Consider the following 57,671-nt stretch of genomic DNA (forward strand, 5'->3'; position numbering starts at 1 on the left):
ATTAATAATTATATTAAGAGATTGTCCTATAAATATAGTTTATTATAGCTATTTGAAAAAATAAATAATGGCATAAACTATAGTATTTCCTTTTCAAATAAATACCATAATAGTAAATTAAATAACATACCTAATATCAATAAAACAACTACCCTTTGAAATATAATTTTTTGATGTATTCTTCTTATAAAAGGAGTTCCTATTAAATTTATTAGAAAATTACCTTTGAATAAATTTAATAGAACATATATGTATATAAAATTAATTAGAATATAAAAAATATAAAAAATATTTTTCATAAAATCACCTCTTAAAATAATTATATATGGGAGGTTTTTAAAATTAAACAAAAATTATTATTCAAATATTAGAATGTATACATAGTGCTTTAATATTAAAATTAAGGGGGATTTAAGATGAAGAATTTTATAAAAAAATTAAGTTTACTAACTTTAATTCTAAGTTTTACTTTATTATTTAATAGTATTACTACTTTTGCAGAAAACATAAATACTGATATAAATACTATTAAAAAAGTTTATGATGAAGGCGTTAAAAAAGGAAAAGTCGATCCAAATAATTATACTTTTAATGCTTTTGAAGAAAATTATAAATTAGGAATTGATACATATGATAGTATGAAAAATACAGTTGGGCAAGGGTTAAATTATAATGAATGGTTTGACCAAGTATTAAATTTTGGAGCTTTCCCAGATGGAGAAGGGCATGCTCCAAGTGAAAAGAAAAGACCAAGGAGAGTAAAACGTAGTCAAGAAGATAATGCAATGAAGTTTGAGTGTGATTTGAGGAAAGGTGACATTATAGTAGTCCTTGGAGGTGTTGGACATGCAGCCATAGCAACAACTGATAATTACATATTAGAAATGACTGGTGGAGGTAATGCTCTAAATTGGATAATAACAGGAATAAAAAACAATAATAATCAGTTTCATAAATCTATTTGGTTACGAGGTGGATTAGAAGAAGGTCAAGGTGTTGTATCTGATAGATGGATAGATAAATGGATACAAATATGGCGTATACCAGATAGAAATATGGCTAATAAATGTGCTAATTATGCTGATAGAACGTTTTGGAATTCTACAGGTGGATATCGTAAAAATATACATATTGATTATAGAATCACATCGAAATTAACAACTAAAAATCCTAGTTATTGTTCAAAATTAGTTTTTCAATCATATTACTGGGGAAGTGGTAGTGCACCTGTTATAAAACCTAACATGGTGAATTTAACTTCTATATTACCAAATGCATTACCCAATGTGTTCACAGGAAAATATGCACCTTATAAAGTTGGAACATATTAGGGGGATAAAATATGAAAAAGAAATTATTAATTATTGTTGTTATTATAGTTGCTGGTATAGGTTTTTTTTGGTGTAAGTGGTATTTTAAAATAATGGATGCAGATAAAAAAATAGATGAATTTATTACTGAAAAAGCTGATATTCCTTCAAGCGAAATTTTAGTTATTGAGCCAACCGAAGAAAGAGGAATGATTGGAGACTCTAATAAGAACTATATAAAATATTTTACAACAAAAAAAGATTTTGAAAGATGGAAAGAAAATTTAAAGAAAGAAGGTAAAAACTACAAAGATGTAAAAGTTAAAGATTGTGAAATAAAATATTTTTGTAGTTATAGTCCCCAAATCCCTAAATTTAATCAGATGAATGTATATCGTCTACAATATATTTTATATAGAAAAACAATTGGTAGCTTTAAAGAAATAGAAAATAATTTTGCATACCCTCCAAATGAACATATAAAGAAACTCTTAAAAGAAGAAAATCCAAATTTTTATAGACCGTAATTGAAATTTGTTTTAAATATTGATAGTAAAAGAGTTCTAAAGAAAACTTTAGAACTCTTTTTAGTGACAAAATAAATTATACAACATTTAAAAAGTTGGTTAAATATATTTTAAAAGAAAGATTTAGGAAAAATAAATAAAAACTAAATAAAAGAAAAGGAGCTGAAAAATCCTTTTAGCTTTTATCTGTAATAAGATTTAGTATCTAATGAATAAAGAGATGAATTGTAATATTTTAAATCACTAATTAAGATTTACATAAAACTTTAATTAAACACTTCGTGTTATTTTTTATTTGCATTTATTTTTGAAAATAAAATAGTGATAATATAATGGCGATTAATTAATATAATTAATATGGATTTATTACAAAAAACTTGAATTACTATGAACTATGGAATTTTTAGTCCTTACTGTTATATTATTTTCTTAAAACAAAGTTTAATAATAAATAATATAAAAACACTTAACTTTTAGAAAATTTAATTATAATAATAGCACATAGTAAGTAATACTATGTGCTATATCTTTTAGTAAAGAGGTATATCTTTAAGACTTATATTAGAACTATATTTTCCTTCTGTTTCAAATATGACAATTTTATTTTCACCTAATCTTAAAAGTGGTGCAGGGATATAGAGATATTTTGTTGGACCTATATCCCAGAAACGACCAAGATTAAAACTATTTATAAAAGCACATCCCTTACCGAAATCAGATAGGTGAAGGAATGTATCTCCCTTTTCATTTACTGTAAAAGTATATTCATAGAATGAAGGAGTATTTTCAGTGTATCCAAGTGAAAAGTCTACTTTGCTAATATCCTCCATGTCCAATCGGTAATGATCCCAACCTGTATGGAAGTGAATATCAAGCATTACTCCACCTTTAATTCCTTTACGCTGCTTTGGACTTACTAAATTTGCTCCATAATTTATTCTACCTAGATTCTCCACAAGAATATCTAAGGTATTATCCGAATTATTATTAAAGTGTAGAGGAATATTTGATCCAAGACTATCTTTATATTGAGTTGTCACATGGCTTCCATTTAAAAATACTTGAGCTCTGTCATCACAATCTACTAACTTAGCCTTTTCTAATGGATTCATCTTAGGAAGTTTAGCTCTATATAATATATATCCAAAGTTTTGATCAAGCTTTTCCATGTTTAATGTTTGAGAATTATAAATGGGAGTAGCTAATTTTTCTAAAGTATTAAATAATGATACTTTATTAGAAAGCTTTATTTCTCCATAATCCTTAAATTTAATATTATTAGATAAAGTAACTTTAGGGATTTCTTTAAAGCTTGAGATAACTTCTTTAAATTTAAAGTACTTCTCAGAAGGTTCTCCCCATTCAGTAAGTGGAGCATCATAATCGTAAGTTGTTGTTTGAGGATCTATACCATCGTGATAGCTGCAACCATTATATAAACCAAAGTTTGTACCACCGTGGAACATATAAATATTCACATGGCCTTCTTCTAGCACATCCTTTAATTCGTTTGCTGCATCTTCGCTATCTCTTCTTTTAAATTCACCACCCCAGTTATTAAACCATCCTATCCAAAATTCCATACACATTAGAGGACCTTCTATATTATTTTCCTTCATAAAGGTATTTAGATTAGAAATTTGTTCTTTTGATTTTGAACCAAAATTTACAGTAGGGAAAACTCCATCACAAGCCAAGGTTCCAGACTCAAGTGCTTCCTTCCATCCGCCATCAGAAGTAAAAAGTGGAACAGTAGCACCATGAATTATCATTAGAGATTTTATAGCCTTTAAATAATCCTTATCGTTACTAAAGGAACCATATTCATTTTCAACTTGCATCATAATAACAGGACCGCCATTAGTTATTTGAAGAGGAACTATATATTTAAATAACTCTTCAAAGTAAGAATCAACAGCATCTAAGAATCCTTTATAAGTGCTTCTAACTCTCATTGAGTCATCTTTTAAAAGCCAAGGGGGAAGTCCTCCAAATTCCCATTCTGCACAGATATAAGGAGTAGGTCTAAGGATTACATAAAGTCCAAGCTCCTCAGCAATTTTTATGAATTTAACAAAATCACCATTACCAGTAAAATTAAATTCACCTTTTTTAACTTCATGGTAATTCCAAGGTATGTATGTTTCAACACAATTACATCCCATAGATTTAAGTTTTTCTAATCTATCTCTCCAATATTCAGGTACTATTCTAAAATAATGTACAGCACCTGATATTATTTTTATTTTTTTATCATTTAAATAGAAATCTTCTTTTAGTTCAAACTTACTCATATATATCCTCCTAAAATTCAATCTATATAAATAGAAGCAATAAATGTGACAATATAGTGTCATATAGGTCTATGCATTTATGTCTTAATTGGGATTTTATATATTAATTAAATAATATGATTTTAAGGTTAATCAAAATAAGGTATTATAATACATACTATAAACTAAATATTACAACTAATGTTAAATATAGTATAACATTAATAAAGTTTATAGTTAATTAATATATTATTATTTATTACCACATTATTATGAAGATGTATTAGTTCATTTAGGAGAAAATAAGGTTGTTGAGAGGTAAATATATATGATTAAGGATATAATAGATACTTTAAAAAAAGAAAAAGTTGTAGCTGTAATAAGAACAAAGAATTACGATGAAGCTAATATAGCAATTATTCCAGGGGTAATGACAATGTCAGAACTTAATAGTTGACATGCAAAAGGAATAAGATTTTTCAAAGTATTCCCAGGAAATATAGTTGGAAAAGATTTTATAAAAGCTACAAAGTCAATCCTTGAAGATATAAATATAATGCAACAGGTGAGGTAAATGATAAAAATATTTTAGAATGGATAAATGCAGGTGAAGATTGTGTTGGTATAGGAAGAGATTTAAATAAAGTATTTAATAGTAGTGGTAAAGTTGGAGTTAAGAATTACTATGAAAAATTAATATCATAACCTTATATTTTATAGAGATATAGTTGTCTATAAATAGTAGGAAATTAATATTATAATTTTATATAATAATAAATAAGTAAGCATATATTATGTTGAATCCTAATATATTTATAACACAACATATTATTAATATATTAGGAGGGGTATTTTGGAAAATAATATTTGCAAAAATATATTTGATGGAAAAGTTATAGTGTTTACTGGAACTATGAGAGAGAGCATAAGCAAAATGAGAGAAATAGCAGTAAAGTATGGAGCAAAAACTCCAAAGGCAGTTAGTACTAGAACTAATTTAGTAGTTGTAGGAAAAAATCCAGGTAAAAAGTTAACTAAAGCTAGAGAACTTCGTATTGATGTAATATCAGAAGATGAGTTTTGGGAAAAATTAAGTCTTTAGGATTTAAAGAAGGGACTGTTTTAAAGCAGTCCCTTTTGCTATGTATAGAATTCATAGTATAAAATTTTTGTATAGCTACAATTTATTATGGCTATTTATCATGAGACAAAGCTAAATTTTAAAACATAGATATTATAGCATTTGCAATTTCACTAGATGGATTAACTTCTAATACATCTTCTGCAAGTTTAATAGTATCATAAGGTTTAATAAATCCATTGGGAAGAATTGCAAACATTAATAGCCATTCTTTATACTTTACAGATGGATTTAAAGTATTAGCCTTATTTGCATGATTAAATGCAAGTTCTTCATAACACATAGGCGTAAATATTACATATAAAAAATAAGACATTAAAAAGTGACAGTGAGAAAGTTCTGTAAAATCCTTTGTATTTTCTAATTTATTAATCTCATTTATAAGCCAAAAGTAAAAATTACTTTGAGTATGGTAATCACAAGCTTTAAGCTTTATAAGTATTTCTTCATCTATATCTAAAAGTGATATTTCATTTAAATTTATTCCTAATATATCATTTAAGTTATTCATATATAAGCCTCCATAAGTTTTTAGTTTAAGTATATAGTATTTTAAAAATAATCTCAAAATTATAAATTATATAAATGATTTTAAAGAGAAAAAAACAATATTTATGGTTATGTGTGTTATATGGGAAATAATGCTATAATTATCTTAGAAATAAACTAAAATTTAATAAATAGGTCTAAAAATTTAGCAAGAGAAAAGAGGTATGTTATGAAATTTATATTGATGATATTTATAATAATACTTAGTATAAGTTTAATTGTATATGGGATTAAGAAACAAAAGAAATCAACAAAATATGTTGGATATGCAGGTATTATTTTTACAATTATAAGTGGGATTTCTAACTTTATATATAATTTAAATCTTTAGTAGTTAATTCATTTATATATGCAATATTATTATAAAGAATGGTCTAATAATAAAATAAAATGTTGATGATATATACGAGTTAAACAGTTGTCTTACTAGTGGTATATAACATCAACATTTTTTATTTTAATATAATTTCATAAAGTTTTATATAGTCTATACATTGAAATAATTAATTCCTATAGCATCACGAACTTCTTTAAGAGTCTGAGATGCAGTCATTCTAGCTTTATTACTTCCATCTAAAAGAATCTTATATATAAGTTCTTTATCCTTTTCAAATTCTTTTCTTCTATTTCTAATTGGTTCAAGTTCAGCTTGAAGTACATCATTTAAATATCTCTTTACTTTAACATCTCCAAGTCCACCTTGTTTGTAATGTTCTTTAAGTTCTTCAATATATTTTTTATCTTTGCCAAAAGCATCTAAATATATAAATACAGGATTATTATCAACTTCACCTGGATCTGATACCTTTATATGATTTGGATCTGTATACATACTCATTACTTTTTCAGTTATTACGTCTGCTTCATCAGATAAATATATAGCATTTCCTAAAGATTTACTCATCTTAGCTTTACCATCAACACCAGGAAGTCTAGCACATCCAGAGTTTGATATTAAAGCTTCTGGTTCAACTAATATATCTCCATATATAGAATTAAAGCTTCTAACAATTTCTCTAGATTGTTCTATCATAGGAAGTTGATCTTCACCAACTGGAATTTTTTTAGCTTTAAAAGCTGTAATATCAGCAGTTTGACTAACAGGATAAACTAAAAATCCAGCAGGAATACTAGTATTAAATCCTCTAAGTTTAATTTCTTCTTTAATTGTTGGGTTACGTTCAAGTCTTGATACTGTAACTAAGTTTAAGTAGTGCATAGTAAGTTCATTTAATTCAGGGATTTGTGATTGTACAAATATTGTTGTCTTGGCTGGATCTATACCAACTGCTAAATAATCTAAAGTTACTTCCACTAAGCTTTTTCTTATCTTTTCAGGATTTCTTGCATTATCAGTTAAAGCTTGCTGGTCTGCAATCATAATAAAGTTTTCATATTCACCTGTTTCTTGAATTTCAAATCTAGTTCTTAAAGAACCTACATAGTGTCCTAAGTGTAATTTGCCTGTTGGTCTGTCTCCTGTAAGCATTATTTCTTTACTCATTTTAAAAACTCCTCTCATTTGTTTAATAAAAATATTTAATATAATAAAAAAACTCCGTCCTAAATAAATAGGACGGAGATAAATTCCGTGGTACCACCTAAATTGCATATTATAAACTAAAGTATACTTTAATTTATTAAATGCCACTTAAAATTCAAGTACTAACATACTCTAGCTTCTATAACGTGAAGCAAACGATAGAAGATACTCTCTTTATAAAAAGATTTCCCTTTACTCCTCAAAGGTCCATTCACTAAATCTCTTCTTGCTAGAATCTCACCACTTTCTAACTCTCTTTAACGAAGCTAAACTTAACTACTTCTCCTTATCAATGGATTAATATATCTTAATTTACATCAATAATACTCCTTAAAATTTTGCTTGTCAATGAATATTAGAGGTATTATATTCAAAAAGATGTAAAAGAGTTATGAATCAATTAATATTTATGACCATATTTCTCCTGTAAAGGCGTATACAACTGAGCAGATTATAGCACAGGTAAAAAGTACTATGTAATTAAGATTAAGTAGCATATAATTAAAAAATAATATAGTTAAAATTAATATTGATGATGATAAAATAAATCCTTTTAATAATCTTTTGAAAAAGGTACTTTTTATTAAGTTCATATCTATATACCGCCTTTAAAGTTTATTTTATAAAGTAACCGATTACAAGAAAGTGTGTATAAATTTTAGGCTAAAATTTATAAAAAGTATCCTAATATATGATAAAACACTCTTGTAAGAATAATTGTACATATTAAAAAAATTATATATTTTAAGATGGCCTTTGATACAGTTCTTAAAGTCATAACAATCACTCCTATAATATATAGTATAATATTACCATATGTTGTTTTAATATTTGTAAACTAGGTGTAAATTATAAGGGGTGGAAAAATGAATGAAGTAATAAGTTTAATAAATAACAGGATGTCGTTAAGAAAGTATTCAAATAAAAATATAAGCGAAGAAGAGTTACAGCTTATATTAGATTCTTCAATGAGAGCTCCTACAGCAGGAAATATGATGTTATATTCTATATTAGTAATTAGAGATAGTGAAACTAAAAGAAAACTTGCAAAGACTTGTGATAATCAACCATTTATAGAGAAGTCCAATGTGATTTTAATATTTTTAGGTGATTTACAAAGGTTATATAACTACTATAATATATGTAATGTAAAAGAATTTTGTAATAAGAATAGTTTAGAATTTAGAATGCCAGATGAAGGGGATTTTATGCTTTCTATGCAAGATGCCGTAATAGCAGCACAGACAGGAACTATTGCAGCAGAAAGTTTAGGGATTGGATCTTGCTATATAGGAGATATTATAGAGCATTATGAAATTCATAAGGAGTTATTTAATCTTCCAAAGCTTGTGTATCCAGCATGTATGCTTTGTCTTGGACATTATGAAGATGATCATAAAAGAATACTTTCAGATAGATTTAAAAAAGAATATATTGTATTTAATGAAAAATATAAACTATTAAATAAAAAAGAATTAGAAGATATGTATAAAGAAAGAGAAGAAAAAGTATCTCCTAAAAATATATATGGTGCAGAGAATTTTGGACAATTTAATTATAGAAGAAAAACTGGTGCAGAGTTTTCGAAAGAAATGGGACGTTCTGCAAGGGAAATATTAAAGAATTGGAATGGACAAGAGTAATATAAAAATATATGAGAAGAGAGAGGGACACATATGATAGTAATTTTATCACCAGCAAAAAAACTAGAAAGAAAAGAATTAAATTATAATATAGAGTTAACTAATGTAAGACATATTAGTGAATCAATAAAATTAAATGAAAGATTAAAAGAATTTAATCCAGATGAATTAGGATCATTAATGAAGATATCAGATAAATTAACAGATGATACTCTTTTAAATATTCATAAATGGACAATAGAAGAAGCAGAGCATTCATTTCCATGTATACTAGGATTTAATGGAGAAGCCTTTAGGGCACTTGATATAACTTCATATTCTAAAGAAGACTTAGAGTATGCAAATTCACATCTTAGAGTATTATCTGGGTTATATGGAGTATTAAGACCTTTAGACTTAATATGCAGTTATAGATTAGAGATGGGAACTAAGCTTAACATAGGTAAACATAAAAATCTTTATTCCTTCTGGGGAGAGAAGATAAACAAGACTTTAATAGAAGATATTAAAGATAGTGAAAGTGATATCCTAGTTAATTTAGCATCAAATGAATATTCTAAATCTGCAAAATTAAATAAGATGAAGGGAATTACTATAGTAACTCCTGTATTTAAAGAATTTAAAAATGGAAAATATAAAGTTGTAACTGTACATGCTAAAAGAGCAAGGGGACTTATGGCAACTTATATAATGAAAAATAGAATAGAAAATGTAGAAGGATTAAAGAAGTTTAATGAAGAAGGATATATCTATAGAGAAGATTTAAGTAATAATGAGGAAATGGTATTTACTTTAGGATAAATATTGTTAAAGAAATATATTACCTCCTTAATAAATGTGGTAATATATAAAAGTGAAATTTCTTAAACGGAGGAGGACCATATCTATGATATATTTAATAATCATTAATATAATTGTAGTAATTGCAATGTTAATAATGTTCTTAAAGGCATCAAGTATGTTTAAAAAAATTGCTGATAACAATGGTAATATAGAAATAGAAGGGCAAGAAGCAAAGAAATATATGAAAATTTCTATTATATTAGCTCCTATTAGTTTAATATTAACAACAGTTATAGTATTAATGGTATTATTGTAATAAGTAAAACTCTATTAGATAAAAAGTTATCTAATAGAGTTTTACTTAAATTTAATTATTTAAATTTACGTTTTTTATTAAGTGCCTTATCTCTTGATTTTTTCATTGTGGAAATATTATAGAAAATTAATATAATTACGAATATTAGTGGAAGACCAATAAGTAAGTAATATAATGGATTCATGAAATAACCTCCTATTTATTTAAATTAGCATGTATATTTTATAATAATGGGTAATAATACCTCATAACATAATAATATAATATTTAAAGTTTTCTTTAAAGTATGATAATATGTAATTATTAAAGTTTGCAAATTATAGGAGGTGTCAATATGATACTATTTGCTTTAAATGTGATTGTTATTGCTGCAATGATTACATTTTTTATAAAATCAATAAGTACATTTAAAGATATAAAAGATGATAATGAGGAATATGTAAAGGAAATGAATAAAAAAGGTAGCAGATATATGATTATTTCTGTACTTCTTGTTCCTATTGCAATAATAATATCATTTAAAATAATTGTGGACATGTTCTTATTTTAGATAAACAACTCATAAAATTATGAGTTGTTTTTTATTTGATAATTGGATAATATATGTAAATATGGTATCATATAATCATAATAGGTGTGAGAATTTTAAATTGTTATATTAAATTTGAAAGGATAATAATGCTATGAGTAAGATATTAGTTTTCGGTGGGACAAGGTTTTTTGGGAAAGAACTTATAAAAGAACTTATAATTAACGGACATGATATAACAATAGCAACGAGAGGGATAAGAAAAGATGATTTTGGGGACAAAGTTAAACGTATACTTCTTGATAAGCGAGATGAAAACGCTTTAATGAAGGCTTTAGATGGACAAAAATATGATGTTGTTTATGACACAATTTCATATAGTCCAAATGATGGAATGAGAATGTGTAATGTGTTAAGGGGTAAAACAGATAAATATATTGTAGTTTCATCAGTTGCAGTTTATGATAAAGGAGTAAATTTAAAGGAAACAGAATTTAATCCAAGTAAATATAAAATAGTTATGGGGGAGAAAGAGGAGTTCTCTTATAGTGAGGGAAAAAGATTAATGGAGGCTGTATTATATAAAAATGCAGAATTCCCTGTAATAGCTGTAAGATTCCCAGTGGTTATAGGAAAAGATGATTACACTGAGAGACTTTTAAGATATGTTGAAAGAGTAGATAATAAAGAATGTATATGCTCAACTAAATTAGATTCACATATGAATTTAATAACTCAAAATGAAGCAGGCGTATTTTTAGCATGGCTTCTAAATAAAGATATAAATGCTCCTGTAAATGCTGCTTGTATAGGTGATATAAGTTTAAGAGAGATGATAAATATAATTGAAGAAGAATGTGGTATTGAAGCAATTTTAAATAAGGAGTATGATGATAATGATACATCGCCTTATAATAATTATTTAAACCTTACAATAAATATTATAAATATTATGGAACTTGGCGGGTATAGATTTAAAAAAATTCATTCTGAGTTAAGGGAAATTGTTAAATATTATAAAAGTACCTTGAAATGTAGAAGTGTAGTTTAGGAGGAGCAAAAGTGAATAATAATTTTACAAGAGATGTTGAGAATGCTTTAGATAATCTTCATATAAATGGAGCATTCTTAACTGGTGGAGATTTGAAATCTGCAAATACTATGACAATAAGTTGGGGTAGCATAGGCTTTATGTGGAGAAAACCAGTATTTATGGCTTTAGTTAGAGAAAGCAGATACACAAATGAATTTTTAAAGTCTGGAGAAAAATTTACAGTAAGTATTCCTTATGAAGGTGAGCTTAAAGAGGCACTAAAAATATGTGGAAGCAAATCAGGAAGAGATGTAAATAAAGAAGAGCTTGCAAATATAAAATTTATTCCATCAAAGAGTGTAGATACACCAGTGATTGAAGGATGTAATAGATATTATGAATGTAAGATATTATATAAAAATGAAATGGATTTAGATAATTTTGATAAAGATCTAGCAGAGCAGTTCTATAAAGGGGAAAAAATAGGACATATACTTTATTTTGGAGAGATTATAGAAGAATATTAATTTTAAAGGATTAGCTTTTTTAGCTAATCTTTTATTTTTATAGAATAAGGAGTGTGTTAGATAAAAACATACTCCTTATAATTTTTCACAAAAATGTAAATGTTATCATATATTGTACTAATAACTATTAGATATATAGTTTATATAAAGGGGGGATTGTAATGGCAATGTATGTGCTGCTAGCTATAGGGATTGGATTGTTATTAGCTGCAATAATAATATTTGGAATTAGATATAGAATTTATAAAACTGGAACAAGAGTAGTTGGAAAAATAATAGAAGTAAAGAAGACAGATGAAGCTATATTAGATGATTTTCATCAGTTATCATTTATAACCTTATATAAACCTGTTATAGAATTCTTTACAGAAGAAGGAGAAAAAATAGTATTTGTCCATAATGAACCTGGTAGCAGTAGAGACTTTAATGTTGGTGATGACATTATGATAGTGTGTAACAAAAAGAAGAAAGATGATTTTTATGTAGATGATAAAATGGAGTTCTTTAGACTTTCAATAACATTAATAATACTAGCAGTATTATTTTTCTCTTTTTCATTTACATTATATTTGATATAAGGAAATAATTACATTGCAACAATATAAATAGGTATAGTATAATGGATAAAATAACAATATAAGCCCATATAAGTCTGATAATACGGTTCAGAGGTTTCTACGTGAAGACCAATTAATCTTCACACTATGGGTAAATCAAAATGAAGTTTCTATGAGCTAGCATTGGTTTACCTAATAAACCGGCTAGTTTTTTATTTTACAATGAAGTAAAAGTTAGTTCTTTAGAGAGTCTTGGTAAAAAGAGAAAGGCTAGGAAGAGGCTATAGCCTTAAAATCAAGAAACAGATCTTTTATGGGTAGTCATTACTATACATAACTATAAAAATGGAGGAGAACAAATGAAAAATATTCTAGAAAAAGTATTTAAGCTTAAGGAGAATAAGACAAATGTAAAAACAGAAATTATTGGTGGGCTTACAACTTTTGTAACATTTGCTTATGCATTATTAGTAATTCCAAATATATTAAAAATAGGTGGAATGAATTCTCTAGGTCTTAAAGGAGATGCAGCAGCAAATCTTACTATGGCACAAGATCCAATAATAGCTTCAGCTTTTGCATCAGTTTGTATAGCAGCAGCTGTTGGTACTTTAATAATGGCCTTTCATGCTAATTTACCTTTTGTTTTAGCACCAGGTCTTGGACTTGTATCATTCTTTGCTTATAATATTTGCTTGAAATTAAATTTTACTTGGCAAGAAGGTTTAGCAGCAGTATTTATATCAGGTATTTTATTTATCATTATAACCTTAACTTCTATTAGAGAAAAAATAGTTCAAGCTATTCCTCAAAACTTAAAATATGCAATAACAGCTGGTATTGGATTATTTATTGCATTAATAGGCTTAAAAAGTGGTGGAATTGTAGTAGCAAATCCAGGGACATTAGTAGCTTTTGGAGATTTTACTGATAAGACAGTTATATTAACAATAATAGGACTTATAATAGGTGTTGTTCTTATGGCAAGAAAAGTTACAGGTGCAATGCTAATTGGAATTATAATTACTACAATAATAGGAATACCTATGGGAGTTACAAATATTCAAGGTATGAAGCTTTTCTCAATGCCTGTTATTGGTGATACATTCTTTGCTATGGATTTAAAAGGATTATTAACAAGTAACGGAGATGGACTTATAGGTGCATTACTTACTGTATTTATGGTTGTAATTACATTAAGCTTAGTAGATCTTTTTGATACAATTGGTACTTTACTTGGAACAGCCCAAAGTTCAGGAATGGTTGAATCAGATGGCGATGTTAAGAATCTAAGACAAGCTTTAACTTCAGATGCAGTAGGAACAACTTGTGCAGCATTACTTGGAACAACAACTCTTGCAACAACTGTTGAATCAGCCTCAGGAATAGCAGCAGGGGCAAGAACAGGACTTTCTAATGTAATAGTAAGTATTATGCTTGTATTATCACTATTCTTTAGTGGATTAGTTGGAATAGTACCACAAAGTGCAACAGCACCAGCTTTAATAATTGTTGGTATATTAATGATGAGCGCAGTTAGCCAAATAGATTTTTCAGATTTTACAGAGGCTGTGCCTGCTTTCTTTACTATAGCAATGATGCCATTTACTTATTCAATAGCTAATGGTATTGCAATTGGAATGATATTTTATCCAATAGTAAAAATTGCTACTGGAAAAGGAAAAGAAGTACACAAATTACTTTATATTTTTGCAATATTATTTATATTAAGATTTGTTCTTATGCCAGATTAATTATAAAAAAAGCATCGACTATTTATGTTTATATAGTCGATGCTTTTTTATAATTTATTAACGTATCAAGAGTATATAATATACAAACTTATAAGCTTGAATATAATTATAAGGAAGTAAATAAATACAAATAGTTAAATTTATATAAACATAAAAGGTTTAATTAGAGTGCATGATATAATTTTATTAAGGAATATATGAAAAATATATTAAATGGATATGAGGGGATTATATGAAGATTACAACAGTTATAGAAAATAATAAAGAAGAAGGTAGTAAATTAGAGTGTGAGCATGGATTATCTTATTTTATAGAAGCTTATGGATTGAAAATTTTATTTGATACTGGACAATCAGAAAAGACTCTATCCAATTTTAAAAAGTTAGGATTGTCACTTGAAAATATAGATTATATAATATTAAGCCATGGACATTATGATCATGCTGGTGGATTTAAATATTTCTTAGAAAATATAAATAATAAGCCTTATATTATACTGGGAAATGAATTCTTTGAAAGAAGTGATAAATATCATTTAAAAAGTGAAGAAGAAAAATATATAGGTATTAATTTTGATAAGAGATATATAGAAGAGATGGGATATAAAATTATTGAAGTTAAAGAAAAAATGAAATTAGAAGATAGAATATATGTAATATCTAATCTAGAAAGTTTCAATGAAGAAAAAATATCTAAATCTAAAGATGAATTGTCAAGAAAAGAAAAAAATATCCTTATAAAAGATAATTTTTCAGAGGAACTTGTCCTAGTTATAGAAAATGTAGAAGGTCTTACACTAATAACTGGATGTGCCCATACAGGGATTATTAATATTATTACTAAGGTACAAAATATAATTGGGAAAAAAGTAATAAATGTAATTGGGGGAATACATCTTTCAAAATTATCATTATCAGAAAATATAGAAACAGCAAAAAAATTAAAAGAACTAAATATTAAAAATTTTTCTTTATGCCATTGTAGTGGAAATGAAATAATTAATATTTTAAAAGATGATGAAAGTGAGATTATAGAAGGATTTACAGGCAAAGTTATCCAGTGGAAATTTCTTAAATAATAATAAGAAGTTTTTGTTAAAATGAATAAAACCGTTAATAAAATAGAAAATAACAGCAAATATTTAGTTGACAAAATAATTTGATTATATTATAGTTTGATTATCAAAACGTTTGATATAAAAAATGTTTGACGCCATTGATTTATTCATAAAAAATAATTATAGTATATGTAGACTATATAAAAAGTGGAGGATTTATTAATGGACATAAGAAAAAAGGTATTGAACGAATTATTAGTTCAAATTTTTAATGATATACTTCAAATTGAAGAACAAGCATTAAAAAAAGGAGTTCTTAATAATCTTTCTGTTACAGAAATACATACTATAGAGGCTATTGGTATGTATACAGAAAGAACAATGTCAGAGGTAGCACAAGACTTAAAGATAACTGTTGGAACTTTAACAACAGCAATAAATAAGCTTATAAAAAAAGGCTACGTTGAAAGAAAGAGAATTGAAGAAGATAGAAGAGTTGTATTAATTAAATTAACTAAGAGTGGAAAACTTGCATTTAGATTGCACGAAAAGTTCCATAATGACATGATTAATGCAACGATTGAAGGTTTATCAGAGGAAGAGGAGAAAATTCTTATATCTTCATTAGATAGATTAAATGAATTCTTCAAAGTTAATTATTTAAACAATTAAGGAGAAAATCATGAAGGAAGTAAAGATTAAAGGTGTAGGTTCATATGTTCCATCTCAAGTTATTACTAATGATGATTTAAGTAAAATAGTAGATACTAATCATCAATGGATATTAGAGAGAACAGGAATTTGTGAAAGAAGGATATCTGAAGGCGAAGATACTTCCAGTATAGCTTATAAAGCAGCAAAAGTTGCAATGGATAAGGCGAGTATTAAGGGAGAAGAAATAGATTTAATAATAGTTGCTACTATTACTCCAGACTCATTTACTCCATCAGTAGCATGCATATTACAAAAAATGATAGGGGCAAAAAATGCAACAGCCTTTGACTTAAATGCAGCATGCACAGGATTTATTTATTCATTAGAAGTAGCTGAGAGCCTACTTAAGACTGGAAGATATAAAAATGCATTAGTAGTTGGTGCAGAAACTCTTTCAAAGATTATTGATTGGAAAGATAGAAGCACTTGTGTTCTTTTTGGAGATGGTGGCGGAGCTGCTGTTATTGGAATAGATGAAGAAGAGAAGAGCGGTATTATAAATACTTATTCAATATCAGAAGGAGAAAAAGGTGATGCATTAACTGCAGGAGCAAATGATGTAATTAATCCTTTTGCAAAAGAAGAAGTTATTAAAAGCAAATATGTCCAGATGAATGGAAGAGAAGTATTTAGATTTGCAACAGGTGCCATGGTTGATTCTATAAAGAAAGTTTTAGAAGGTACTGGATATAATCTAGAGGATATAGATTATGTTGTACCACATCAAGCTAATTTAAGAATAATAGATTATGCAGCAAAAAAACTAGGACTTTCAAAAGAAAAATTTTATGTGAATTTAGAAAGAGTAGGAAATACATCTTCAGCATCAGTTCCAATGGCTTTAGCAGATATGGATAATGAAGGAAAACTAAAAGATGGAGATCTAATAGTTTTAGTTGGATTTGGTGGAGGCCTAACTTGTGGTGCCACACTAATAAAATGGTAATTAAAAGCGAGAGCTTTGAAATATAAAATAAAAATTAAAGTGTAAATTATGGAGGTATTTATTATGATATTTGAAGAAATTAGAGAAGTAGTTTGTGAACAATTAGGAGTAGAGGAAAGTGAAGTAACATTAGAAACAACTTTCGAAGATTTAGGAGCAGATTCATTAGATTTATTCCAAGTAGTAATCGAAATAGAAGAAAAGTTTGGTATTCAATTAGAAGATGCTGAAAATATAAAGAGCATCAAAGATGCAGTTGATTACGTAGAAAAAAAGAAAAACAACTAGATTTAAGAGTAAGATCTGTTGCTCATAGTGGTTTTGTAAAGAGTTAACAGAATATTTTCAATAATCAAAAATCGGGGGCTTAGTATTAGAACCCGATTTTGCTTATATTATAAATGAATTTATAACTGTATAGGTGAATTTTAGGAGGAACTTTAATGAGTAATAGAGTTTGTGAAATGTTAGGTATCAAGTATCCTGTATTACAAGGTGGAATGGCTTGGATTGCAGATGCATCATTAGCAGCAGCTGTAAGTGAAGCTGGTGGTCTTGGATTAATTACAGGAACAGCACCAATTGAATGGATAAGAGATGAAATTAGAAAAGCTAAAAAGCTTACAAATAAACCTTTTGGAGTAAATATAATGCTTATGTCTGAACATGCAGATGAAGTTGCAAAACTTGTATGTGAAGAAGGAGTGTCAGTTGTTACTACAGGTGCTGGAAGCCCAGGTAAGTACATGGAGATGTGGAAAGAGAATGGTATAAAAGTTATACCGGTTGTTGCATCAGTTGCTTTAGCAAGAAGAATGGAAAAGATGGGTGCAGATGCAGTAGTAGCAGAAGGAACGGAGTCAGGGGGACACGTTGGACAATTAACTACAATGGCATTAATTCCACAGGTTGTTGATGCGGTAAATATACCAGTAATTGCAGCTGGCGGAATTGCAGATGGAAGAGGAGTTGCAGCATCATTTATGCTTGGTGCACTTGGAGTTCAAGTAGGAACAAGATTCTTAGTTGCTAAGGAGTGTACAGTACATCAAAATTACAAAGATAAAGTTTTAGGTGCAAAGGATATAGATACAGATGTAACAGGAAGATCAACAGGACATCCAGTTAGAGTAATTAAAAATAAGTTATCTAGACAGTTCCAAAAGCTTGAAAAAGATAATGGTACAGTAGAAGAGTTAGAGGCACTTGGAAGAGGATCTCTACCAAGAGCGGCTAGAGATGGGGATGTTATAAATGGCTCTGTAATGGCAGGGCAAGTTTCAGGTTTAATTAATAAAGAAGAAAGTTGTTATGATATAATACAGGACTTAATGAATGGAGCTAAAGTTGCTCTTGATACAGTTGGAGGGGTATATGAGTAGTAAAAATATTGCTATATTATTTGCAGGCCAAGGTTCTCAATATATAGGAATGGGAAAAGATTTATACGAAAATATAGAAGAATGCAGAGAAGTTTTTGATAAAGGTGAAGCTGCATTAGAAATGGATATTAAAAATTTAATATTTAATGGTACAGAAGAAGAATTAAAATTAACTGAAAATGCACAGCCGGCAATTTTATTAACATCTCTTGCAGCAGCTAAAGCATTAGAAGTAAATGGAATAGAAGGAGATTTTACTACAGGTTTATCTCTTGGTGAGTATGGTTCATTAATTTATGGAGGAGCTTTAAATTTTTCAGATGGATTAAAGCTTGTTCGTGAAAGAGGAAAAATAATGGGTAGTTCACTTCCAAAGGGACTTGGAAAGATGGCAGCCATTTTAAAATTAAATGATGAAAAAGTAGAAGAACTTATAAAAAGAGCTTCAGAATTTGGAATCATAGAAGGTGCAAATTATAATTGTCCAGGTCAAGTTGTTGTATCAGGTGAAAATAATGCTATAGAAGAATCAGTAAAAATAGCTAAAGAACTTGGTGGAATGGGAATCATTTTAAATGTTAGTGGACCGTTCCATAGCTCATTACTTGAAGGGGCAAGTTTAGAATTTTTAAAAGAACTTGAAAAGGTTCAGTTTAATAACTTTAACAAAACAGTTTATTCAAATGTTTTAGGAGCTCCATATAGTGAGGGCGATGACTTAAAAGAACTTTTAAGAAAACATATAAAAACAGCGGTATTATTCGAGAAAACAATTAGAGACATGTTAGACAAAGGTGTTGATACATTCATCGAAGTAGGTCCAGGTAAAACTTTAAGAGGATTTGTTAAGAAGATTGATAGAAAAGCCAAAGTCTATAATGTAGAAAATATGGAATCATTAAATATAATTATAGAAGAATTAAAGGGAAATGTTTAGGAGGTTTTTATGTTGAAGGATAAATGTGCAATAGTAACAGGGGCTTCAAGAGGAATAGGAAGGGCTATAGCTAAAAAGTTAGCTTCTCTTGGTGCAAATATTGTTTTAAATTATAGAAGTAATGAAGAGGAAGCTTTAAAAGTACAAGAAGAACTTTTAAGTATGGGAGTGGAAGTCTTCTTATATAAATGTGATATAAGTGATAGCAAAGCTGTAGAAGAAATGATAAAATCTGCAAAAGAGAAATTTGGAGCTATCGATATAATGGTAAATAATGCTGGTATTACGAAAGATACGTTAATACTAAGAATGAAAGATGAAGATTTTAATAGTGTTATTGATGTAAATTTAAAAGGTGTATTTAACTGCTTAAAAGCTATAACTCCAATTATGGTTAGACAAAAATCAGGTAGAATAGTTAACCTTTCATCAGTTGTTGGAATAGTAGGTAATGCAGGTCAAATAAACTATTCAGCATCTAAGGCTGGTGTTATTGGAATGACAAAATCATTAGCTAAAGAAGTTGGAAGTAGAGGTATCACAGTTAATGCTGTAGCACCAGGATTTATTGATACTGATATGACAGAAGTTTTAGGAGAAAAATTTAAAGAGGAAGCTAAAAAGAACATACCGCTAAAGAGACTTGGTAATCCAGAAGATGTTGCAAATATGGTAGCTTTTTTAGCATCAGATGATGCATCATATGTAACTGGTCAAGTAATGAATGTTGATGGCGGAATGGTAATGTAGGGCGGAGGATTTTGTTATGGAAAGAAGAGTAGTAATTACAGGAATGGGAGCTTTAACTCCTATAGGAAATAGCGTAGAAGAGTTTTGGGCTAACGCGAAAGAAGGTAAGCTTGGAATAGATTATGTAACTTTAGTGAATAAAGATGAAGTTAGTGTAAAGGTAGCAGGCGAAGTTAAAAATTTTGACCCAACTGAAATTTTAGGTAAAAAAGAAAGTAAAAGATTAGATAGATATTCTCAATTTGCATTAGCTTGTGCTGATGAAGCAATTAAATCATCAGGATTAGATTTAGAAAATATGGATAAGAATAGAATTGGGGTACTTGTTGGTTCAGGTATTGGAGGATTCCAAACTATTGAAACTGAAATAACAAAGATGGCTACAGGTTCAAAAAGAGTATCACCATTTTTTATACCTATGGCAATAAGTAATATGGCAGCTGGTAATATATCTATAAGATATGGATTAAAAGGACCATCAACTGCAATAGTTACAGCTTGTGCTACAGGAACAAATGGAATAGGAGAAGCATTTAGACAAATAAAACATGGATATGTAGATGTAATGCTTGCAGGTGGAGTAGAAGCGCCAATAACTAAGATTGGAATAGAAGGGTTTGCAAGTCTTAAGGCTTTAAATCCATCAAATGATCCTAAGAGATCATCAATTCCATTTGATAAAGATAGAAGTGGTTTTGTAATTGGTGAAGGTGCTGGAATATTAGTACTTGAAAGCTTAGAGTCAGCACAAAAGAGAGGTGCTAATATATTAGCTGAGATTGTTGGATATGGAAGCACTTGTGATGCTTATCATATTACATCACCAGACCCAGATGGAGAAGGTGCATGTCGTGCTATGGTTGAAGCTATGGAAGAAGCATCAATAAAGCCAGAAGAAGTATCATATATAAATGCACATGGTACATCAACTCCTTTAAATGATAAATTTGAAACAGTAGCTATAAAAAGAGCTTTTGGAGATTTAGCATACAAGATACCTGTATCATCAACTAAATCAATGACAGGACATCTTTTAGGTGCAGCAGGAGCTATAGAAGCTATAATATGTATAGAAGCATTAAGAGATGGTTTCATACCTCCTACAATTGGTCATCAAACAAAAGATGAAGAATGTGATTTAGATTGCGTACCTAATGTTGGAAGACGTGAAGAATTAAGCTATGCTTTAACAAATTCATTAGGGTTTGGAGGGCATAACGCAACATTATTATTTAAGAAGTGGAATGAAAAATAGGAGGCTATTTTATGAATATTAACGAAGTGAAGGAACTTATTAAGCTTATAAATACTTCAGAGCTTGCATACTTTGAGTATAAAAGTGGAGATTCTCATATAAAAATGGATAAATCTTTAACTAGAGGATTAAATGTATCACCGAGCAAAGAAGTTAAGGGTGAAACTGTAACAGAGAAGATTCATTCAGAAAAAATGATAAGTGAAGTAATAGATGAAGTTAAGGAAGAAGTTAAAGAAGAACCACAAGACATCGAAGGAACAGTAGTTACGTCACCAATGGTTGGAACTTTTTATGGATCACCTTCACCAGATAGTGATAGTTTTGTAAAAGTTGGAGATAATGTTAAAAAAGGATCAGTACTTTGTATAATTGAAGCTATGAAACTTATGAATGAAATAGAAAGTGAAGTTTCAGGAAGTATAGTTCAAGTTTTAGTTAAAGATGGAGATATGGTAGAGTATGGTACTCCATTATTTAAGATAAGGGAGGATGTCTAATTATGATGGGAATAAAAGAAATAAAAGAAATATTACCTCATAGATATCCATTTTTACTTGTTGATAGAATTGTAGAAATGGAAGAAGGGAAAAGTGTTACTGGATATAAGAATGTAACTGCAAATGAGCAGTTTTTCCAAGGCCATTTTCCAGAAGAACCTGTTATGCCAGGCGTTTTAATACTTGAAGCTATAGCACAAGTTGGAGCAGTAGCTCTTCTTACAAAAGAAGAGTTTAAAGGTAAAATTCCACTTTTTGCTGGAGCTGATAAGGTGAGATTTAGACAAAAGGTAGTACCAGGAGATAAATTAGAATTAAATTGCGAAATTATAAAGCTTAGAGGTCCTGTAGGAATTGGAAAAGGTGTAGCTAAAGTAGATGGAAAGAAAGTATGTGAAGCAGAAATAATGTTTGCTATAGGATAGGTGAAGTATATGTTTAAGAAAGTATTAATTGCAAATAGAGGAGAGATAGCTGTAAGAATAATTAGAGCATGCAGAGAACTTGGAGTTGCAACTGTTGCTGTTTATTCTGAAGTAGATAAAGAAGCTCTTCACACACAACTTGCTGATGAGGCAATTTGTATTGGGGCATATCCTGCAAAAGATAGTTATCTAAACATAAAAAACATATTAAGTGCATGTGTTTTAACTGGTGCTGATGCTATTCATCCAGGGTTTGGATTCCTTTCAGAAAATGCTAAGTTTTCAAAGATGTGTAGTGAGTGTAATATTAAATTTATAGGACCAGATTACACATCTATAGAGCTTATGGGAAATAAAGCAAGAGCTAGAGAATTAATGAAAAGTGCAGATGTTCCTGTTGTTCCAGGTTTTGAAGGAACTATAGAAAATGAAGATCATGCATTAGATATTGCAAAAAATATAGGATATCCTATTATGATAAAAGCTGCTGCAGGTGGTGGCGGAAAAGGTATCAGAATAGCAAGAAATGATGAAGAATTTAGAAAGGGATATAATACTGCTAAATCAGAATCATTAGCTTGTTTTGGTGATGATACTTTATATATTGAAAAGTTTATTGAAAGACCAAGACATATAGAGTTTCAAATACTTGCAGATGAGAATGGAAATGTAGTGCATTTAGGTGAACGTGAATGTTCATTACAAAGAAAAAATCAAAAAGTATTAGAAGAAGCTCCATCTTCAATTTTAAGTGAAGAACTTAGAGCTGAAATGGGAGAAGTTGCAAAGAGAGCTGCTAAGGCTTGTAATTATAAAAATGCAGGAACAATAGAATTTTTAGTAGATAAAGACTTCAATTATTATTTCATGGAAATGAATACAAGAATACAGGTTGAACATCCTATAACTGAAATGGTAACAGGAGTAGACCTTTTAAAAGAGCAACTTAAAATAGCAAGTGGAGAACCTTTAAGCTTTATTCAAGAGGATATAAAGATAAAAGGTCATGCAATAGAATGTAGAATTAACGCTGAAGATCCTGAAAATGATTTTAGACCTTGTCCAGGACTTATAAATGAATTATATATACCAGGTGGGCTTGGAATAAGACTTGATTCTGCAATTTATTGTGGATATAAGATACCTCATTGCTATGATTCAATGCTTGCAAAACTTATAGCTTATGGAGAAAATAGAGACGAAGCTATAATAAGAATGAAAAGAGCATTAAGTGAGTTTGGGATTGGTGGAGTTAAGACAAATATAGAATTCCAATATTCGCTTTTAGAGATGGAAGAATTTTTAAATGGAGATTATGATACTGCATTTTTAGGAAATAAGATGGTGAATAAGTATGCTTAAGGATTTATTTAATAAAAAGAAGAATTATGGAACAGTTAAAAAAATAAATATAGAGTCAGATATAAAGCCAAATATCCCATCTGGAATGTGGACTAAATGTGACGGATGTCACTCGATAATATATCATGAAGATTTAGTCAAAAACAAATATGTTTGTACTAATTGTAATCATCATTTTAGACTTAAGGCTCATGATAGAGTAAAATTATTTTTTGATGATAATTCTTTTGAAGAATTTGATAAAGATTTAAGTACAAGAAACCCTCTAGACTTTGAAGGATATCAAAAGAAGTTAGAGGATGCTAAGAAAAGAACTAAAAGCAGAGAAGCTGTTGTAACAGGAACTGGTTTAGTTAATGGAATAAGAGTTTGTGCTGGAATAATGGATAGTTTCTTTATGATGGGAAGTATGGGAACTGTTGTTGGTGAAAAGCTAACTAGAATGATTGAATTTGCTATAAAGCATAAGCTTCCTGTTATTATATTTACAACTTCTGGAGGTGCTAGAATGCAAGAGGGAATATTTTCTCTTATGCAGATGGCAAAAGTTAGTGCAGCTCTTGCAAAACATAGTGAAGAAGGACTTCTATATATTACTGTACTTACAGACCCAACAACAGGTGGCATTACTGCAAGTTTTGCAATGGAAGGTGACGTAATATTAAGTGAACCTAATGCATTAATCGGATTTGCAGGAAGAAGAGTAATTGAAAACACTATCAAAGAAACATTACCAGATGATTTTCAAAAGGCAGAATTTCTCTTAGATAAAGGCTTTGTTGATAAGATAGTAAACAGAGAAGAGTTAAGAACTTGTGTATATAAGATACTAAGATTACATGAGGTGAATAGATATGAATAGAAGACTGGCAAGAAAGATGAAAGCATGGGATAAAGTATCTATTGCAAGACACAAAGATAGACCAACAGGGAAATTTTATATAGAAAATATCTTTGATGAATTTATAGAATTCCACGGAGATAGAAATTTTGGAGATGATAGTGCTATAATAGGTGGTATTGCTGAAATATCAGGCAGACCAGTGACTGTAATAGCTATAACTAAAGGTGAAAATACTAAAGAAAATATAGAAAGAAACTTTGGTATGCCAAGACCAGAAGGTTATAGAAAAGCATTAAGACTTATGAAACAAGCTGAAAAATTTAAAAGACCTGTTATATGTCTAATAGATACTCCAGGAGCTTTCTGTGGAGTAGATGCTGAAGAAAGAGGTCAAGGTGAAGCTATCGCTATGAATCTTTTTGAAATGAGTAAATTAAAAACTCCGATAGTATCAATAATTACAGGTGAAGGTGGAAGTGGTGGAGCATTAGCTCTTGCAGTTGGAGATTCTGTAGGTATGCTTGAACATTCAATATATTCAATACTATCTCCTGAAGGATTCGCATCTATCTTATGGAAAGATGGTGAAAGAGCTTCAGAAGCTGCTGAGGTTATGAAAATTACAGCAGAAGATTTAAGAGAGTTCAATATTATAGACTTTATAGTTAGAGAGCCTCATGGAGGAGCTCATAAAAATCCACAGCGTATGGCAAATAGTTTTAAAAGAGCAATATTATTAGAACTTAATAAATTAAAAGCAATTAATGAAGATGAACTTTTAGAAAAAAGATACAATAAGTTTAGAAACTTTGGGAAAAATTTATAAAAATTTCAATGAAAAGAATTAGAATAGTTAATTATTCTAATTCTTTTTTGAAATTTATTGACAGTTGTATTGTATTAGAAATAATATATAATTATAAATTATTTAATAATTTAATATTTAATGCAAAAATTTTATGAGGATGATGAAATGGATATTGAACTGAAAGAGAAAGTAAGAATTTTTATTGAACTAAACAATGAATTTAAAAAGAATTTAAGGTGGGATGGAAAAGATTTAAATTGTCTAGCATCTTTAATAGCAAATGGTTCTGATGAAGAAATTAATGAAACTAGAATAAAGGATATAAGGAAGTATATTAGAAAGAACACTAAATTTAATTCTAAATTCAGAGGAGAGTTTAAAAAGGTTTTCTCTATTCTTATGAATGGTAGAAAAGACTATAAGGAGGTCTTTTTAAATACCAAATATATAAATTCTTCATTGGTAGATAGAGGTTTTAAAGATAATAAAGAAACTCTTTATACGGCGTTTTTATTATCTAAAAGATTTAATGGTGATGAATTAGAAGAAAAATTAAATAGATTATTTGAAATAAAAGAAGTTATTAATGAAGAGCAGTACGATTTCTTTATGAAAGAGGATTATATAGTATATGTGTATCTGACGGCAATAGATAAAGAAATTAATGAGATAGTTCAAGATATAAAAAATATTGACTCAAAGATAGGAAAGATAAATTTAAAGGAAGTTAAGAGCCTTGATTCTTTTTATTTATCTTTACTTATTACAAATTCAGATATAGAGAAAAAAATTGAGAAGGTACTTAATATTAGGTGCAATCTTATAGATAGCTATAATTTTATAGAAGAAGATGTATATCCTCTTTTAGGATTAGCTTCAAGCTTTGCACTGGAAGATGAAGTTTTCGCTAAAGCAGTATGTGGTATATACGACATGCTAAAAGAAAAAAAGGATTTTAATAGCAAGGGAATATCTGAAAAAAATATTTTTAAAATATCGTTGTGTATTGTATTGATGAGATATCTAGAATACATTAAAGGTGATATAATAGATGTAGATACTGAGGAAGAAGATGATCTTATATATATTATAGAGGAGTATATAGCCTTTTCAATTATCTTATAAATCATAATCTTCCCTTAGGGAATGGAGAACGTAAAGATGAGAAATACTAGTACAGAAGTAGCAAAGATTGCTACAAGAATGGCAATTTCAAGTAGAGATGAAGAGGAAGTTTTAAAATTAAAATATAAGAAAAGTGATTATCTAGTAACTGCAGTTAATATTGGTGGAAATATCAATGATTCTATTCATACTATCTTAGAAAGAGCACTTGTTGCTTCTAAAAGAAATAATTTAATAAGAGAAGAACATATTCATGAAGGAGCTATAATAGGTGCAACTAGAGATGCTTTAATGCAAGTTCAAACTAGAGCAAGTGGCCAAAATGTTGGTGGGAAAATTGGTATAGCTAGAAGAGGAGAGCATATATCAGTTTGTATTTTTCTAAGTATAGGTCTTCTTCATTTAGATGAAGTAGTTATTGGAATTGGACATAGAGCAATTCCAATGTAGCATATGAACTCAAGGGTATCCTTGAGTTTGTTTATTTATATAAATAAAATTTCTTGATTACATAAAGATTATTTGATAAAGTTTACTTATCTTAAATTAACATAGAAAGAAGGAAACATAGTGTATATTGTTTTTGGAAATAAAATATTAGATACAAAAGAAATTGGAGAAAATATAGAAGAAAATACAGAATTTAAAGTTCTTAAAGATATGAGCAAAGGAACTAAAAGAGAGGATGTTTGTGCTTATAATTTAAGTATTCCAGTAGAATTATTAAATGAAGAGATAGATTCATCATATAACATAGAAGAACTTGATGAAGATACGTTATTTGAAGAGTATATGGCCAGTGCAGAAGAAATTGCTATGGAAATAGAAGAATTCCTACCAGAAGAAAGTAAAATTAGATTTGTAACATATAAGTGGGACCTTTCAGATAATGATGTTAGAGGAATTCTTGTTGTAGGTAATGATGAAATAACTGAAAATAAAATGATGGATGTTTTAAAAAGACTTTTAACTCAAGTAGAATAAGAAAAAATACCCTATGGTAATTTTACCATAGGGTATTTAATTTTTTATTATATAAATATATCATAGCTTTACTATTTTTCATTACATAATTCATAATATCTATTTATATTTTTGATTAAATTTTCTACACTAAAGTATCTTGCCTCTCTTATATATTCTTTTCCATCTATATATAATAATATCGCAGGAAAAGTAAATATACTAAAGCTTGCTAAAATTTCATCTGTATTAAAAGGTGGTATTTCATAAGCAGATATTTTAGGAAAATTCTTTAATGCCACTTCAAGTTTTTCTTTTATTGCACCACAAGCGCTGCATGTTGGTGAAGAAAAATAAAGTAAAGTTATTCCCTTCTTTTTTAATAAATCTTCAATAGTTTTTTCATCATTTACTATAACCATATAAACATCTCCTTTACTTAATATTATCATAGGTGTCAATGAAGAATTAATTTATATAAGTTTATAATAAATCTTCACATATACAAATATAAATAGAGTTAAGAATAATAAATATAGGTGGATTATGATTATAAAAGCAATAACTGTACCAACACCAAGGAGAATAAAGAAAAAGGTTAAAAATTTTTGTACAAAAGAAAGGATTGCAATGTATTCTCTCATAGGAGGTGGTATTTTAACTATATCTCTTACAGATACAGAACTTAAATCTTTATCTATAGGAGGACTTTTATATTGTGGTTTTACTTATGAAGTAATAGAAAGAACAGATCCAGAGATATTAAATATGATTTATAAAAATTATATTAGTCCATATTCTAGGTTATATTAATATATAACTATTACAGCAATTAACAGTATAATTAATATAAAGATATAGTTAGTATAAGCTAGATATAATATTAAATAATTATGATATAATTATTTAATATTAAGTTTAGAAAAGAGTGGAAAGAATGCGTAAACCATTAGCTGAAAAAATAAGACCTAATGAATTAAGTGAAGTATTTGGTCAAAAGCATATACTAGGAGAAAATAAAATTTTAAATAGAATAATTAAGAGTGGAACAATAAATAATATGATTTTTTATGGACCACCAGGGGTAGGAAAGACTACAGTTGCAAATATTATTTCTAATAAAATAAATAAAAAGTTCTATAAGTTAAATGCAACTACTGCTTCCTTAAAAGATATACAAGAAATAGGAAAAGAATTAGATACTTTCATGGGTAGAGATGGAGTAGTTCTTTATTTAGATGAGATTCAAAATTTTAATAAAAAACAACAACAGTCTCTTCTTGAATACATAGAGGATGGGAGAATAACTTTAATAGCATCTACTACAGAAAATCCTTATCATTATATTTTTAAGGCCCTTTTAAGTAGATCGACTATATTTGAATTTAAATCATTAGATGAGGAAGATGTAATTGATGCATTAAAGAGAGCTGTATTAATTGAAGAAGACTATGAAAATTTAAAAATAATAGTTAGTGATGAAGGATATAGATATTTTGCAGCAGCTTCTAATGGTGATGTTAGAAAAGCACTAAATGGGCTTGAAGTTGCAATAAATTCAACTAATCCTAATGAAAATGGAGAAATAATAATAGATTTAGAGGTAGCTAAAGAAAGTACTCAGACAAAGGTTGTAGCTTATGATATGAAAGGTGATAGTCACTATGATATATTAAGTGCATTCCAAAAGTCTATAAGAGGAAGTGATCCTAATGCTTCAATTCATTATTTAGCAAGACTTATTAAGGCTGGAGATCTAATATCTATATGTAGAAGGCTTCAAGTTATTGCAAGTGAGGATATAGGCCTTGCATATCCACAAGCTGCTATGATAGTAAAATCTTTAGTTGATTCTGCAAGGGAGCTTGGATTTCCTGAAGCTAGAATACCCCTTGCCGAAGCAACAATACTTTTAGCTACTAGTCCTAAATCCAATAAGGCTTATGTAGCTATAGATTCAGCTTTGCAGGATTTGGAAACAATGAAAATAGATGATATACCAAATACTTTAAAGGATGCTCATTATGGTGGTGCAAAGAGTCTTGGAAGAGGGATAGAATATAAATATCCTCATAATTATGAAAACTCCTATATAGAACAGCAATACTTACCTAATAATATAAAAAATAAAAAATATTATATACCAGGAGATAATAAATTTGAAAAGGGTATTGATAACTATTGGAAGGGTATAAAGGAAAAGAAATAATATTAAATATGATAAAAATGAATTTAATATGTATTTATAATAGTATTAAATAATTAAGATAGTACAAATTAAAAATAAAGTGAGTATTAACAAATTAAATAGTGTTAGTACTCACTTTTATTTATGTTGTATATAGTAACTTTATTTAATATATAGATTGCTAAACACTATTAATTTAATGAGTGTAGAAAACTATTGAAGTTTATTTTCTAATAGAATTATTACATAAATCTATTAGATTATTTGTATTATGATATTAATTTAATTTATCATTTGTATAAGTTGTATTCATAGTAATTTATTATTTATAAAGATACTTTAAAATATGCAGTATAGCAATTTATACTATTATGAAATATATATAATAACTTTTCATAAATTATTTACATAACGTTATTGACAATAACCGAGTGCTTTGGTAAGATATAATCATAAATCGTAGTAAGTTACTCTACTTTAAGGGGTGAATCAATGAAACTTTCAACAAAAGGAAGATATGGTGTAAAGGCTATGGTTGATCTAGCAATTAACTATGGAGAAGCGCCAGTATCAATAAAAACAATATCAAAGAGACAAAATATATCTGAATATTATTTAGAACAACTTTTTAGTCCCCTTAGAAAAGCAAAGCTTATAAAAAGTATAAGAGGTGCTCAAGGAGGGTATGTACTTAATAAGGAACCTAAATATATAAAGGTATCAGATATTATGTATGTTTTAGAAGGTCCTATTGAAGTGGCAGATTGTATAGATGGTTCAGAATGTAACAATATAGATTGCTGTGCAACTAGGATTCTTTGGAAAAAAATAAAAGATAGCATTGATAGTGTTATGGAATCAATAACACTTGAAGATATAGTTAATGATTATGAAATTATAAAGAAAAAGAATCAAGAGTTAAATCTTGTAGATAGAGGTGAATAGAAATGAGATCAGTATATATGGATTATGCTGCAACAACATACGTTAAACCAGAAGTTTTAGAAGAAATGCTTCCATACTTCACTAATAAATTCGGAAACCCATCTTCATTCTATGGAATATCAAGAGAAACAAAGATGGCAGTAGATAAAGCTAGAGGTCAAGTAGCTAAAGCATTAAATGCTGATATGAGTGAAATATACTTCACAGGTGGTGGATCAGAAGCAGATAACTGGGCAATAAAAGGTGTCTGTGCTGCTTATAAAAACAAAGGAAATCATATCATAACAACTAAAGTAGAACACCATGCTGTATTACATACTTGCCAATACTTAGAAAAGCAAGGTTTTGAAGTTACTTACTTAGATGTTGATGAAGAAGGCTTTATAAGAATAGAAGATCTTAAAAATGCAATTACAGATAAAACAATATTAGTATCTATAATGTTTGCTAACAATGAAATTGGTACAATAGAGCCAGTAAAAGAAATTGGTAAGATCTGTAGAGATAAAAAGATTCTATTCCATACAGATGCAGTTCAAGCAATTGGAAATGTTGAAATAGACGTTAAAGATATGAATATTGACTTATTATCACTTGCAGGTCATAAGATTTATGGACCAAAGGGAATAGGCGCACTTTATGTAAGAAAAGGTGTTAGAATACACAACCTAATCCACGGTGGTGGTCAAGAAAGAAATAGAAGAGCTGGAACAGAAAACATAGCTGGAATAGTTGGACTTGGAAGAGCAATTGAGCTTGCAACAAACAACTTAGAAGAACATGCTAAGAACATGACAGCTCTAAGAGATAAATTAATAGAAGGTTTATTAAGAGTTCCTTATACAAGATTAAATGGACCAAGAGGAGATAAGAGACTTCCAGGTAACGTAAATGTTTCATTTGAATTCATAGAAGGAGAATCAATACTACTTTCATTAGACTTTGAAGGAGTATGTGCATCAAGTGGTAGTGCTTGTACATCTGGATCATTAGATCCTTCACATGTATTACTTGCTATAGGATTACCTCATGAAAAAGCTCATGGATCGTTGAGATTAACATTAGGTGATGGATCAACTGAAGAAGATGTAGATTATGTTTTAGAAGTTGTACCACCAATTATAGAAAGACTTAGAAAGATGTCACCATTATGGACTGACTTTATTAAGAAGGGAGAAAATTAATTATGATATATAGTGAAAAGGTAATGGATCACTTTAGAAATCCAAGAAATGTAGGAATTATAGAAGATGCAAATGGTATAGGAGAAGTTGGAAACGCTAAATGTGGAGATATCATGAGAGTATACCTTAAGATAGAAGATAATAAGATTTTAGATGCTAAGTTTGAAACATTTGGTTGTGGATCAGCAATAGCTTCATCATCAATGGCTACAGATTTAATTAAAGGAAAGACAATTGAAGAAGCTTGGGAACTTACAAACAAAGCAGTTGCAGAAGCTTTAGATGGACTTCCACCAGTAAAAATGCACTGTTCAGTTTTAGCTGAAGAAGCAATCCACAAAGCTATAAACGACTATAGAAAAAAAGAAGGTTTAGAAGCTTGGGATTTTGAAGAGCACGGAGACGATTTACACGACCACATTCACGGAGAAGAATAGGTGATATAATGGAAAAGAAAAAGGTTGTTGTAGGTATGAGCGGCGGAGTTGATAGCTCCGTCGCTGCTTACCTTTTAAAGAAACAAGGATATGATGTAATAGGCATTACTATGAAACTTTGGCAAGGAGATAAAGAATACGAAGAAAAAGAAGGTGGATGCTGTTCTCTATCATCTGTAGAGGATGCTAGAAGAGTTTGTGAAAAATTAGATATACCTTTCTACGTATTAAACTTCAAAGATTCATTTAAAGAGAATGTAATTAAATATTTTGTCCAAGAATACATAGATGGAAAGACACCAAATCCATGTATTGCTTGTAATAAACACTTAAAGTTTGATGAACTTCTAAGAAAAGCAAGAGGAATAGGTGCAGAGTATGTTGCGACAGGTCATTATGCGAAGATTGAAGAAAGAGATGGAAGACATCTTTTAATAAGATCTGATGATGATAGAAAAGATCAGACATATGCTTTATATAATTTTACGCAAGATCAATTAGCACATACATTGATGCCATGTGGTGAATTCACTAAAGATAAAATAAGAGAAATTGCAAAAGAGATAGGGCTAGCTGTTCATAATAAGAAAGACAGTGAAGAAATATGTTTTATTCCTGATAATAATCATGGAAGATTTATAAAAGAAGAGCGTCCAAAGGCAGTTAAACCAGGTAATTTTGTAGATAGTAAAGGTAATATACTAGGACAACATAAAGGGATAGTATACTATACTATAGGTCAAAGAAAAGGTCTTGGAATAGCACTTGGAAAGCCTGTATTTGTAACAGATATAAGACCTAAGACTAATGAAGTTGTTTTAGGGTCTGAAGAAGCTATCTTTAAAACAGATTTAGTTGCAAAGGATGTAAACTTTATTCCCTTTGATGAATTAAAGGGTGATATGAATGTTCAAGCAAAGGTTAGATATGCAGCAAAACCTGCAGATGCAGTAATTTCACCTCTTCCAAATGGAAAGATTAAGGTGTCATTTAAAGATAAGCAAAGAGCAATAACAAAAGGCCAATCAGTAGTGTTTTATGATGGCCAAATTGTTGTTGGCGGTGGAATAATCGAAGGATTAGCATAAATTTTAAGACTAGAGAATTTTCTCTAGTCTTTTTTTGTTTATATACAATTAATGGATCAATATATTTTATTTTTAAGTTTAAAAATGGAAATAATGGGTAAGCTAAGTATATTAAGGTTAGGAGGGTTAATTATGCTTAGAAGCAAGGATTTCTATATGAAGAGTGTTTATGATGTTAATGGTAAAAAAATAGGAATTGTAGAGGACCTTTTTATTAACTTTTTTGAAGGGAAAATCATTGGAATTAATATTTCTAATTATTCGTTATTCTCTAAAAAGAACTTCATTAATTGTGAGGATATTATATCTATAGATAAAGACATTGTAGTAAGAAAAAGTATTCAAGGGGATGGGCTTAAGTTAAAGAGTGTTAAAGGTATGGAGATAATTGATTTAAATGGTGATATAAGAGGGGTAATGGAAGATCTGATAATTGAAGAAAATGATTTTTCAATTAAGGGTATACTGGTTAGTACTGGGGTCATAGAAAGACTTTTAAAAGGAAAAGATATTTTGCTTGTAAATGAATGCATTTTAGGTGAAGAATATATATTATATATTGGCAAAAGTGGTGTAACGTTAAAAGCTATGCCTAGAAAGGGAGAGAAAAATGAGATTTCCAATTAAAAATAAATCATTAATGATAAGAATATTTATAGTGATCTTCTTAATCATAGCTGTAGTTTTATATTTTAATTGGAGTGTATTTAGAGATGTAGTAAATATAATAATTATATCAGCAATATTAGCTTACGTTCTAAAGCCACTAAGAGATTTTCTTTCTGATAAATGGATGATATCAAAGAGAACATCAACACTTATAGTTATGCTTGGGATATGCTTTTTAATAGTATTATTATTTTCAATATTAATACCAAAATTTATGAAGGAAATGGGTAACTCCGTAACTATAATAGATGAACTATCAGATTATTTGAATAATATAGGAGAAAAAATAAAAGCAAATGATTCATCCATTGCAATTACAATATATGAAGAATTAGAAGTAAAGTTATGGGGCGGTATCATGGCATTATCTCACAGTGCTATAAACTGGATTATAAACTTTACAAGTAATATAGTATCAATAGCAATTATACCTATAGTTGCATACTATTTTTTATCTGATGGAGATAGTGTATCAAATAAAATGTATTTATTAATTCCTATTGAAAAAAGAAATATAACTAGAAAAATTATAAATGATGTAAATTTACTCCTTGAAAGATATATAATAAGCCAAGTGATGCTTTCTTTAGCAACTGGAGTTATGTGTTTTATTTTATTTTTGTCTTTAGGCGTTAAGTTTCCTCTTATACTATCCATAATAAATGGAGTATTTAACATAGTACCGTATTTTGGAGCATTTTTTGGAGGAATACCAGCTGTTCTTATAGCCTTTGTTGATTCTCCTGTTAAGGCTTTGTGGGTTGTGATTGGAATATTAGTAATTCAACAGATAGAAGGAAATATATTAGCTCCAAAAATAACAGCAGATAGTACTAACATACACCCTCTAATAATTATCATATTATTACTAATAGGGGAGAAGGCTGGAGGCGTAGCAGGGATGATTCTAGCTGTACCTATAGGGGTAATATTAAAGGTAATACATGATGATCTAAATTACTACTTGTTTTAACATATGTATATTTGTAGAAAAACAACAAATAATTATTAAAAATATTGACATATTTAAGTATATAAAATATAATTTCTTTAGTAAATTGAATATTTAGCTATGACTGGGATGAGTAGATTTGAATTTGTTTTTTTAGAGAGGAAGTGGATGGTGAAAACTTCTAAATGAATCATTTTGAAGCTACCCATGAGCTATAACCATTTAAAGAGATGTAAATTAATTTTACATAATTAGGGTGGTACCGCGGAAGAGTTAGCTTTCGTCCCTTGTTGTTATTTTGGGATGAGGGCTTTTTTTATTGTAATGGAGGTAAGATATATGAAGTATATGGGAACAAATGAGCTTAGAGAAGCTTATTTAAGATTTTTTGAAGGTAAGGATCATTTAAGACTAAAGAGTTTTCCTTTAGTTCCAAAGAATGATAAGAGTTTATTATTAATTAATGCAGGTATGGCACCACTTAAGCCATATTTCACAGGTTTACAAGAGCCACCAAAGAAGAGAATTACAACTTGCCAAAAATGTATAAGAACAGGAGATATCGAGAATGTAGGTAAGACTTCAAGACACGGTACTTTCTTTGAAATGCTTGGTAACTTCTCTTTTGGAGACTATTTTAAAGAAGAAGTAATTCCATGGGCTTGGGAATTCATAACAGAAGTATTAAAAATGCCAAAGGATAAATTATATGTAACAATATATTTAGATGATGATGAAGCATTTGAAATATGGAAAAACAAAACTGATATAGATACAAGCAGAATATTTAGACTTGGAAAAGAAGATAACTTCTGGGAACATGGTGCAGGTCCATGTGGTCCATGTACAGAGATTCACTTTGAGAGAGGTGTAGATGTAGAACCAGTTAAAACTGCTGAAGAATTTGTAAAAGCTAGTGATGAAGATAGAATAATAGAATTCTGGAACTTAGTATTTACACAATTTGATGGAGATGGAAAAGGTAATTATGAAAGATTACAAAATCCTAACATAGATACAGGAATGGGACTTGAAAGACTTGCTACATTAATGCAAGGTGTTGAAAATATATTTGAAATAGATACTGTTAAAAATATATTAGGTAGAGTTTCAGAACTTGCAAATGTTAAATATGGAGAAGACGCTACAAAAGACATATCACTTAGAATAATAACAGACCACGTTAAGTCAGTTACTATGATGATTTCAGATGGTGTTCAACCAAGTAATGAAGGAAGAGGATATGTACTTAGAAGACTTCTAAGAAGAGCTGCAAGACATGGAAGAGTTCTTGGAATAAAAGGATTATTCTTAAAGGATATCGTAGAATCAGTAGTTGAAAACTATGGCGTTGAATATGATGAACTTATTGCTAAAAAAGATTACATTGAAAAAATTGTTACGTTAGAAGAAGAAAGATTTAATGAAACAATAGATTCAGGAATGGGAATACTTTTAGGATACATTGAAGAATTAGAAAAAGAAAACAAGAATGTATTAAGTGGAGAAAAAGCATTTAAGTTATATGATACTTATGGATTCCCTTATGAATTAACAGAAGAAATATTAGAAGAAAAGAATATCACAATAGATAGAGAAGCTTTTGATAAGGAAATGCAAGAGCAAAGAGAAAGAGCTAGAAGTGCTAGAGGAGAATTCACTTACATGGGAAGTGAAGAAACACCAATAAATTTAGTTGATAGTGATATAGAGTGTGAATTCGTAGGATATGACAAGAATGAAGCTGTTGGAAAGATAGTATTCTTAGCAACAGATGAAGCGGTTGTAGAAGAATTAAAAGAAGGACAAAAAGGATATATTGTTACTGACAAGACACCTTTCTATGCAGAAATGGGAGGTCAAGTAGGTGACAAGGGTACTATAAAGGGTCATGATTTTGAAGCTTATGTATATAACACTAAGAATAATGTTGGTGGAAAAACTATTCATTATGTAAAAATCAATAATGGAATAGTAAAATTAAATGAAGAAGCAGAATTAAAGATAGATGTAAAGAGAAGAAATAATATACGTAAAAATCATACAGCAACTCATATGCTACATGAAGCACTAAAAGAAGTTTTAGGAGATCATGTTAACCAAGCTGGATCATTTGTTGATGATGAAAGATTAAGATTTGACTTTACTCACTTCCAAGGCTTAACTGAAGAAGAGCTTCAAAAAGCAGAAAATTTAGTTAATGAAAAGATAATGGAAGTATATAGCGTTGATACAGATCTTATGACATTAGAAGAGGCAAGAGAAAAGGGTGCTATGGCTTTATTTGATGATAAATATGGAGATAAGGTTAGAGTTGTATCAGTTGGAGATTATTCAATGGAACTTTGTGGAGGAACTCACGTTTTAAACTCAGGGGAAATTGGATTATTTAAAATAGTTAATGAAGCTGGAGTTGCAGCAGGAGTAAGAAGAATAGAAGCATTAACAGGATTTGCAGCAATAAAGTATGTTGAAGAAAAGCAAAAAATGCTAAAGGAAGCATGTGTTGCATTAAAATGTAATGAAAAAGAAATAATAAATAAGATTTCTACTCAAACAGCAGAAATAAAAGAAAAAGAAAAAGAAATTGCAGAATTAAAGTCAAAGCTTACAAGCGGTGCTGAAGATGATATATTAAATTCAGCTAGAGATATAAATGGTATTACTGCAATAGCATATGCATTAGAAGATGTTGATGGAAATGCATTAAGAGACTTAGGGGATAAGATAAGAAATAAGGCTCCAAAATCAGTAGTTGTATTAATAAGTAAAGTAAGTGATAAGGTAAATCTAGTTGCAATGGCAAGTAAAGATGCAGTAGCATCAGGAATTCATTGTGGTAAAATAATTAAAGAAGTAGCATCAGTAGTTGGTGGCGGTGGAGGTGGAAGACCTGACATGGCTCAAGCTGGTGGAAAGCTTCCTGAAAAAATAAATGAAGCTATCGATAAATCATATTATGTAATTGAAACTTTAGTAAAATAGTGTACTTTTAAAAAGATATGGGTTATAATTATTTTATAAGATATGAATATAAAAGAATAAATATGGAGATTACTATTAATAATATATATAAATTTCCTTTAACAATAAGGTAAGGGGGTGAGCTGCTAGGAAAGCAGCATAGAATATGAGTAATAATTTAGAGCATACAATGCAATTTGATTTATCAAAAAATAAAGAAGTGCTAACAAAAGCCATTTTAACTGAGGTTTATAATTCGCTTCAAGAGAAGGGGTATAATCCAATTAATCAGCTTGTTGGTTATCTAATATCAGGAGACCCTACTTACATTACAAATTACAACGGAGCAAGAGCTTTAGTAAGAAAACTTGAAAGAGATGAAATTCTTGAAGAAGTTATAAAATCTTATTTAGAGATAAAATAAAAAAAGTGCCCTGTTGAAGGGCACTTTTTATTTTCAAGGAGATAATATGAGAATATTAGGATTAGATGTTGGGCAAAAAACAGTTGGGGTTGCTATTTCAGATCCTTTAGGATTTACTGCACAAGGAATAACAACTATAAGAAGAACTAAAAAAAGTGAAGATGTAGAAGCTGTAAAGAGAATATGTAATGAGTATTCTGTAGAAACTATAGTTATTGGATTACCTAAAAATATGGATGGTTCAATTGGATTTGCAGGAGAAAAGATACAAGAATTCAGTGAATTATTAAAAGAGTCTATAGATTTAGAAATAGTATTTTGGGATGAAAGACTTACAACTGTTGCAGCACATAGGGCGATGCTTGAGGCTGATTTATCAAGAGGAAAAAGAAAAAAGATAGTTGATAAAGTAGCAGCAACCTATATTTTACAAGGATATTTAGATAGAATATCAAAACGTTAAATAATTATTAATTAAAAATAATTATTGACAATACTTTACTATAGTAATTAAAATAAAGAAAAAGGAGAGAATAAATATGGAAAAAGATATAGAATACATTGATTTATTAGATGAAGAGGGAAATGAGTTATCATTTAAAGTGATTAGCTTTTTTAAGATAGATGATTTAAATAGTGAATATGTAGTTTTAACTCCAGCTGATGAAGAGGGAGATGAAGCAGTAGTTCTTAAAGTTGAAAAGGATGAAGATGGAAGCGATAACCTTATAAATATAGAAGATGAAGCTGAATTTGCAATGGTAGAAGAAGCTTATAATTTATTAATGCAAGAAGATTAGAACATGGAAAGAGGTGTTGTAAATGGGAAGCTTAATTTCAGTGGATATGCAAGAACTTAAAGAAGATTTAAAGAAAAAAGGATATAAATTAACTCCTCAAAGAAGAGCTATAGTTGATACTATAATAAAAAATGAAGGCAAACATTTAACTGCCGAAGAAATATATGATGAGGTAAAAAAAGATTGTCCTGAAATAGGCTTAGCTACAGTTTATAGAACGGTATTATTACTTGAGGAAGTAAAATTATTATCTAGATTAGATTTAAGCGATGGATGTAGTAGATATGAAATTATTCACCAAGATGAAGAACATAGACATCACCATTTAATATGCAATCAATGTAACAAAGTTTTTGAAGTTGAAGAAGATTTATTAGATGAATTAGAACAAAGAATAGAAACAAAATATGGGTTTAAAATACAAGATCATAGTGTAAAATTCTTTGGAATCTGTGAAGAGTGTATGAAGAAAAATAAAGAATAATTAAAGGAATCCTCTCAAATATAAAAGAGATGACATCCTTTGTTTATACATATTTTAAATAAGGAGGGGAAATATGAAGAATGAAAGAGCTAAGGTTAAAATCATTCCTTTAGGTGGAATAGATGAAATCGGGAAGAACCTTACAGTTGTAGAATATAAAGATGATATCGTAATTATAGACTGCGGCTTGAAGTTCCCAGATGTTGATATGTATGGAATAGATATAGTTATACCAGATATATCATACCTATTAAAAAATAAAGATAAAATTAGAGGGATATTTTTAACTCACGGACATGAAGATCATATAGGAGCACTTCCATATGTTTTAAAACAATTGGATATACCTATATATGGAACTAAACTTACTCTAGGAATTGTAGAAACAAAGTTAAGAGAACACGGACTTTTAGCTACTACAAAATTATTTAGAGTAAAACCTAAAGATAAAATAAAATTACAAAATGTAACGGTTGAATTTATTAAAACTAATCACTCAATAGCTGATTCAGTTGCAATAGCAATACACACTCCACTTGGAGTTGTTCTACACACAGGAGACTTTAAGATAGATCATACTCCAATAGATGGTGCTAGAACAGATTTTGCAAGACTTGCGGAACTTGGAAGAAAAGGTGTTCTTGTAATGATGGCAGACTCTACAAATGTAGAACGTCCAGGTTATACTAAATCAGAAAGTGTAGTTGGTGATACTTTAAAACGATTATTTGGAAGAGCAAAGGGTAGAATTTTAGTTGCTACTTTTGCATCAAATATTCATAGAATTCAACAAATAATAACTGCAGCAGAAATGTATGATAAGAAGGTTGCAGTATCTGGTAGAAGTATGGAAAATATCGTTCAAGTTGCGATAGATCTTGGATATTTAAAATTACAAAAAGATACTTTAATAACAATTGATGCAACACAAAAATACAAAAATGAAGAAATAGTTATTATAACTACTGGAAGTCAAGGAGAACCAATGTCAGCACTTGCTAGAATGGCGGCTTCAGAGCATAGAAAAATTACAATAGTTGAAGGGGATACTGTTATAATATCAGCAACTCCAATACCAGGTAATGAAAAATTAGTATCAAAGGTTATAAATCAATTATTTAAAAAAGGTGCAGAAGTTATATACGGTTCTGATGAGAATGTTCACGTTTCAGGTCATGCTTGTCAAGAAGAATTAAAGCTTATACAAACTATAGTAAGACCTAGATTCTTTATACCTGTACATGGTGAGTATAGACATTTAAAGCAACATGCAGAGCTTGCTGTTAGCGTTGGATTAAATCCAAGAAACTATGTATTACCAGAAACAGGAGATCAAATTGAAATAACACGTAATTCAATAAAGAAAAATGGATCTGTAACATCAGGTCAAGTACTTGTTGATGGATTAGGTGTAGGAGATGTTGGTCATATAGTTTTAAGAGACAGAAAACATCTTTCACAAGATGGTATATTAACAGTTGTCGTAACTTTAGATAGGGAGAGTGCATCAGTTATTGCAGGTCCTGATATAATCTCAAGAGGTTTTGTATACGTAAGAGAATCAGAAGGACTTATGGATGATGCAAGAGAAATTGTTAAGGCAGTCTTGAGTGAATGTGAAAAGTCAAAGATTACTGATTGGGCAACTATAAAGAGTAGAATTAGGGATGAACTTAGAAACTTCTTATATGAAAAGACTAAGAGAAAACCTATGATACTTCCAATAATAATGGAAATTTAATTAAATAAGTGGTTCATTTAGCAATCATTTATATTGACTTTTTAAAAAGTAAAGATTAGAATATAAATTAGTGCGAGAATTGGGTACACAAGTATCCAATTTTCTTTTTGAAAAAAAATATTATAGGTTTACATAGAAAAATAACAAAAGTAAAGCTAAAAAGTGGAGGAATATAATGGAATTAATTAAAAGAGAAGATATTAGAAATATAGCTATCATAGCCCACGTTGACCATGGTAAGACTACTTTAGTAGATGCGTTATTAAAAGATAGCCATACTTTTAGATCAAACGAAAAAGTACAAGAAAGAGCTATGGACTCAAATGACTTAGAAAAAGAAAGAGGAATCACAATTCTTTCAAAAAATACTGCAGTACATTACAATGGAGTAAAAATCAATATTGTTGATACTCCAGGACATGCTGACTTTGGTGGAGAAGTTGAACGTGTACTTAAAATGGTTGACTCAGTATTATTAGTTGTTGATTCATATGAAGGACCAATGCCTCAAACTAAATTCGTTCTTAAGAAGGCATTAGAATTAGGATTAAGACCAGTAGTTGTTATAAATAAGATAGATAAGCCAGATGCTAGACCAGAAGCTGTTATTGATGAAGTATTTGAATTATTCTTAGAATTAGGAGCTGATGACGAGCAATTAGATTTCCCAATAATCTATGCTTCAGCAAGAGATGGTTTTGCAAGACACAATGTAGAAGATACAAATGAGAATATGACTCCTCTATTCGATACAATTTTAGAACGTGTTCCATGTCCAGAAGGATATGCAGACGGACCATTACAAATGCTTGTTACAACATTAGATTCAAATGAATATGTTGGTAGAATAGCAATTGGTAAAATCCATAGAGGAACAGTTAAAAAGAACCAACCTATAGTTTTAGTAAGACAAGATGGAAGTACATCAAACTATAAAGCTACATCATTATTTGGATATAACGGATTAAAGAGAGAAGAAGTTGAAAGTGCTTCAATCGGAGATATAATAGCTCTAAGTGGTGTAGGTGATGCTAATATTGGAGAAACAATAGCTGATTCACAAAATCCAGAAGCGCTTCCATTTGTAGAAATTGATGAACCAACACTTAGCATGAACTTCATGGTAAATGATTCACCATTTGCAGGTCAAGAAGGAGATTTCATAACTTCAAGACACTTAAGAGATAGATTAATGAAAGAACTTGAAACAAACGTAAGTTTAAGAGTGAGAGAAATAACTCCAGATTGTTTCGAAGTTTCAGGTAGAGGAGAATTACACCTTTCAGTATTAATCGAAACAATGAGAAGAGAAGGATACGAATTACAAGTATCAAAGGCTAACGTTATCTTCAAAGAAGAAAACGGAAAGAAAGTAGAACCAATGGAATACTTAACTATAGATGTACCTGAAGAGTTCATGGGACCTGTAATGGAAAAGCTTGGACCAAGAAAAGGTGAGATGGTTAATATGACATCAGCAGTAAATGGTTATACTAGATTAGAATTCGTAATACCAGCTAGAGGTCTTATTGGATTTAGAAATGAATTCATGACAGATACAAAGGGTAATGGAATAATGAATCACGTATTCCATGGATATGCACCATATAAGGGTGAAATTCCAGGAAGAAGTAGAGGATCAATAGTATCATTTGAACAAGGAGATGCTATTGCATACGGATTATTTAATGCTCAAGAAAGAGGATCATTATTTATAGATGCTGGTGTACCAGTATATCAAGGAATGATCGTTGGAGTATGTGGAAGAGCGGAAGATATAGATATAAATGTATGTAAAGGTAAGAAACTTACAAATACAAGATCATCAGGTGCTGATGATGCAGTTAAATTAGTACCACCAATAAAGATGACTCTAGAGAAAGCTTTAGAATTCATTAATAGCGATGAATTAGTTGAAGTAACTCCACAAAATGTAAGAATGAGAAAAACTATCTTAGATAGTGCTGAAAGAAGAAGAAGAACAAGCAGAAGTAAGAAGTAATTACCCTAATTTTATCTTTATAAATTGAAAAAAAAGTATTATAATAAAGTGAATAGCCTAAATACTGGCTATTTACTTTTATATATAGGGGGATTTTATGAAGAAATCTAAAATAATCTTAATAGTTTTTGTGCTCTTAATAATATTATTAGGTGCTACTGTTTTTATGTACACTAGAACTATAAATCATCCCTTAAAATCGGATAAAGATAGTATAGTAGTTGAAGTTAACGAGGGAGAAGGATTTTATACGTTACTTAATGAACTTAAGGAAAAGGGTTTGATTGATAATGAAATTTTTATAAAAGTTTATTTGAAATTAAATAAAGTTGTTCCAAAGGTTTCAAAAGGTACATATACAATTAAAACAGATGTAAGTTTAAGCGAATTCTTAAAGACGTTAGAAACTGAAAATGCTGTTAAAGTTGTTATTCCAGAAGGATATACAGTAACTCAAATAGCTGAAGTTCTTGAAAAATATGGATTGTTTTCAAAAGAAGACTTTTTAAAAGCAGTTAGCGAGTATCCTCTTCCAGATTACATAAAGAAAGATAACAAAAGAAGATATGCATTAGAAGGATTTTTATTCCCAGATACATATTCATTCCCAATTGGGGTTAAGCCAGATACGGTTATAAAAACTATGCTTGACAAATTCAAATCTGTAATGAAAGAAGCGGAAAAGGAAGCAGGGGTGACTGTTCCTACAAACCAAATAGATGAAGTAGTAACTAAAGCGTCGTTAATTGAAAGAGAAGCTAGAACAGAAAGAGATAGACCTCTTATAGCATCAGTTATTGATAATAGAATTAAAAAAGGTATGCCTCTTCAAATAGATGCAACTGTTATTTATGCATTAGGGAAGCATGTAGATAAAGTATTATATAAGCATTTAGAAGTAAACTCACCATATAATACATATAAAAATAAAGGACTACCAGAAGGACCTATAGCAAGTCCAGGAAAGCCTTCATTAATTGCAGCACTTAAGCCAGCAAAAACAGACTATTTATATTATCTACTAGATCCTAACACTGGAGAACACTATTTTACAAGTAGCTATCCAGATTTTGAGAAAAAGAAAGTCGAATTTGGATATTAAATTATCTTGGAGGAATATATGAGCGGAATTACTTATGACTATATGGAAGAATATTTAAGAGGACTAATTGGAGAAAGTAGTGGAAAACTTAAAGAATTAGAAGATTTCGCAAAAGAAAATGGAGTTCCGATAGTTCAAAAAGAAGCTGGAAAGTTTTTGGAATTTATGGTTAGTATGAAAAAGCCATTAAAAATTTTAGAACTAGGAACTGCCATAGGATACTCTTCTATACTTATGTATGATGCTTCAAAAACAAATCCTGATATTGTTACCATAGAGAGAAGCAAAGAGATGATCGAACTTGCAAAGGAAAATATTAAAAGATTTAATCTTGAAGATAAGATTACTATAAAAGAAGGGGATTGCCTTGAAGTATTAGAAAATCTTGATGAAAAGTTTGATTTAATATTTATGGATGCAGGAAAAGGACATTATAATCATTTCTTGCCACATTGCTTAAGATTACTAAAAGAAGATGGAATTATAATAGCTGATAATGTATTATTTAGAGGAATGGTTCCATCACAAGAGTTAGTAAAAAGAAGAAAGATTACAATAGTAAAAAGAATGAGAACATACTTAGAGATGGTTTCAAATGATGAAAATTTAATAACCTCTGTCATTCCGATGGGAGATGGTATTGCGATAACTAAAAGGAGGTAGGTTTAAAGATGAGAAAACCTGAAATTTTAGCACCAGCTGGAAATTTAGAAAAACTAAAAATTGCTATAGATTTTGGAGCAGATGCTGTATATATAGGTGGAAGTAGATTAAATTTAAGAGCTTTTGCTGGAAACTTTACAAATGAAGAAATAGCTGAGGCAGTTAAATATTGTCATGATAGAGAGAGAAAGCTTTATGTGACAATGAATGTATTTCCACGTAATTTTGATTTAAATGGAATGGAAGATTATATAAAAGGATTAGAGGCTTTAGGAATTGATGCTATAATAGTAGCTGACCCTGGAATAATAGCAGTAGCTAGAGAAGTAGCACCTAACTTAGAAATACACTTAAGTACACAAGCTAACACTGTAAACTGGAAAGCAGCTAAGTTCTGGTATGATTTAGGTGTTAAGAGAATAGTACTTGCAAGAGAAATGACTTTTAATGAAATTCATGGATTTAGAGATAATCTTCCAGAAGGATGCGACTTAGAAGGTTTTGTACATGGTTCAATGTGTATGGCTTATTCAGGAAGATGTCTAATTTCTAATTATATGTTAGGAAGAGATTCTAATAAAGGGACATGTGCTAATGTTTGTAGATACAAATATTTCTTAGTTGAAGAAACAAGACCAGATGTTTACTTCCCTGTTATAGAAGATGATAAAGGAACATATATAATGAATTCAAAGGATTTATGTATGATTCACCATATACCTGAATTAGTTCAAAGTGGAATATATTCATTTAAAATTGAAGGAAGAATGAAAAGTGAATTCTATGTTGCTTCAGTAGTTAAAGCATATAGAGAAGCATTAGATAGTTACTGGGAAGATCCAGATAATTATAAATTCAAACAAGAATGGATGGATATCTTATTAAAAGTTAGCCATAGACCATATCATACAGGATTCTTCTTTGGAAAGACAGGAGAACAAAATTATGATGATTCATCATATATAAGAGATTATGATATAGTAGGAATAGTAAAAGAATTTGATGAAGAGACTATGACTGCAACTATAATGCAAAAAAATAGAGTGTTTGAAGGAGATAATGTTGATATACTAAGACCTTATACACCTAATTTCTCAATAAAGATGAACTCAATGTATGATGTAGAAAAAGATGTTGAGACTAATGTTGCTAATAGAGCACATATGATCTTTAAGATGAAGGTTGATACACCTCTAAAAGAAAATGATATGCTAGTAAGAGGAAAACAAACTTTAAAAATTGGAGACAAATAGGAGGCAAATTAATGAAAAAACCTATACTTATTGGAATAACTGGAGGGACAGGTTCAGGTAAAAGTACCATAGCAGATGAAATATATAATAGCTTTAGTGAAGACTGTATAGCTATGATACAACAAGATGCATATTATAAGGATCAAAGCCATTTAACAATGGAAGAAAGAACAAAAACAAACTATGACCATCCAAGAGCATTTGATAATGATTTATTAATAGATCATTTACATTGTTTAATGAATGGAGAGCCAATTAGAAAGCCTATATATGACTTTACTATACATAATAGATCAGAAGAAAAAATAAATGTAGAGCCTAGAGATATAATAATAGTTGAAGGTATTCTTGTACTTGAAGATGAAAGAATAAGAGATCTTTTAGATATAAAAGTATATGTAGATACAGATGCTGATATAAGAATATTAAGAAGATTGGTTAGAGATATAAATGAAAGAGGAAGAGATGTTGATTCTGTAGTAGAACAATACCTTTCGGTAGTTAGACCTATGCATATGCAATTTATTGAACCAACAAAAAGATATGCTGATATAATTGTTCCAGAAGGTGGACACAATAAAGTAGCCATAGATATATTAGTTTCAAAAATTAAAGATACATTAAAATAATTTGTATAAAACACCTTTTCTTAGTCAAGAATTAGCTAAGGGAGGTGTTTTCCTTTTATGAAGAGAATGGATTTAAATAGAGGTAAGGCTTTATTAGCTCTTCTAATGACAATATTTGCTGGATTAGCAGTTAGATTATATTTTTTAAATGTTCATCCTACAGAAAGAGTAGAAGCGAATTATAAGAATCATCAGACTGAAAGCATAAGTGATAGTAAATATATGCTATTAGATACAAATGGTAAAGATTTAGTAGAGTATGAAAAAAAATATGTATTAGTGATAGATTCAAAACCTTTTAGTTTAAATAATTATGGGGAAACTTTAGAGGATTTAATGGCTTTAAACTTTATTATGAAGGGAGAAAATAGTGATTTTAATTATACTGATGTAATGAAAAGTCAAGGGAAATTATATTACACTATTTCAGAAGAGACTTATAATAAAATAAATAAATTAGATAATTTAAAAGGAGTATATACCTTTATTAGCGATAAAGTGGATAGAAAAGAAGCTTGGTCTGTAAATGGTATGTTGTCAAATATAACTGATAAAAATATAGTACAGGGATCTATAGAAGAAGAAATATATAATAATATAAAGAATAATGAAATTCCTAAAAAGAATTTTTATCTTGATGAAAAAAATGTTTATGCAGATGATGAACTTGTTATAAATGATAATAATAGAAATGTAAAGCTTACAATAGATAAAGAATTCGATAGTAAGATTAGAGATGTATTATCAAAAGAAGAGTATCAAAAATATAAAAATATAGGCGTAACTATTATGGAAAGTAATAGTGGAAAAATTAAAGCTTTAGTTCAAAAAAATGAAAGTGAAGCTAATATAAATTTAGGAATAGAAGGAATAGGTTATGAACCAGGGTCTATTTATAAGCTTATAACATATGGAGCATCTTTAGAGGAAGGACTTATAACTCCTTATAATACAGTATCTTGTAATGGGAAGATGTGTAATGGCAAAGTTCATGGAACACTTACAATAAATCAAGGTCTAATAAAATCTTGTAATGATGTATTTGGAGCTATAGGACGTAAAGTTGGATATGATAAATTGATGGAGTATAGTGAAAAATTGGGGTTATTTAAAAGGGTTATAGGAATACAAGGGGAAGGAAGAAACGAAACTTCAGGAGTAAAACCTAAAAATGATGATCCTAAAAATAATAATATTATGGCACTTATTCCAATCGGACAATCAATGAATGTATCTCCTATACAAATGCTTGGAGCTGTTAATACCTTTACGAATAATGGAGTTTATGTAAAGCCCTATATTATAGAGAGTATCTTAGATGATAACGATAAGGTAGTAAAACAATATGAAACTAAAAAAGAAAGAATATTTACAGAGACTACAAGCAAAATTGTGAAAAATGGAATGAAAGAAGTAGTTACTACTGGAACAGGTAAAAGTGCACTTATTCAAGGTATTGATATGGGAGGAAAGACAGGATCGTCTTCAAGTAGTAATAATACTACACATGGATGGTTTGCAGGATACTTTACAATAGATAACAAACAATACACAATGATTGTTTTTGTTCCAGATTTAATAGAAAAAGAAGGTGAAAATATAGGAGGGGGTAACACAGCAGCACCTATATTTAAAGATATAGTATTACAATTAAATAAAAAATAATAATGAGGCTACATATTTTAAATGTAGTCTTTTACTGTAAAGAAAATTATATTTTTTATAAGATAAAGCAAGTTTTCATTATAAAAATCATATGATATTAGTAAGCACTATAAGGAGGATGAAAGTGTTAGTAATATCGAATTTTATTGATTTGCTCTGTAACACTGTATTTTTAACTGGATACATCTCTAATAATAACACTTTCCCTACACCTCTTGATGAAAAAGAAGAGGAAAAGTATTTAAGAAAGCTGAAAGAGGGAGACAAGGGAGCTAAGAGTGTATTAATTGAAAGGAATCTAAGGTTAGTAGCGCATATAGTTAAAAAATATTCTTTCCCAAACAAGGATGTTGATGAATTAATTTCAATTGGGACAGTTGGGCTTATTAAAGCTATAGATTCCTTTGATGTTGATAAGGGTACAAGGCTTGCAACATATGCATCAAGATGTATAGAAAATGAAATACTAATGTTATTTAGAAATAATAAAAAGCAAAAAGGAGAAGTTTATCTGCAAGACCCTATAGGTGTTGATAAAGAAGGAAATGAAATTTGTTTAATTGATGTACTTAGTAGTGATAAGGATTCAGTACTTGAAAAAGTTGAAAACAATCTTCAGGTAAAGGCTTTGTATAAAAAGATGGAAGAGATACTTACAGAGAGAGAACATGATATAATTATTATGAGATATGGTCTTCAAGATGGAAAAAGCAAAACTCAAAGAGAAATTGCTGCAAAATTAAATATATCAAGATCATACGTATCTAGAATAGAGAAGAAAGCCTTGAAAAAACTCCAAAAAGTTCTATATGGAAAAGGTATATAAGTTTGTTCTAAATTCCTCTATAAAAAATAGAGGAGTTTAGCTATTTTTATAGAAATATAGAAGGTGGGGAAATCAAGAGGTCGGAGGAAAGAAAATGTATACTTTAAGAGAATTATTAGGTAAAACAACAGAGTTGGATGCATCAGATTTACATTTGACAGTTGGGATACCACCAACAGCAAGGTTGAATGGAAAATTAATGCCACTTGGAGATGAAAATCTAACTCAAGATTGCATGGAGAAGTTTGCTAAAGAAATATTAGGAAGTAAATTTGATATATATAATGAAGACGGAGAAGCTGATACATCATATTCATTATCAGGAATAGGCAGATTTAGAGTAAATGTATTTAAGCAAAGAAATAGTGATGCGATAGCACTAAGAGCTATACGATTAAAAATTCCAACTTTAGATGAACTAAACCATCCAAACGTATTAAAAGAGTTAGTTAAAAAGCAAAGAGGATTAGTTCTTGTAACAGGTCCAACAGGAAGTGGTAAGAGCACAACACTTGCAGCTATGATTAATGAAATAAATGCTACAAGAAGTGCCCATATAATTACTTTAGAAGATCCGATAGAATATCTTCATAAACATAAAAAGTGTATTATAAATCAAAGAGAAATTGGTAAAGATAGCAAAAGCTATAAGAGTGCATTAAAAGCAATTTTAAGAGAAGATCCAGATGTTATTCTTGTAGGAGAAATGAGAGATTTAGAGACTATTTCAATTGCTATGACTGCAGCAGAAACGGGACATTTAGTATTCTCAACGCTACATACTATTGGTGCAGCAAAAACAATAGACAGAATAATTGATGTTTTTCCACCACATCAACAACAGCAAATAAGAATACAACTTGCAACAGTGTTACAAGGAATAGTGTCTCAGCAACTAGTTCCAACTATAGATGGAAAAGGAAGAATTGCAGCACTTGAAACAATGATAATTACTCCAGGAATACAAAATCAAATTAGAGAAGGAAAGACTTATCAAATAGAGTCTGCAATACAAACAGGAAGCAAATATGGAATGAAGAGCATGGATATGTCTTTAGTTGAGCTTGCTAGGAATGGAAGTATAACTGAAGATACGGCAATGATATATTCTGTTGATAAAGAAATATTGAAAAGAATGATGATGCTTTAAAGGAAAAAGTTTTAAAATGAATATAAATGATCATTAATTAAGAAATTTAATTAATGATCATTTATTTTATTAGAAAATATTAAAGAAAAATAACAAAAATATTAATATATTATTAAAAGAAAAAAATAAAAAGGAATTTATAAATATATGTTGAATATATAAATGTAAGTAGGAATGACAGGAGGGAAGATAGGGAAAATGCAAGAATTTTTAGTTACAGCAATAGATATAGGGACACAAAAAATTTCAGCTTCATGTGGATTGTCATCAATGGGGAAAGAAGTTGATATATTAGGAAGTTCTTGTGTTTATTCAAAGGGTGTTGAAAAAGGGAAAATAGCTGATATGGAAAAATGCAAAGAAGCATTTCTTGAAGCTTTAGATAATTTAGAAAAAGAGATAGATAGAGAAATTAAAGATATTTACATAGGATTACCATCTACTGATGTAAAAATCCAAGAAAGTAATTTTGAAGATGATATTAATGGAATAGTATCTCCAAAGATCCTTAATGATGCATTAAAATATATTAGAGAAAATACTTTTGTAAATGATGATGAAGAGATATGTGATGCTTTTATAAATTATTATAAAGTGGATGATAAACTTAGTTTAAATTTAGCTGAAACCTTAGAAGGAGACAAGCTTTTAATAAATGCTACTGTTGTTACTTGTAAAAAAGATGTAATAAAAAAATACATGGATTTATGTATTGGTACTAGATACAATATTAAAGGATTTATAGTTAACATAATGTCACTTAAAAAAATCTTTTTCTTTAGAGATAAACTTGGAGAAAGAGTTATGGTAGAAAGTGGTGCAGCACTTACAGAAGTAGCTATATTTAAAGATGGAGTGGCTAAAGAATTATTTTCTATTCCTTTAGGAGGTAATAATATAACAAGTGATTTATCAATTTGTGGTGGGCTTTCTAATGAAGAAGCAGAAAAAATGAAGTGTAAATACAGTAGTAATTATGAAACACTTTATAGTGAAAAAGATGAAAAAGAACTTACTTTGGATGGAAAAGGCATCCATAAAGAGCTTTTTTATAAAGTTTGTGAGGCAAGAATTGAAGAAATTCTTAATTATGTAAATAATGAATTAAAAAATACTGGTCATTTTGATAATCTATGTAGTATAATTTTATGTAGTGATTCTTTAACAAATTTTGAAAATATAAATAAACTATCTAAAAAAATCATGAATGATAGAGTTCGTATATTTACAAAAAATGATTTTGGTATGCAAAATTTTTCAAATATTAACTCATTAGCTATTGTTAAAGAGGTGCATGATAGGGTAGAATTAATATGTGAAGATTTTACAAAAGATGTTAAAGATAAGACTTTAAGATTTGAAAAAATAAGTGATATAAATAGAAACGAAGAATGTGATATAGTAGAAAAAGAAAATCACGTTAAGAAAAAAAAGAATAATAAAGGCATTAGGGGAAAATTAAGAAGTTTACTAGAGGATATTTTCTAAAGGAGGAATTGTTTTGTTAGATTTTGAAGTGGATATGCAAGAATTAACTAATATAAAGGTAATAGGCTGTGGAGGCGGAGGAAGCAACGCTGTAAACAGAATGATAGTTGAAGGATTAAAAAATGTAGAATTTATAGCTATTAATACAGATAAACAAGCACTTATGTTATCACATGCCAATCAAAAAATTCAAATCGGAGAAAAGCTTACTAAAGGGCTAGGAGCAGGAGCTAATCCTGAAATAGGACAAAAAGCAGCTGAAGAAAGCAGAGAAGAAATAACAGCAGCTATTAAAGGTGCAAACATGGTATTTATAACTGCTGGTATGGGTGGTGGAACAGGAACAGGAGCTGCGCCAGTAGTTGCTGAAATAGCTAAATCATTAGAAATACTTACAGTAGGTGTTGTAACTAAACCTTTCCCATTTGAAGGAAAGAGAAGAATGAGACATGCTGAAATGGGTATAGCTAAATTAAAAGAAAAAGTTGATACATTAGTAATAATACCAAATGAAAGATTATTATTTATGGCTGATAAAAAGACAACGTTACTAGATTCATTTAGATTGGCTGATGATGTTTTAAGACAAGGTGTGCAAGCAATTTCTGACCTTATAACTATTCCAGGTGTGGTTAATGCCGACTTTGCTGATATAAAGGCAGTTATGTTAAATAAAGGTTTAGCACATATGGGAGTTGGACACGGAAATGGTGATAATAGAGCAGCAGATGCTGTTAAAGAAGCTATTGCATCACCGTTACTTGAGACTTCAATTGAAGGAGCAACAGGCGTTATCTTAAACTTTACAGGTGGAGCAGACCTTGGAGCACTTGAAGTATATGAAGCAGCAGACGTTGTAAGAGAAGCAGCAGATGCAGATGCTAATATAATTTTCGGGGCAGTTATAGATGAGACATTACAAGACGAAATAAGAATAACTGTTATTGCAACTGGTTTTGAAGAAGACGGAATAGGAGCTTCACCAAAAGAAACTGCTAAGGTAGAAGTTAAATCACAAATAAAACAACAAGTTGAAGAAAAGGTTGAAGAGGTTAAGGAGGAAGTTGCAGCTACAACTTCTGAAGAAACTGTAAGTTCAACTATAACTTATACAGAAGAAGATTTATCTATACCTACATTTTTAAGAAGACCAAGAAGGTCAAACTAATATAAGAAGTTTTAAAACCTTGGAAATTAATTTCCAAGGTTTTTTTATACAATAAGGTTACAAAAAGGTTAATAAGAGATGAAAAAATAGAAAAAATAGAGGGTTAGAATCTTTGATTAGACAAAGAAATATGGTAAAATTAAAAAGAATATTAGTAAACGAGAAAAATAATGTTATAAATGGGGAGATTAGTATGAAAAGGAAACAAATAACAACCATGATGTTGGTTGTAGCAGCAACTACAGGTTCATTTATATTTAATAACACCAAAGCATTTGCAGATACTCATAAAAATAATGTTAGTACTTTTGGCCTTGAAAGAGCTTCAAACAAAGGAAAAGTGGTAAATGTTGAAACTAATCTAAGAATAAGAAAAGACCCAAGTACTAGTAGTAGCGTTATAGGATATCTTAGAGATGGACAAACTTTTGAGATACTAGGAAAAGAAGGATCTTGGTATAAGATAAAAAATGAAAATAAGATAGGTTTTATTCATAAAGATTATGTAAAAGAGATAGATAGTAATAATAATGCAATAAGTACCAGCTTAAAAGGAGAAGTAATTAATATCACATCTACTTTAAGGTTTAGAGGTTCAGCTTCAACTAGTGGACAAGTTATAGGATATTTAAAAAATGGAGATAAATTTGATATCTTAGGAAAAGAGGGTTCATGGTACAAGGTTAAAGTTAGTGGAAAAGTTGGTTACGTACACGGTGACTATGTAAAAGTAATAAATCAGGGTAGCAGTAATAATACTAGTAATAATAATAATAATAACAATAAACCAGTAGAAACAATGAAGCAGGGAACTGTAATAAACATAACTTCTAGCTTAAGAGTAAGAAAAAGTGCATCAACAAATTCAGAAACTCTTGGGTACTTAAAAAATGGAAGTAAGCTTGAAATAGCATCAAAGTCGGGAGTATGGTATAAAATAAAATACGGAAATGGCTATGGTTATGTACATGAAGATTATGTAAAAATAACAGGTGAAAGCGGAAATAATAATAATAGTAATAACAACAATAATAATAACAATAAACCAGTAGAAACAATGAAGCAGGGAACTGTAATAAACATAACTTCTAGCTTAAGAGTAAGAAAAAGTGCATCAACAAATTCAGAAACTCTTGGGTACTTAAAAAATGGAAGCAAGCTTGAAATAGCATCAAAGTCGGGAGTATGGTATAAAATAAAATACGGAAATGGCTATGGTTATGTACATGAAGATTATGTAAAAGTAACAGGTGAAAGCGGAAATAATAATAGTAATAATAATAGTAATAACAATAATAATAATAATAAACCTTCAGATAAGATTGAAGGAACAGGTAAGGTTATAAACATCACAAGTAACTTAAGAGTAAGAAAAGGTCCAGGAACAAATCACGAAGTTTCTGGTTATTTATTAAATGGAGATACTTTTGATGTTTTAGGAAAAGAAGGAACATGGTATAAGATTAAAAAGGGAAGTTTAAGTGGTTATATAAGTCAAGACTATGTAAAATTCTATCCAAATGGAGAGAATTCAAATAACAAACCTGAGAAACCAGAAGTAATAAAAAAATTTGGTAAAGTACAAGTAAGTAGTGAACTTAGAATAAGAGAAAAAGCAAATACAAATTCTAAAATATTAGGAAATCTAAGAAATGGTGATGTTATTGAGATTTTAGGAGAAGAAAATAGTTTCTATAAAATAAAAAGTGGTAGTATAGTTGGATATTCAGCAAAGGAATTTATAAAAGAGATATCTCAATCAGAAGCTGAAGATAATAATAACAATAATAGTAATAACAATGATAGTAATAAACCTGAAAATGGAACCTCTATGACAACTAATTACCATATGTCTATGGATTCATATATAAAATTACAGCAATCAAGGGTTCCAGCCTATGATTATAATTATTATGAAAAATATATAAATCCAAATAAAGCAAGCAATCAATCACAATTCTTAAGAATAGATGAGTTTAGAAATATTAGTGTAAGTGGATTAAATAATTACTTTAATAGCAAAGATGCTGGTGTTTTAAAAGGACATGCGCAAGGATTTGTTAATGCAGCAAAGAAATTTGATATTGATCCAATATATTTTGCTGCTCAATCAATACATGAAACAGGCTATGGAAAAAGTAAGTTAGCTAAAGGTGTTACTATTACAGAAATAGCTAACCCTGATAAAGGAAAATATAATAGCAAGGGTGAATTAATTGGATATGAAATGATTAAGCTTTCAAAACCTGTAACTGTATATAATTTATTTGGTATAGGAGCATATGATAATTCGAAAGTATTCCCAAATAGAGCACTAATTCTTGGAACAACATATGCATATAATCATGGATGGACAACAGTTGACAAAGCTATTGAAGGAGCAGCTAGCTTTGTATCAAATAATTATGTAAATAGTTCAAAGTATAAGCAAAATACATTATATAAAATGAGATTTATACCTAATACAGATTTAATATGGCATCAATATGCAACAACTCCATGGTATGCGGAAAGTATAGGAGCTCAAATGGAGGAAATGAAAAATTTATATACAGGAAATAATGACTTTGTTTATGATAAACCTAAATTTAATTAATATATAATTAAAAAAATTACCTAATTTATATTAATTAAAGAAGAAACTAGAGCTTAATAACAAATGCAATATATTTAAATAATCAGAAATATATTTTTAAATTACTATATTAAAGGAAAATAATTTAGAATAACTATAAGAGACTTATATAAAAATATAAGTCTCTATTTTTTTGTTAAAAGTATAAAAAAATAGATGAATTATATATGTAAATATCAATAAAAAGTAATAAAAAAATTAAAAGAAGTTTTAGTGTAATTATATGTAAAAAAAATTAGTTAAAAACTACTGTTCTTAACAATTAATATGACAAAATTTTAAAAGATATAGTTATATAATTTTATTAGGAGGTTGATCAAGTGGATATATATGTAGATATATTATTAATTGAAAATTTTTTGGTCAATTTATTTTTGCTAACAATATCCTATAGAGTACTTAGAGAAATGTATTCATTTAAAAAATGTATATTTGCAGCAGCCTTAGGAGCTTTGTACACCTTAACAATGGTTTTTAATGAGTTAAATTGGCTATCTAATAACCTTTTTCAAGTTATTGTTGCATTAAGCTTAGCTTATATTCCATTAATAAATAAAAAGATAGGAAATGCTCTAAAATGTGGAGCAACATTTATAGCATCAGCATGTGTTTTAAGTGGGATTTGTTTTAAAATAGCTGTTATAACTAATGAATATTCAATAAAGAATGGTATTATGATAAATGATTTTAAGGTGAAGTATTTAATTATCTGTGTAGCTATTCTTTTTGTAGCTCTAGAGAGAATTACAAGTTATATAAGAGAAAAAAATATAATAAGAGATTTCTTCTATGATATTGAGATAACACTTAAAGATAAGGTTATTATGGTAAAGGGATTCTTAGATTCTGGAAATGAACTAAGAGAACCAATTACTAATTTGCCTTGTATATTAGTTGAAGAAGGTTATCTAAATACATTAGATATAAAAAATGAAGGCGTATTCTATATTCCCTATAGTGCTATTGGATACAATGGAAGCTTAAAGGGATTTAAAGTAAACAATATAAAACTTAAAAAAAGTGGAGAGACCTTTAGAGAAATAGATGCAATATTGTGTCCGTGCAAAGATACTTTAAGTAGGGATAATGAGTTTAATGCATTATTATCAAGAGGGGTAATATAAGGAGGGTATTATGATAAAAATTCAGATTTTATTAAATAGAATATTAGAAAAGTTAGGTTTATTTAGAAAGAAACTTCATTATGTAGGAGGAAGTGATGCTCTTCCACCACCCCTTTCTAAAGAGGAAGAAGAAGATCTTGTAAATAAATTAAATGATGGAGATGAAGAGGTTAGGAGCACTTTAATAGAAAGAAATTTGAGACTTGTTGTGTATATAGCTAGAAAATTTGAAAATACAGGAGTGTATGTAGAGGATTTAATTTCAGTTGGTACTATTGGACTTATTAAGGCTGTAAATACCTTTAATCCAGAAAAAAAGATAAAGCTTGCAACATATGCATCTAGATGCATTGAAAACGAAATACTTATGCATCTAAGAAGAAATAATAAAATTAAGGCTGAAATATCATTTTATGAACCTTTAAATATTGATTGGGATGGAAATGAACTTCTTTTATCAGATATTTTAGGTACAGAAAATGATATAATCTATAATTTAATTGAAGATGAAGTAGATAAGCAATTATTATTTATTGC

General features: G+C 29.1%; 61 protein-coding genes, 1 riboswitch and 2 other annotated features (1 of these 64 running past the window's edge). Of the genes, 56 read left to right on the plus strand and 5 right to left on the minus strand.

Annotated features, from left to right (window positions below; translation table 11 throughout):
- Window positions 1-416 precede the first annotated feature (416 nt).
- Entirely contained in the window at window positions 417-1,331 is a 915-nt protein-coding gene (locus K5V21_RS08200; protein WP_221860742.1) for a hypothetical protein, read from the plus strand.
- 11 nt (window positions 1,332-1,342) lie between these two features.
- Window positions 1,343-1,837 carry a hypothetical protein gene (locus tag K5V21_RS08205; RefSeq protein WP_221860744.1) on the plus strand — a complete coding sequence of 165 codons (495 nt, stop codon included), beginning with the start codon at window positions 1,343-1,345 and terminating at the stop codon, window positions 1,835-1,837.
- A 530-nt stretch (window positions 1,838-2,367) separates the two neighbouring features.
- Here the strand turns inward: K5V21_RS08205 and K5V21_RS08210 are convergent.
- Entirely contained in the window at window positions 2,368-4,131 is a 1,764-nt protein-coding gene (locus tag K5V21_RS08210; protein ID WP_221860746.1) for a glycoside hydrolase family 35 protein, read from the minus strand.
- Window positions 4,132-4,438: 307 nt separating this feature from the next.
- Here K5V21_RS08210 and K5V21_RS19515 point away from each other — a divergent pair, with 307 nt between their 5' ends.
- Window positions 4,439-4,567, plus strand: coding sequence for a hypothetical protein (locus K5V21_RS19515; protein ID WP_280637775.1), 129 nt, complete (start codon window positions 4,439-4,441; stop codon window positions 4,565-4,567).
- A 396-nt stretch (window positions 4,568-4,963) separates the two neighbouring features.
- Window positions 4,964-5,212 (plus strand): BRCT domain-containing protein, encoded by a 249-nt coding sequence (locus K5V21_RS08220; RefSeq protein WP_221860749.1) that lies wholly within the window; start codon window positions 4,964-4,966, stop codon window positions 5,210-5,212.
- Window positions 5,213-5,330: 118 nt separating this feature from the next.
- Here the strand turns inward: K5V21_RS08220 and K5V21_RS08225 are convergent, their stop codons facing one another.
- Window positions 5,331-5,762 (minus strand): hypothetical protein, encoded by a 432-nt coding sequence (locus tag K5V21_RS08225; protein WP_221860751.1) that lies wholly within the window; start codon window positions 5,760-5,762, stop codon window positions 5,331-5,333.
- A 207-nt stretch (window positions 5,763-5,969) separates the two neighbouring features.
- Here K5V21_RS08225 and K5V21_RS08230 point away from each other — a divergent pair, with 207 nt between their 5' ends.
- The gene (locus K5V21_RS08230) at window positions 5,970-6,131 is read left to right on the plus strand and encodes a hypothetical protein (protein WP_221860753.1); all 162 of its coding nucleotides are present in this window, start codon (window positions 5,970-5,972) and stop codon (window positions 6,129-6,131) included.
- A 156-nt stretch (window positions 6,132-6,287) separates the two neighbouring features.
- On the opposite strand, the gene trpS is transcribed toward K5V21_RS08230, so the two are convergent.
- Window positions 6,288-7,304, minus strand: coding sequence for a tryptophan--tRNA ligase (gene trpS / locus K5V21_RS08235; protein ID WP_221860755.1), 1,017 nt, complete (start codon window positions 7,302-7,304; stop codon window positions 6,288-6,290).
- 65 nt (window positions 7,305-7,369) lie between these two features.
- Window positions 7,370-7,645: a binding site (T-box leader), on the minus strand.
- Window positions 7,646-8,209: 564 nt separating this feature from the next.
- Between trpS and K5V21_RS08240 the strand changes: the two genes are divergently transcribed.
- The 3 genes from K5V21_RS08240 to K5V21_RS08250 all read left to right on the plus strand — a co-directional run bounded on the left by K5V21_RS08240 (window position 8,210) and on the right by K5V21_RS08250 (window position 10,085).
- The gene (locus K5V21_RS08240; RefSeq protein WP_221860757.1) at window positions 8,210-8,986 is read left to right on the plus strand and encodes a nitroreductase family protein; all 777 of its coding nucleotides are present in this window, start codon (window positions 8,210-8,212) and stop codon (window positions 8,984-8,986) included.
- Window positions 8,987-9,019: 33 nt separating this feature from the next.
- Window positions 9,020-9,787 (plus strand): peroxide stress protein YaaA, encoded by a 768-nt coding sequence (yaaA, locus tag K5V21_RS08245; RefSeq protein WP_221860759.1) that lies wholly within the window; start codon window positions 9,020-9,022, stop codon window positions 9,785-9,787.
- Window positions 9,788-9,872: 85 nt separating this feature from the next.
- Window positions 9,873-10,085, plus strand: a complete 213-nt coding sequence (locus K5V21_RS08250; RefSeq protein ID WP_221860761.1) for a hypothetical protein — start codon at window positions 9,873-9,875, stop codon at window positions 10,083-10,085.
- 55 nt (window positions 10,086-10,140) lie between these two features.
- Here K5V21_RS08250 and K5V21_RS19520 read toward each other — a convergent pair whose 3' ends face one another.
- Complete coding sequence (locus K5V21_RS19520; protein ID WP_280637776.1) at window positions 10,141-10,269, minus strand: hypothetical protein; 129 nt, start codon at window positions 10,267-10,269, stop codon at window positions 10,141-10,143.
- Between the two features lie 150 nt (window positions 10,270-10,419).
- Between K5V21_RS19520 and K5V21_RS08255 the strand changes: the two genes are divergently transcribed.
- The 21 genes from K5V21_RS08255 to K5V21_RS08355 all read left to right on the plus strand — a co-directional run bounded on the left by K5V21_RS08255 (window position 10,420) and on the right by K5V21_RS08355 (window position 27,574).
- Entirely contained in the window at window positions 10,420-10,635 is a 216-nt protein-coding gene (locus K5V21_RS08255) for a hypothetical protein (protein WP_221860763.1), read from the plus strand.
- Window positions 10,636-10,768: 133 nt separating this feature from the next.
- The gene (locus K5V21_RS08260; protein ID WP_221860765.1) at window positions 10,769-11,665 is read left to right on the plus strand and encodes an NAD-dependent epimerase/dehydratase family protein; all 897 of its coding nucleotides are present in this window, start codon (window positions 10,769-10,771) and stop codon (window positions 11,663-11,665) included.
- 11 nt (window positions 11,666-11,676) lie between these two features.
- Window positions 11,677-12,174 carry a flavin reductase family protein gene (locus tag K5V21_RS08265; protein WP_221860768.1) on the plus strand — a complete coding sequence of 166 codons (498 nt, stop codon included), beginning with the start codon at window positions 11,677-11,679 and terminating at the stop codon, window positions 12,172-12,174.
- A 161-nt stretch (window positions 12,175-12,335) separates the two neighbouring features.
- The gene (locus tag K5V21_RS08270) at window positions 12,336-12,752 is read left to right on the plus strand and encodes a DUF3592 domain-containing protein (protein WP_221860770.1); all 417 of its coding nucleotides are present in this window, start codon (window positions 12,336-12,338) and stop codon (window positions 12,750-12,752) included.
- Window positions 12,753-12,796: 44 nt separating this feature from the next.
- A riboswitch (purine riboswitch) is annotated at window positions 12,797-12,899 on the plus strand.
- Between the two features lie 191 nt (window positions 12,900-13,090).
- A complete protein-coding gene (locus K5V21_RS08275; RefSeq protein ID WP_221860772.1) occupies window positions 13,091-14,485 on the plus strand; it encodes an NCS2 family permease in 1,395 nt (464 codons plus the stop codon).
- Between the two features lie 232 nt (window positions 14,486-14,717).
- Complete coding sequence (locus tag K5V21_RS08280) at window positions 14,718-15,563, plus strand: MBL fold metallo-hydrolase (RefSeq protein ID WP_221860774.1); 846 nt, start codon at window positions 14,718-14,720, stop codon at window positions 15,561-15,563.
- 201 nt (window positions 15,564-15,764) lie between these two features.
- Window positions 15,765-16,214, plus strand: coding sequence for a MarR family winged helix-turn-helix transcriptional regulator (locus tag K5V21_RS08285; RefSeq protein WP_221860776.1), 450 nt, complete (start codon window positions 15,765-15,767; stop codon window positions 16,212-16,214).
- A gap of 10 nt (window positions 16,215-16,224) precedes the next feature.
- Window positions 16,225-17,202, plus strand: coding sequence for a beta-ketoacyl-ACP synthase III (locus K5V21_RS08290; protein ID WP_221860778.1), 978 nt, complete (start codon window positions 16,225-16,227; stop codon window positions 17,200-17,202).
- Between the two features lie 63 nt (window positions 17,203-17,265).
- A complete protein-coding gene (gene acpP / locus K5V21_RS08295; RefSeq protein WP_204595637.1) occupies window positions 17,266-17,490 on the plus strand; it encodes an acyl carrier protein in 225 nt (74 codons plus the stop codon).
- 155 nt (window positions 17,491-17,645) lie between these two features.
- Window positions 17,646-18,584 carry an enoyl-[acyl-carrier-protein] reductase FabK gene (fabK, locus tag K5V21_RS08300; protein ID WP_204595638.1) on the plus strand — a complete coding sequence of 313 codons (939 nt, stop codon included), beginning with the start codon at window positions 17,646-17,648 and terminating at the stop codon, window positions 18,582-18,584.
- Window positions 18,577-19,521 (plus strand): ACP S-malonyltransferase, encoded by a 945-nt coding sequence (gene fabD, locus K5V21_RS08305; RefSeq protein WP_221860780.1) that lies wholly within the window; start codon window positions 18,577-18,579, stop codon window positions 19,519-19,521. Before fabK ends, fabD begins: the two co-directional genes overlap by 8 nt.
- Window positions 19,522-19,530: 9 nt before the next feature.
- Window positions 19,531-20,271 carry a 3-oxoacyl-[acyl-carrier-protein] reductase gene (gene fabG / locus K5V21_RS08310; protein ID WP_221860782.1) on the plus strand — a complete coding sequence of 247 codons (741 nt, stop codon included), beginning with the start codon at window positions 19,531-19,533 and terminating at the stop codon, window positions 20,269-20,271.
- Between the two features lie 16 nt (window positions 20,272-20,287).
- Window positions 20,288-21,526 carry a beta-ketoacyl-ACP synthase II gene (fabF, locus tag K5V21_RS08315; protein ID WP_221860784.1) on the plus strand — a complete coding sequence of 413 codons (1,239 nt, stop codon included), beginning with the start codon at window positions 20,288-20,290 and terminating at the stop codon, window positions 21,524-21,526.
- Window positions 21,527-21,537: 11 nt separating this feature from the next.
- Complete coding sequence (gene accB, locus K5V21_RS08320) at window positions 21,538-22,026, plus strand: acetyl-CoA carboxylase biotin carboxyl carrier protein (RefSeq protein WP_221860786.1); 489 nt, start codon at window positions 21,538-21,540, stop codon at window positions 22,024-22,026.
- A gap of 2 nt (window positions 22,027-22,028) precedes the next feature.
- Complete coding sequence (gene fabZ, locus K5V21_RS08325; RefSeq protein ID WP_221860788.1) at window positions 22,029-22,451, plus strand: 3-hydroxyacyl-ACP dehydratase FabZ; 423 nt, start codon at window positions 22,029-22,031, stop codon at window positions 22,449-22,451.
- Window positions 22,452-22,460: 9 nt separating this feature from the next.
- On the plus strand, window positions 22,461-23,813 hold the full coding sequence (locus K5V21_RS08330; RefSeq protein WP_221860790.1) for an acetyl-CoA carboxylase biotin carboxylase subunit: 1,353 nt from the start codon (window positions 22,461-22,463) through the stop codon (window positions 23,811-23,813).
- Complete coding sequence (gene accD, locus K5V21_RS08335) at window positions 23,806-24,675, plus strand: acetyl-CoA carboxylase, carboxyltransferase subunit beta (RefSeq protein ID WP_221860792.1); 870 nt, start codon at window positions 23,806-23,808, stop codon at window positions 24,673-24,675. Before K5V21_RS08330 ends, accD begins: the two co-directional genes overlap by 8 nt.
- Window positions 24,668-25,483, plus strand: coding sequence for an acetyl-CoA carboxylase carboxyltransferase subunit alpha (locus K5V21_RS08340; protein ID WP_221860794.1), 816 nt, complete (start codon window positions 24,668-24,670; stop codon window positions 25,481-25,483). The genes accD and K5V21_RS08340 overlap by 8 nt, the downstream gene beginning before the upstream one ends.
- A gap of 147 nt (window positions 25,484-25,630) precedes the next feature.
- Window positions 25,631-26,590 (plus strand): DUF4003 family protein, encoded by a 960-nt coding sequence (locus K5V21_RS08345; RefSeq protein WP_221860796.1) that lies wholly within the window; start codon window positions 25,631-25,633, stop codon window positions 26,588-26,590.
- Window positions 26,591-26,626: 36 nt separating this feature from the next.
- On the plus strand, window positions 26,627-27,040 hold the full coding sequence (locus K5V21_RS08350; RefSeq protein ID WP_221860798.1) for a HutP family protein: 414 nt from the start codon (window positions 26,627-26,629) through the stop codon (window positions 27,038-27,040).
- A 120-nt stretch (window positions 27,041-27,160) separates the two neighbouring features.
- Window positions 27,161-27,574, plus strand: a complete 414-nt coding sequence (locus tag K5V21_RS08355; protein ID WP_204595649.1) for a hypothetical protein — start codon at window positions 27,161-27,163, stop codon at window positions 27,572-27,574.
- A 71-nt stretch (window positions 27,575-27,645) separates the two neighbouring features.
- Here the strand turns inward: K5V21_RS08355 and K5V21_RS08360 are convergent, their stop codons facing one another.
- Window positions 27,646-27,975: a thioredoxin family protein gene (locus K5V21_RS08360; protein ID WP_221860800.1), complete on the minus strand. Its 330-nt coding sequence runs from the start codon at window positions 27,973-27,975 to the stop codon at window positions 27,646-27,648.
- Between the two features lie 124 nt (window positions 27,976-28,099).
- Between K5V21_RS08360 and K5V21_RS08365 the strand changes: the two genes are divergently transcribed.
- The 27 genes from K5V21_RS08365 to sigE all read left to right on the plus strand — a co-directional run.
- On the plus strand, window positions 28,100-28,366 hold the full coding sequence (locus K5V21_RS08365; protein ID WP_221860802.1) for a hypothetical protein: 267 nt from the start codon (window positions 28,100-28,102) through the stop codon (window positions 28,364-28,366).
- Window positions 28,367-28,490: 124 nt separating this feature from the next.
- Complete coding sequence (locus tag K5V21_RS08370) at window positions 28,491-29,762, plus strand: replication-associated recombination protein A (protein ID WP_221860804.1); 1,272 nt, start codon at window positions 28,491-28,493, stop codon at window positions 29,760-29,762.
- 471 nt (window positions 29,763-30,233) lie between these two features.
- On the plus strand, window positions 30,234-30,686 hold the full coding sequence (locus K5V21_RS08375) for an RrF2 family transcriptional regulator (RefSeq protein ID WP_204595653.1): 453 nt from the start codon (window positions 30,234-30,236) through the stop codon (window positions 30,684-30,686).
- Between the two features lie 2 nt (window positions 30,687-30,688).
- A complete protein-coding gene (nifS, locus tag K5V21_RS08380; protein ID WP_221860806.1) occupies window positions 30,689-31,870 on the plus strand; it encodes a cysteine desulfurase NifS in 1,182 nt (393 codons plus the stop codon).
- A 2-nt stretch (window positions 31,871-31,872) separates the two neighbouring features.
- On the plus strand, window positions 31,873-32,307 hold the full coding sequence (gene nifU, locus K5V21_RS08385) for a Fe-S cluster assembly scaffold protein NifU (protein WP_204595655.1): 435 nt from the start codon (window positions 31,873-31,875) through the stop codon (window positions 32,305-32,307).
- Window positions 32,308-32,315: 8 nt separating this feature from the next.
- Window positions 32,316-33,395: a tRNA 2-thiouridine(34) synthase MnmA gene (mnmA, locus tag K5V21_RS08390; protein ID WP_221860808.1), complete on the plus strand. Its 1,080-nt coding sequence runs from the start codon at window positions 32,316-32,318 to the stop codon at window positions 33,393-33,395.
- Window positions 33,396-33,527: 132 nt separating this feature from the next.
- Window positions 33,528-34,022 carry a PRC-barrel domain-containing protein gene (locus K5V21_RS08395; RefSeq protein ID WP_221860810.1) on the plus strand — a complete coding sequence of 165 codons (495 nt, stop codon included), beginning with the start codon at window positions 33,528-33,530 and terminating at the stop codon, window positions 34,020-34,022.
- On the plus strand, window positions 34,006-35,037 hold the full coding sequence (locus K5V21_RS08400; protein WP_221860812.1) for an AI-2E family transporter: 1,032 nt from the start codon (window positions 34,006-34,008) through the stop codon (window positions 35,035-35,037). The genes K5V21_RS08395 and K5V21_RS08400 overlap by 17 nt, the downstream gene beginning before the upstream one ends.
- Window positions 35,038-35,127: 90 nt before the next feature.
- Window positions 35,128-35,307 (plus strand) — a binding site (T-box leader).
- Between the two features lie 48 nt (window positions 35,308-35,355).
- Window positions 35,356-38,001: an alanine--tRNA ligase gene (gene alaS, locus K5V21_RS08405; RefSeq protein WP_221860814.1), complete on the plus strand. Its 2,646-nt coding sequence runs from the start codon at window positions 35,356-35,358 to the stop codon at window positions 37,999-38,001.
- A gap of 145 nt (window positions 38,002-38,146) precedes the next feature.
- Window positions 38,147-38,404, plus strand: a complete 258-nt coding sequence (locus K5V21_RS08410) for an IreB family regulatory phosphoprotein (RefSeq protein ID WP_039315650.1) — start codon at window positions 38,147-38,149, stop codon at window positions 38,402-38,404.
- Window positions 38,405-38,450: 46 nt separating this feature from the next.
- Complete coding sequence (gene ruvX, locus K5V21_RS08415; protein WP_204595660.1) at window positions 38,451-38,867, plus strand: Holliday junction resolvase RuvX; 417 nt, start codon at window positions 38,451-38,453, stop codon at window positions 38,865-38,867.
- Between the two features lie 76 nt (window positions 38,868-38,943).
- Complete coding sequence (locus K5V21_RS08420; protein ID WP_204595661.1) at window positions 38,944-39,204, plus strand: DUF1292 domain-containing protein; 261 nt, start codon at window positions 38,944-38,946, stop codon at window positions 39,202-39,204.
- 22 nt (window positions 39,205-39,226) lie between these two features.
- Window positions 39,227-39,688: a Fur family transcriptional regulator gene (locus K5V21_RS08425; RefSeq protein WP_204595662.1), complete on the plus strand. Its 462-nt coding sequence runs from the start codon at window positions 39,227-39,229 to the stop codon at window positions 39,686-39,688.
- 73 nt (window positions 39,689-39,761) lie between these two features.
- Window positions 39,762-41,429 carry a ribonuclease J gene (locus K5V21_RS08430; RefSeq protein WP_204595663.1) on the plus strand — a complete coding sequence of 556 codons (1,668 nt, stop codon included), beginning with the start codon at window positions 39,762-39,764 and terminating at the stop codon, window positions 41,427-41,429.
- 175 nt (window positions 41,430-41,604) lie between these two features.
- Window positions 41,605-43,431, plus strand: a complete 1,827-nt coding sequence (typA, locus tag K5V21_RS08435; RefSeq protein WP_221860816.1) for a translational GTPase TypA — start codon at window positions 41,605-41,607, stop codon at window positions 43,429-43,431.
- 97 nt (window positions 43,432-43,528) lie between these two features.
- Window positions 43,529-44,533 (plus strand): endolytic transglycosylase MltG, encoded by a 1,005-nt coding sequence (mltG, locus tag K5V21_RS08440; RefSeq protein ID WP_221860818.1) that lies wholly within the window; start codon window positions 43,529-43,531, stop codon window positions 44,531-44,533.
- A gap of 18 nt (window positions 44,534-44,551) precedes the next feature.
- Window positions 44,552-45,196, plus strand: a complete 645-nt coding sequence (locus K5V21_RS08445) for an O-methyltransferase (RefSeq protein ID WP_221860820.1) — start codon at window positions 44,552-44,554, stop codon at window positions 45,194-45,196.
- 8 nt (window positions 45,197-45,204) lie between these two features.
- The gene (locus K5V21_RS08450; protein ID WP_221860822.1) at window positions 45,205-46,449 is read left to right on the plus strand and encodes a peptidase U32 family protein; all 1,245 of its coding nucleotides are present in this window, start codon (window positions 45,205-45,207) and stop codon (window positions 46,447-46,449) included.
- 11 nt (window positions 46,450-46,460) lie between these two features.
- Window positions 46,461-47,078: a uridine kinase gene (gene udk / locus K5V21_RS08455; RefSeq protein ID WP_221860824.1), complete on the plus strand. Its 618-nt coding sequence runs from the start codon at window positions 46,461-46,463 to the stop codon at window positions 47,076-47,078.
- Window positions 47,079-47,135: 57 nt separating this feature from the next.
- On the plus strand, window positions 47,136-48,743 hold the full coding sequence (locus K5V21_RS08460) for a penicillin-binding transpeptidase domain-containing protein (protein WP_221860827.1): 1,608 nt from the start codon (window positions 47,136-47,138) through the stop codon (window positions 48,741-48,743).
- 124 nt (window positions 48,744-48,867) lie between these two features.
- A complete protein-coding gene (sigK, locus tag K5V21_RS08465; protein WP_204595669.1) occupies window positions 48,868-49,569 on the plus strand; it encodes an RNA polymerase sporulation sigma factor SigK in 702 nt (233 codons plus the stop codon).
- Window positions 49,570-49,663: 94 nt separating this feature from the next.
- Window positions 49,664-50,719 (plus strand): type IV pilus twitching motility protein PilT, encoded by a 1,056-nt coding sequence (locus tag K5V21_RS08470; RefSeq protein WP_221860828.1) that lies wholly within the window; start codon window positions 49,664-49,666, stop codon window positions 50,717-50,719.
- Between the two features lie 198 nt (window positions 50,720-50,917).
- Window positions 50,918-52,207 carry a cell division FtsA domain-containing protein gene (locus tag K5V21_RS08475; protein WP_221860830.1) on the plus strand — a complete coding sequence of 430 codons (1,290 nt, stop codon included), beginning with the start codon at window positions 50,918-50,920 and terminating at the stop codon, window positions 52,205-52,207.
- A gap of 13 nt (window positions 52,208-52,220) precedes the next feature.
- The gene (gene ftsZ, locus K5V21_RS08480) at window positions 52,221-53,375 is read left to right on the plus strand and encodes a cell division protein FtsZ (RefSeq protein WP_221860832.1); all 1,155 of its coding nucleotides are present in this window, start codon (window positions 52,221-52,223) and stop codon (window positions 53,373-53,375) included.
- A 193-nt stretch (window positions 53,376-53,568) separates the two neighbouring features.
- The gene (locus K5V21_RS08485) at window positions 53,569-55,971 is read left to right on the plus strand and encodes an SH3 domain-containing protein (protein ID WP_221860834.1); all 2,403 of its coding nucleotides are present in this window, start codon (window positions 53,569-53,571) and stop codon (window positions 55,969-55,971) included.
- A 359-nt stretch (window positions 55,972-56,330) separates the two neighbouring features.
- Entirely contained in the window at window positions 56,331-57,134 is an 804-nt protein-coding gene (locus K5V21_RS08490; protein WP_221860835.1) for a sigma-E processing peptidase SpoIIGA, read from the plus strand.
- A 10-nt stretch (window positions 57,135-57,144) separates the two neighbouring features.
- Window positions 57,145-57,671: the 5' portion of an RNA polymerase sporulation sigma factor SigE gene (gene sigE / locus K5V21_RS08495; protein WP_221860837.1), read on the plus strand. The gene runs 181 nt beyond the window's last position; the window shows 527 of its 708 coding nt (coding positions 1-527); its start codon is at window positions 57,145-57,147; its stop codon lies off the right edge, out of view.

Source organism: Clostridium sardiniense (assembly GCF_019753795.1).
GTDB lineage: Bacteria > Bacillota > Clostridia > Clostridiales > Clostridiaceae > Clostridium > Clostridium sardiniense.

Coding starts and splice junctions, on each gene's coding strand:
- K5V21_RS19515 (WP_280637775.1), top strand. CDS start 4,439: ATGATTAAGGATATAATAGATACTTTAAAAAAAGAAAAAGTTGTAGCT.
- nifS (WP_221860806.1), top strand. CDS start 30,689: ATGAGATCAGTATATATGGATTATGCTGCAACAACATACGTTAAACCA.
- K5V21_RS08225 (WP_221860751.1), bottom strand. CDS start 5,762: ATGAATAACTTAAATGATATATTAGGAATAAATTTAAATGAAATATCA.
- typA (WP_221860816.1), top strand. CDS start 41,605: ATGGAATTAATTAAAAGAGAAGATATTAGAAATATAGCTATCATAGCC.
- K5V21_RS08395 (WP_221860810.1), top strand. CDS start 33,528: ATGCTTAGAAGCAAGGATTTCTATATGAAGAGTGTTTATGATGTTAAT.
- K5V21_RS08200 (WP_221860742.1), top strand. CDS start 417: ATGAAGAATTTTATAAAAAAATTAAGTTTACTAACTTTAATTCTAAGT.
- fabF (WP_221860784.1), top strand. CDS start 20,288: ATGGAAAGAAGAGTAGTAATTACAGGAATGGGAGCTTTAACTCCTATA.
- K5V21_RS08410 (WP_039315650.1), top strand. CDS start 38,147: ATGAGTAATAATTTAGAGCATACAATGCAATTTGATTTATCAAAAAAT.
- ruvX (WP_204595660.1), top strand. CDS start 38,451: ATGAGAATATTAGGATTAGATGTTGGGCAAAAAACAGTTGGGGTTGCT.
- K5V21_RS08340 (WP_221860794.1), top strand. CDS start 24,668: ATGAATAGAAGACTGGCAAGAAAGATGAAAGCATGGGATAAAGTATCT.
- K5V21_RS08350 (WP_221860798.1), top strand. CDS start 26,627: ATGAGAAATACTAGTACAGAAGTAGCAAAGATTGCTACAAGAATGGCA.
- K5V21_RS08285 (WP_221860776.1), top strand. CDS start 15,765: ATGGACATAAGAAAAAAGGTATTGAACGAATTATTAGTTCAAATTTTT.
- K5V21_RS08360 (WP_221860800.1), bottom strand. CDS start 27,975: ATGGTTATAGTAAATGATGAAAAAACTATTGAAGATTTATTAAAAAAG.
- K5V21_RS08400 (WP_221860812.1), top strand. CDS start 34,006: ATGAGATTTCCAATTAAAAATAAATCATTAATGATAAGAATATTTATA.
- K5V21_RS08240 (WP_221860757.1), top strand. CDS start 8,210: ATGAATGAAGTAATAAGTTTAATAAATAACAGGATGTCGTTAAGAAAG.
- fabG (WP_221860782.1), top strand. CDS start 19,531: ATGTTGAAGGATAAATGTGCAATAGTAACAGGGGCTTCAAGAGGAATA.
- K5V21_RS08460 (WP_221860827.1), top strand. CDS start 47,136: ATGAAGAGAATGGATTTAAATAGAGGTAAGGCTTTATTAGCTCTTCTA.
- K5V21_RS08425 (WP_204595662.1), top strand. CDS start 39,227: ATGGGAAGCTTAATTTCAGTGGATATGCAAGAACTTAAAGAAGATTTA.
- udk (WP_221860824.1), top strand. CDS start 46,461: ATGAAAAAACCTATACTTATTGGAATAACTGGAGGGACAGGTTCAGGT.
- K5V21_RS08475 (WP_221860830.1), top strand. CDS start 50,918: ATGCAAGAATTTTTAGTTACAGCAATAGATATAGGGACACAAAAAATT.
- K5V21_RS08270 (WP_221860770.1), top strand. CDS start 12,336: ATGGCAATGTATGTGCTGCTAGCTATAGGGATTGGATTGTTATTAGCT.
- K5V21_RS08470 (WP_221860828.1), top strand. CDS start 49,664: ATGTATACTTTAAGAGAATTATTAGGTAAAACAACAGAGTTGGATGCA.
- K5V21_RS08290 (WP_221860778.1), top strand. CDS start 16,225: ATGAAGGAAGTAAAGATTAAAGGTGTAGGTTCATATGTTCCATCTCAA.
- K5V21_RS08345 (WP_221860796.1), top strand. CDS start 25,631: ATGGATATTGAACTGAAAGAGAAAGTAAGAATTTTTATTGAACTAAAC.
- nifU (WP_204595655.1), top strand. CDS start 31,873: ATGATATATAGTGAAAAGGTAATGGATCACTTTAGAAATCCAAGAAAT.
- K5V21_RS08275 (WP_221860772.1), top strand. CDS start 13,091: ATGAAAAATATTCTAGAAAAAGTATTTAAGCTTAAGGAGAATAAGACA.
- yaaA (WP_221860759.1), top strand. CDS start 9,020: ATGATAGTAATTTTATCACCAGCAAAAAAACTAGAAAGAAAAGAATTA.
- alaS (WP_221860814.1), top strand. CDS start 35,356: ATGAAGTATATGGGAACAAATGAGCTTAGAGAAGCTTATTTAAGATTT.
- K5V21_RS08205 (WP_221860744.1), top strand. CDS start 1,343: ATGAAAAAGAAATTATTAATTATTGTTGTTATTATAGTTGCTGGTATA.
- fabZ (WP_221860788.1), top strand. CDS start 22,029: ATGATGGGAATAAAAGAAATAAAAGAAATATTACCTCATAGATATCCA.
- K5V21_RS08485 (WP_221860834.1), top strand. CDS start 53,569: ATGAAAAGGAAACAAATAACAACCATGATGTTGGTTGTAGCAGCAACT.
- trpS (WP_221860755.1), bottom strand. CDS start 7,304: ATGAGTAAAGAAATAATGCTTACAGGAGACAGACCAACAGGCAAATTA.
- K5V21_RS08365 (WP_221860802.1), top strand. CDS start 28,100: ATGATTATAAAAGCAATAACTGTACCAACACCAAGGAGAATAAAGAAA.
- fabD (WP_221860780.1), top strand. CDS start 18,577: ATGAGTAGTAAAAATATTGCTATATTATTTGCAGGCCAAGGTTCTCAA.
- K5V21_RS08370 (WP_221860804.1), top strand. CDS start 28,491: ATGCGTAAACCATTAGCTGAAAAAATAAGACCTAATGAATTAAGTGAA.
- accD (WP_221860792.1), top strand. CDS start 23,806: ATGCTTAAGGATTTATTTAATAAAAAGAAGAATTATGGAACAGTTAAA.
- acpP (WP_204595637.1), top strand. CDS start 17,266: ATGATATTTGAAGAAATTAGAGAAGTAGTTTGTGAACAATTAGGAGTA.
- K5V21_RS08260 (WP_221860765.1), top strand. CDS start 10,769: ATGAGTAAGATATTAGTTTTCGGTGGGACAAGGTTTTTTGGGAAAGAA.
- K5V21_RS08430 (WP_204595663.1), top strand. CDS start 39,762: ATGAAGAATGAAAGAGCTAAGGTTAAAATCATTCCTTTAGGTGGAATA.
- K5V21_RS08210 (WP_221860746.1), bottom strand. CDS start 4,131: ATGAGTAAGTTTGAACTAAAAGAAGATTTCTATTTAAATGATAAAAAA.
- K5V21_RS08330 (WP_221860790.1), top strand. CDS start 22,461: ATGTTTAAGAAAGTATTAATTGCAAATAGAGGAGAGATAGCTGTAAGA.
- K5V21_RS19520 (WP_280637776.1), bottom strand. CDS start 10,269: ATGAATCCATTATATTACTTACTTATTGGTCTTCCACTAATATTCGTA.
- K5V21_RS08250 (WP_221860761.1), top strand. CDS start 9,873: ATGATATATTTAATAATCATTAATATAATTGTAGTAATTGCAATGTTA.
- accB (WP_221860786.1), top strand. CDS start 21,538: ATGAATATTAACGAAGTGAAGGAACTTATTAAGCTTATAAATACTTCA.
- mnmA (WP_221860808.1), top strand. CDS start 32,316: ATGGAAAAGAAAAAGGTTGTTGTAGGTATGAGCGGCGGAGTTGATAGC.
- K5V21_RS08450 (WP_221860822.1), top strand. CDS start 45,205: ATGAGAAAACCTGAAATTTTAGCACCAGCTGGAAATTTAGAAAAACTA.
- K5V21_RS08375 (WP_204595653.1), top strand. CDS start 30,234: ATGAAACTTTCAACAAAAGGAAGATATGGTGTAAAGGCTATGGTTGAT.
- mltG (WP_221860818.1), top strand. CDS start 43,529: ATGAAGAAATCTAAAATAATCTTAATAGTTTTTGTGCTCTTAATAATA.
- K5V21_RS08445 (WP_221860820.1), top strand. CDS start 44,552: ATGAGCGGAATTACTTATGACTATATGGAAGAATATTTAAGAGGACTA.
- K5V21_RS08255 (WP_221860763.1), top strand. CDS start 10,420: ATGATACTATTTGCTTTAAATGTGATTGTTATTGCTGCAATGATTACA.
- K5V21_RS08420 (WP_204595661.1), top strand. CDS start 38,944: ATGGAAAAAGATATAGAATACATTGATTTATTAGATGAAGAGGGAAAT.
- fabK (WP_204595638.1), top strand. CDS start 17,646: ATGAGTAATAGAGTTTGTGAAATGTTAGGTATCAAGTATCCTGTATTA.
- K5V21_RS08230 (WP_221860753.1), top strand. CDS start 5,970: ATGAAATTTATATTGATGATATTTATAATAATACTTAGTATAAGTTTA.
- K5V21_RS08280 (WP_221860774.1), top strand. CDS start 14,718: ATGAAGATTACAACAGTTATAGAAAATAATAAAGAAGAAGGTAGTAAA.